This window comes from Rhizobium sp. PDO1-076, from assembly GCF_000247475.1.
Lineage (GTDB): Bacteria > Pseudomonadota > Alphaproteobacteria > Rhizobiales > Rhizobiaceae > Allorhizobium.
In genome coordinates this window covers 1-51,226 of sequence record NZ_AHZC01000122.1, presented here as the reverse complement: position 1 = coordinate 51,226, position 51,226 = coordinate 1, and the positions used below count along the sequence as shown (strand labels likewise).

43 protein-coding genes are annotated in these 51,226 nt (G+C 60.2%); 18 read left to right on the top strand and 25 right to left on the bottom strand.

Annotation, left to right across the window (positions count from 1 at the left end; translation table 11 throughout):
- The 3 genes from PDO_RS09340 to PDO_RS09330 form a co-directional block, all read right to left on the bottom strand.
- Positions 1-720: carbohydrate ABC transporter permease (locus tag PDO_RS09340; RefSeq protein WP_007600791.1), on the bottom strand; the 720-nt coding region annotated here is incomplete at its 3' end.
- A complete protein-coding gene (locus tag PDO_RS09335; protein WP_007600790.1) occupies positions 713-1,648 on the bottom strand; it encodes a carbohydrate ABC transporter permease in 936 nt (311 codons plus the stop codon). The genes PDO_RS09340 and PDO_RS09335, both read right to left, overlap by 8 nt.
- 72 nt (positions 1,649-1,720) lie before the next feature.
- On the bottom strand, positions 1,721-3,025 hold the full coding sequence (locus tag PDO_RS09330) for an ABC transporter substrate-binding protein (RefSeq protein WP_007600788.1): 1,305 nt from the start codon (positions 3,023-3,025) through the stop codon (positions 1,721-1,723).
- Positions 3,026-3,207: 182 nt separating this feature from the next.
- On the opposite strand from PDO_RS09330, the gene PDO_RS09320 reads away from it, so the two are divergent.
- Genes PDO_RS09320 through PDO_RS09310 form a run of 3 tightly spaced genes read left to right on the top strand, consistent with a single transcriptional unit; the run spans position 3,208 to position 6,217 of the window.
- The gene (locus tag PDO_RS09320; RefSeq protein WP_007600786.1) at positions 3,208-4,428 is read left to right on the top strand and encodes an ROK family transcriptional regulator; all 1,221 of its coding nucleotides are present in this window, start codon (positions 3,208-3,210) and stop codon (positions 4,426-4,428) included.
- A gap of 29 nt (positions 4,429-4,457) precedes the next feature.
- Positions 4,458-5,558, top strand: coding sequence for a Gfo/Idh/MocA family protein (locus PDO_RS09315; RefSeq protein ID WP_007600784.1), 1,101 nt, complete (start codon positions 4,458-4,460; stop codon positions 5,556-5,558).
- Positions 5,559-5,575: 17 nt separating this feature from the next.
- Positions 5,576-6,217, top strand: coding sequence for a ThuA domain-containing protein (locus PDO_RS09310; protein ID WP_007600782.1), 642 nt, complete (start codon positions 5,576-5,578; stop codon positions 6,215-6,217).
- 223 nt (positions 6,218-6,440) lie between these two features.
- On the opposite strand, the gene PDO_RS09305 is transcribed toward PDO_RS09310, so the two are convergent.
- The 8 genes from PDO_RS09305 to PDO_RS09270 all read right to left on the bottom strand — a co-directional run bounded on the left by PDO_RS09305 (position 6,441) and on the right by PDO_RS09270 (position 15,295).
- Entirely contained in the window at positions 6,441-7,316 is an 876-nt protein-coding gene (locus PDO_RS09305; RefSeq protein WP_007600775.1) for a DMT family transporter, read from the bottom strand.
- Between the two features lie 79 nt (positions 7,317-7,395).
- On the bottom strand, positions 7,396-8,598 hold the full coding sequence (locus PDO_RS09300) for a mandelate racemase/muconate lactonizing enzyme family protein (protein WP_007600774.1): 1,203 nt from the start codon (positions 8,596-8,598) through the stop codon (positions 7,396-7,398).
- A 249-nt stretch (positions 8,599-8,847) separates the two neighbouring features.
- The gene (locus PDO_RS09295) at positions 8,848-9,852 is read right to left on the bottom strand and encodes a TRAP transporter substrate-binding protein (RefSeq protein WP_007600773.1); all 1,005 of its coding nucleotides are present in this window, start codon (positions 9,850-9,852) and stop codon (positions 8,848-8,850) included.
- Between the two features lie 47 nt (positions 9,853-9,899).
- On the bottom strand, positions 9,900-11,177 hold the full coding sequence (locus PDO_RS09290; protein WP_007600771.1) for a TRAP transporter large permease: 1,278 nt from the start codon (positions 11,175-11,177) through the stop codon (positions 9,900-9,902).
- Positions 11,177-11,710: a TRAP transporter small permease gene (locus PDO_RS09285; protein ID WP_007600769.1), complete on the bottom strand. Its 534-nt coding sequence runs from the start codon at positions 11,708-11,710 to the stop codon at positions 11,177-11,179. The genes PDO_RS09290 and PDO_RS09285 overlap by 1 nt, the downstream gene beginning before the upstream one ends.
- Before the next feature lie 8 nt (positions 11,711-11,718).
- The gene (locus PDO_RS09280) at positions 11,719-12,897 is read right to left on the bottom strand and encodes a fumarylacetoacetate hydrolase family protein (RefSeq protein WP_007600767.1); all 1,179 of its coding nucleotides are present in this window, start codon (positions 12,895-12,897) and stop codon (positions 11,719-11,721) included.
- A gap of 187 nt (positions 12,898-13,084) precedes the next feature.
- A complete protein-coding gene (locus PDO_RS09275; protein WP_007600765.1) occupies positions 13,085-13,801 on the bottom strand; it encodes a FadR/GntR family transcriptional regulator in 717 nt (238 codons plus the stop codon).
- Between the two features lie 33 nt (positions 13,802-13,834).
- Positions 13,835-15,295, bottom strand: coding sequence for an FAD-binding oxidoreductase (locus PDO_RS09270; RefSeq protein WP_458574645.1), 1,461 nt, complete (start codon positions 15,293-15,295; stop codon positions 13,835-13,837).
- A gap of 191 nt (positions 15,296-15,486) precedes the next feature.
- Here PDO_RS09270 and denD point away from each other — a divergent pair, with 191 nt between their 5' ends.
- The 3 genes from denD to PDO_RS09255 are packed head-to-tail and all read left to right on the top strand — an operon-like array spanning position 15,487 to position 19,167.
- Positions 15,487-16,470: a D-erythronate dehydrogenase gene (denD, locus tag PDO_RS09265; protein ID WP_007600760.1), complete on the top strand. Its 984-nt coding sequence runs from the start codon at positions 15,487-15,489 to the stop codon at positions 16,468-16,470.
- Complete coding sequence (locus PDO_RS09260; RefSeq protein ID WP_007600758.1) at positions 16,467-17,390, top strand: NAD(P)-dependent oxidoreductase; 924 nt, start codon at positions 16,467-16,469, stop codon at positions 17,388-17,390. Before denD ends, PDO_RS09260 begins: the two co-directional genes overlap by 4 nt.
- Entirely contained in the window at positions 17,383-19,167 is a 1,785-nt protein-coding gene (locus tag PDO_RS09255; protein WP_007600756.1) for an IlvD/Edd family dehydratase, read from the top strand. Before PDO_RS09260 ends, PDO_RS09255 begins: the two co-directional genes overlap by 8 nt.
- A gap of 96 nt (positions 19,168-19,263) precedes the next feature.
- Here the strand turns inward: PDO_RS09255 and PDO_RS09250 are convergent, their stop codons facing one another.
- The gene (locus PDO_RS09250; protein WP_007600755.1) at positions 19,264-20,781 is read right to left on the bottom strand and encodes an FAD-dependent oxidoreductase; all 1,518 of its coding nucleotides are present in this window, start codon (positions 20,779-20,781) and stop codon (positions 19,264-19,266) included.
- 286 nt (positions 20,782-21,067) lie between these two features.
- Here PDO_RS09250 and PDO_RS29000 point away from each other — a divergent pair, with 286 nt between their 5' ends.
- Positions 21,068-21,373 carry a hypothetical protein gene (locus PDO_RS29000; RefSeq protein WP_007600754.1) on the top strand — a complete coding sequence of 102 codons (306 nt, stop codon included), beginning with the start codon at positions 21,068-21,070 and terminating at the stop codon, positions 21,371-21,373.
- A 23-nt stretch (positions 21,374-21,396) separates the two neighbouring features.
- On the opposite strand, the gene PDO_RS09240 is transcribed toward PDO_RS29000, so the two are convergent.
- Positions 21,397-24,888, bottom strand: a complete 3,492-nt coding sequence (locus PDO_RS09240) for an AAA family ATPase (protein ID WP_007600753.1) — start codon at positions 24,886-24,888, stop codon at positions 21,397-21,399.
- Positions 24,888-26,153: a metallophosphoesterase family protein gene (locus tag PDO_RS09235; protein ID WP_007600752.1), complete on the bottom strand. Its 1,266-nt coding sequence runs from the start codon at positions 26,151-26,153 to the stop codon at positions 24,888-24,890. The genes PDO_RS09240 and PDO_RS09235 overlap by 1 nt, the downstream gene beginning before the upstream one ends.
- A gap of 260 nt (positions 26,154-26,413) precedes the next feature.
- Here PDO_RS09235 and PDO_RS09230 point away from each other — a divergent pair, with 260 nt between their 5' ends.
- Positions 26,414-27,166 (top strand): sulfite exporter TauE/SafE family protein, encoded by a 753-nt coding sequence (locus PDO_RS09230; protein WP_007600751.1) that lies wholly within the window; start codon positions 26,414-26,416, stop codon positions 27,164-27,166.
- Between the two features lie 33 nt (positions 27,167-27,199).
- Here PDO_RS09230 and PDO_RS09225 read toward each other — a convergent pair whose 3' ends face one another.
- From PDO_RS09225 to PDO_RS09210, 4 genes are all read right to left on the bottom strand, one after another.
- Positions 27,200-27,418, bottom strand: a complete 219-nt coding sequence (locus PDO_RS09225) for a hypothetical protein (protein ID WP_007600750.1) — start codon at positions 27,416-27,418, stop codon at positions 27,200-27,202.
- A 434-nt stretch (positions 27,419-27,852) separates the two neighbouring features.
- Entirely contained in the window at positions 27,853-28,173 is a 321-nt protein-coding gene (locus PDO_RS09220; protein WP_007600749.1) for a hypothetical protein, read from the bottom strand.
- A 322-nt stretch (positions 28,174-28,495) separates the two neighbouring features.
- Positions 28,496-29,218 carry a response regulator transcription factor gene (locus PDO_RS09215; RefSeq protein WP_007600748.1) on the bottom strand — a complete coding sequence of 241 codons (723 nt, stop codon included), beginning with the start codon at positions 29,216-29,218 and terminating at the stop codon, positions 28,496-28,498.
- The gene (locus tag PDO_RS09210; RefSeq protein ID WP_007600746.1) at positions 29,215-30,459 is read right to left on the bottom strand and encodes a sensor histidine kinase; all 1,245 of its coding nucleotides are present in this window, start codon (positions 30,457-30,459) and stop codon (positions 29,215-29,217) included. The genes PDO_RS09215 and PDO_RS09210 overlap by 4 nt, the downstream gene beginning before the upstream one ends.
- A 284-nt stretch (positions 30,460-30,743) precedes the next feature.
- On the opposite strand from PDO_RS09210, the gene PDO_RS09205 reads away from it, so the two are divergent.
- The 5 genes from PDO_RS09205 to PDO_RS09185 all read left to right on the top strand — a co-directional run bounded on the left by PDO_RS09205 (position 30,744) and on the right by PDO_RS09185 (position 36,151).
- Positions 30,744-31,760, top strand: coding sequence for an ABC transporter substrate-binding protein (locus tag PDO_RS09205; RefSeq protein WP_007600745.1), 1,017 nt, complete (start codon positions 30,744-30,746; stop codon positions 31,758-31,760).
- A 120-nt stretch (positions 31,761-31,880) separates the two neighbouring features.
- Positions 31,881-33,341 (top strand): sugar ABC transporter ATP-binding protein, encoded by a 1,461-nt coding sequence (locus PDO_RS09200; RefSeq protein ID WP_007600743.1) that lies wholly within the window; start codon positions 31,881-31,883, stop codon positions 33,339-33,341.
- Entirely contained in the window at positions 33,338-34,285 is a 948-nt protein-coding gene (locus tag PDO_RS09195) for an ABC transporter permease (protein ID WP_007600741.1), read from the top strand. Before PDO_RS09200 ends, PDO_RS09195 begins: the two co-directional genes overlap by 4 nt.
- A complete protein-coding gene (locus tag PDO_RS09190) occupies positions 34,282-35,223 on the top strand; it encodes an ABC transporter permease (RefSeq protein WP_007600738.1) in 942 nt (313 codons plus the stop codon). Before PDO_RS09195 ends, PDO_RS09190 begins: the two co-directional genes overlap by 4 nt.
- A 13-nt stretch (positions 35,224-35,236) precedes the next feature.
- Positions 35,237-36,151: an SMP-30/gluconolactonase/LRE family protein gene (locus PDO_RS09185; RefSeq protein WP_007600736.1), complete on the top strand. Its 915-nt coding sequence runs from the start codon at positions 35,237-35,239 to the stop codon at positions 36,149-36,151.
- 53 nt (positions 36,152-36,204) lie between these two features.
- Here PDO_RS09185 and PDO_RS09180 read toward each other — a convergent pair whose 3' ends face one another.
- The 7 genes from PDO_RS09180 to PDO_RS09150 form a co-directional block, all read right to left on the bottom strand.
- Positions 36,205-36,495, bottom strand: a complete 291-nt coding sequence (locus tag PDO_RS09180) for a hypothetical protein (RefSeq protein WP_007600734.1) — start codon at positions 36,493-36,495, stop codon at positions 36,205-36,207.
- Between the two features lie 534 nt (positions 36,496-37,029).
- Positions 37,030-38,922 carry a bifunctional sugar phosphate isomerase/epimerase/4-hydroxyphenylpyruvate dioxygenase family protein gene (locus PDO_RS09175; RefSeq protein WP_007600729.1) on the bottom strand — a complete coding sequence of 631 codons (1,893 nt, stop codon included), beginning with the start codon at positions 38,920-38,922 and terminating at the stop codon, positions 37,030-37,032.
- A 52-nt stretch (positions 38,923-38,974) separates the two neighbouring features.
- Complete coding sequence (locus tag PDO_RS09170; protein ID WP_085995774.1) at positions 38,975-39,415, bottom strand: type II 3-dehydroquinate dehydratase; 441 nt, start codon at positions 39,413-39,415, stop codon at positions 38,975-38,977.
- A gap of 14 nt (positions 39,416-39,429) precedes the next feature.
- Entirely contained in the window at positions 39,430-40,731 is a 1,302-nt protein-coding gene (locus PDO_RS09165) for a TRAP transporter large permease (RefSeq protein WP_007600724.1), read from the bottom strand.
- Positions 40,728-41,246 (bottom strand): TRAP transporter small permease, encoded by a 519-nt coding sequence (locus PDO_RS09160; RefSeq protein WP_007600721.1) that lies wholly within the window; start codon positions 41,244-41,246, stop codon positions 40,728-40,730. The genes PDO_RS09165 and PDO_RS09160 overlap by 4 nt, the downstream gene beginning before the upstream one ends.
- 67 nt (positions 41,247-41,313) lie before the next feature.
- A complete protein-coding gene (gene dctP / locus PDO_RS09155) occupies positions 41,314-42,309 on the bottom strand; it encodes a TRAP transporter substrate-binding protein DctP (RefSeq protein ID WP_007600719.1) in 996 nt (331 codons plus the stop codon).
- Between the two features lie 120 nt (positions 42,310-42,429).
- A complete protein-coding gene (locus tag PDO_RS09150) occupies positions 42,430-43,332 on the bottom strand; it encodes a shikimate dehydrogenase (RefSeq protein ID WP_007600716.1) in 903 nt (300 codons plus the stop codon).
- A 232-nt stretch (positions 43,333-43,564) separates the two neighbouring features.
- Between PDO_RS09150 and PDO_RS09145 the strand changes: the two genes are divergently transcribed.
- The 5 genes from PDO_RS09145 to PDO_RS09120 form a co-directional block, all read left to right on the top strand.
- Entirely contained in the window at positions 43,565-44,206 is a 642-nt protein-coding gene (locus PDO_RS09145; RefSeq protein WP_007600712.1) for a TetR family transcriptional regulator, read from the top strand.
- A gap of 254 nt (positions 44,207-44,460) precedes the next feature.
- Entirely contained in the window at positions 44,461-45,069 is a 609-nt protein-coding gene (locus tag PDO_RS09140; protein ID WP_007600711.1) for a J domain-containing protein, read from the top strand.
- 1,382 nt (positions 45,070-46,451) lie between these two features.
- The gene (locus tag PDO_RS09130) at positions 46,452-47,060 is read left to right on the top strand and encodes a TetR family transcriptional regulator (RefSeq protein ID WP_007600710.1); all 609 of its coding nucleotides are present in this window, start codon (positions 46,452-46,454) and stop codon (positions 47,058-47,060) included.
- Between the two features lie 139 nt (positions 47,061-47,199).
- Positions 47,200-48,309 carry an efflux RND transporter periplasmic adaptor subunit gene (locus tag PDO_RS09125; RefSeq protein ID WP_052023421.1) on the top strand — a complete coding sequence of 370 codons (1,110 nt, stop codon included), beginning with the start codon at positions 47,200-47,202 and terminating at the stop codon, positions 48,307-48,309.
- A 39-nt stretch (positions 48,310-48,348) separates the two neighbouring features.
- Positions 48,349-51,226, top strand: a 2,878-nt coding sequence (locus PDO_RS09120; RefSeq protein WP_007600708.1) for an efflux RND transporter permease subunit, incomplete at its 3' end; no start/stop codon positions are given.

The window sequence follows — 51,226 nt, the reverse complement described above, 5'->3', positions numbered from 1 at the left end:
GCCGCGATAGACCATGATGCCGAGAGGCCACGGATATTTGCTTTCGGTGTTCAGCATGATCAGCGGCAGGATGTAGCTGTTCCAGCTGTTCACGAAGGTGACGATGCTCACCGTCGCAATGATGGGCCGCGACAAAGGCAGAGACACATACCAGAAGAAGCGGATGTAACCGCAGCCATCGACAAATGCGGCCTGAAACAACTCATCCGGCAGGTTGCGAAAGTAGTTGCGGAACAGAAGGATGCTCATGCCCAGCCCGAAGGCGACCTGGGGCAGGATGACCCCCCAATAGGAGTCCAGCAGGCCAAGGTCTCGGATCCGGATGAACAGCGGCAGGATGGCGGTTGCCACCGGGAACATAAGGCCGATCAGGAAATAGTTCATCAAGTGGCCGGCTCCGAAGAACCTCACATGGGCGAAGGTGAAGGCGGCCATGGCAGAAATGACCACGGTCAGGAATACGGTCATGGTGGCGATGAACAACGAATTCATCATCTGGCGCCAATAGCGCTCACCGAACAGGATGTCGGTGTAGTTGGACCATATCCAGTCGGTCGGCAGTCCGAAGGGACTGGTGCGCAGGTCGCCAAGCGATTTGAATCCCCCGAGCGCCGTCGTCACCAGCGGGATAAGGACAAGGGCCGCGACAATCGAGAGCGAAACATAGAGATAGAGCCTGGTCGCGGCCGTTACTCTGACATCGGATTTCATATCAGTCATGGCGCATAAATATCCGTTTATAGCCGAACGCCAGGGTGACGCAGATGACAAACAGCACCACGCCGACGGCGCTGCCGAGACCCACCTGCATTCGGGTGACACCATAGGTGAAAAGGAATGTGACCATGGTCTGCGTCGCATTGGACGGGCCACCGCCGGTTAGCGGCATGATCAGATCGAAAAGCTGCAGAGATCCGATGATGGCGAAGAAGACAGACAGCCTGACTGTCGACGATAGAAGCGGCAGGGTCACATAGCGGAACTTCTGCCAGCCGGTAGCACCGTCGATTTCCGCGGCTTCCAGGACGCTTTTATCGATGGCCTGCAGGCCGGCGATGTAGAGCATCATGTGAAACCCGAAATATTTCCAGATGATCATGACAAGCACCGCGTAGATCGCCAGGTCGCGATCCGCCAGCACATAGGGCGTCTCGACGCCGAGGAATCCGGCAATCGCCGCAAGCAGGCCATAGTCGCCGTCATAGACAAAGCGCCAGATCAGGCCAGCCGCGACATCGGCCAGGACATAAGGCAGGAAAAACACCAGCCGAAAAGCGACCACGCCCGGCAGCTTGTGCGCGAGCATCATTGCAAGCCAGATGGCGAGTGGAATCTGGGCCAGCAGCGACACCACGATGATCAGCCCGTTGTTGATCAGGGCCTGCGAGAAAGCGGCATTGTTGAACAGGACGGTGAAGTTGCGCAGGCCGACAAATTCGGTCGGGGTGCCATAGCCGTTCCAGCGATATAGGCTGTACCAGGCCGCCTCGCCCATCGGCAAAATGACGAAAAGCGTGAACAGAAGCAGCGCCGGCGGCAGGAAAAGCACCAGGACGGGCAACCGCCCACGGGCTGTGGGGCTTTTGTATTTGGCCTTGCTGACCGGGGCGACCGGTGAAGCGCCTGCCAAGGCGGTGGTTGTTGTCATGCTGATTCCTCCCTGCACGTCGGCCGCTTGAATGTCGCCGGCCAATCTGGTCGGCGACATCGCGTCAAAGCTTTAGTCCAGCTCGCGTGCGTCCTGGATCATCTGCGCACCCTCCTCGGGCGACATCTGTCCAGCCAGGATTTCCACCGAGACGTCATTCACGACGCGTCCCACCGAGGGTCCCAGATCCTGGTCAAAGAAGTTCTGGTGCCATGTCGAGGCGGCCAATTGGTCCGCCGCTTCACGCATCAGCGGGTTCTTCAAAGCGTCCTCGGCACCCAATGCAGCCGGGATGATCATGCCGGCTGCAGCCATCTTGCGCTCCTGTTCCGGGCTGGTCAGGAAGCGGAGGAAGTCGACAGCCTCAGGCGAGGCATTCTTGGTCACGGCCCAACCGTTCAGCCCGCCCAGCGTATCGGTTACCTTGCCGGCCCCACCCTCGACGAGCGGGAATGGAAAACGTCCGATGTTTTCGATCGCGAGACCCTTGCCATCGCCCGCATTGTTGCGCTGGTTTGGTTCCGTGTGCTCGAAGCCCAGCAGCATGGCCGCCTTGCCATCGCCAAACACGCCAAGTGTCTGTGGCCAGGTCGATCCGAGATAACCACCCTGGAAGGGCTCCAGCTTGCCGAGTTCGGCCAGCTGTTCTCCGGCCTTGATGATCGTCGGATCGAGGAAGCCGTCGCCCTCGTTGTTCTTTGCCCTGTCGAAGACCTCCTGGCCGCCATTGCGCATGACCAGATAGCTCCAGTAGAAATGCAGTGGCCACTTGTCGCCACCGCCACCGGCGATCGGGGTAATGCCGGCGTCCTTCAGCGTCTTTACGGCCTGCAGGAAATCGTCCCAGGTCTTGATGTCTTCAGCCTTGACGCCGGCTTTCTCGAACAGTTCTTTGTTGTAGAAAAAGCTGATCGTGCCCATGCGATACGGAACCGCATGGATCTTGTCGTTGAATGTCAGGCCGTTCAAAGCCGCCGGCTTGTAGTCCTTCGCCCAGGCCCCGCCGTCGGCATTCATCGCTTCCGTCAGATCCTTGAGTGCGCCGGTTTCAGACTGCTGGCGCAAGACGCCGCCGCCCCAGCTGTAGAAGAAGTCCGGCGCCGCATCGGATTGCAGAAGCGTCGGCAGCTTCGCCTTGAACGCTTCATTTTCAAGGAACTGCAGCTGGACGTCTACGTCCGGATGCTCGCCTTCATAGGCCGCGGCAATCTCCTCCCAGACCTGGATATAGGCCGGGACTGTCTCGACATGCATCCACTTCACGACCGTCTGAGCCGATGCAAATCCTACTCCGCCCAGAAGGGCGACAGCTGTTGCAGCTGCCAGACCAACGAGACGTTTGGCGCCAACGGGCGCCTCACTAAAAAGATGCGTCATCCGGTTCTCCTCCCAAGGTGCGCATTTATTCCTCAACGCGTACAAAATCAGGCCAAGGACATCGCAATGTCAACTGACAAACTGCAAATTTTTACGAAATCTATTGACAAGGGGCGCCACCTAGCGGCTATTTTTGTCCCGATACCGAATATAATCATCAAGATGCGAGCGCTCACCCAGCAATGAAAACAGCCGATCCGGAATTGATGCGCGCCATCAATCGCTTTACCGTGCTGGATACGATCCGGCGCTTTGGCCCGATATCACGGGTGGAGATCAGCGAACGCTCACAGCTGTCGACCACCACGGTCTCGGCCATCACCGGCTCGCTTCTCGACGACGGACTGATTCTCACACGGCACGAAGGCGATATCCGCAATGTCGCTTCGAGAGGCAGGCCCCGGGTGATGCTGGAGCTGAACCCGGATGCCGCCCGCGTGGTCGGCGCCAAGATTGCCGCCAACCAGATGATTTTTGCTGTGACCAATTTCTGCGGCGAGGTGATTTCCCATCTGTCGCTGCCCGTCAGGATCACCCGGCAGCCGATCAGCGTGATCGCGGATCTGATCGAGGACGGTATCCGCCGGTGTGTCGTCGATGCCGGACTAGCACTGGAGGATGTCGACACCGTTTGCGTCGGCTTCCCGGGGGTCGTCGAACACCGCACGGGGCTGGTGCGCTCGAGCCCGATCCTGAGCGAAGCCGATGTCGATTTCTCCACCGAGATGACCAAGCGGCTGAACGTGACAACGATCGTCGAGAGCGATTCCCACGCCATCACGCTTGCCCATCACTGGTTCGGCAAGGGACGCGATCTCGACGATCTGGTGCTGGTGTCTCTTGAGCAGACACTTGGCCTTGGCGTTCTGCATGGCGGACAACTTTTTCGCGGCGCGGGCGGTCTCAGCCACAATCTCGGCGACCTGGTCATGGGCAGCGGGCTGGCTGAAAGCGTTCGTCTAGCATCGGTTGCCGGCGAGGCAGCGATCCTTGGAGAGCAGGCGCCTTACGGAAGGTTCGCCGATGCCGTGCGGCTTGGACGCGGCATGACGCTTGCCCAGACGCTGATCGCGGCGGAGGACAATACGCTGATCCTCGCCGCCACACGCGCCGGCGAAGCGATCGGCATTGCCGTTGCCAACATCGTCACGCTGTTTGGTCCGCCACGCGTCATCATCGTCGGCTCAAGCCTGTCGCTCGGCCCTTTGTTTATCAAGGCCTTGTCTGATTCCTACAGGGCCGCCATTCCCTCCTCCATCAAGGAAATCGCCGAACTGGTCTTCGACGGATCGGAGGAACAGATGTGGGCCCAAGGTGCAGCCGTCGTGGCGCTTTGCGAACTTTACGAATCCCCTTGGGGGACCACGGGCCCGGCGCCAGCGCCGCAATCGGCAAAAGCCTGATTTTATAAGAAACAACCTTGGGAGGTATTATGGAAAAGGTGGGTATTGGTGTCATTGGCTGCGGAAACATTTCCTCTGCCTATCTGAAGGCGATGACCTCCTTCCCGATCCTGGATGTGAGGGGCATTGCCGATCTCAATCGTGATCTTGCCAACCAGCGCGCGGCAGAATTCAACCTGACGGCGCGATCGGTCGACGAACTGCTTTCAGACCCGGCGATCGAGATCATCGTCAACCTCACCATTCCGAAGGCGCATGTCGCGGTTGCGATGCAGGTCCTGGATGCCGGCAAGCATACCTATTCGGAAAAGCCGCTGGGCATCAATTTCACCGAGGGCCAAGCGCTGGCTGCCGCGGCCAAGGCAAAAGGGCTGCGCATCGGCGCGGCACCGGACACATTCCTCGGCGGCTCGCACCAGACGGCACGCGCGCTGGTTGATTCTGGCGCACTCGGCATTCCTGTCGGGGGAACCGCGACGTTCATGTGTCCCGGCCATGAACGCTGGCACCCGAACCCGGACTTCTACTATGAGACTGGTGGCGGCCCAATGCTCGACATGGGTCCGTATTACATCACCGACCTCGTCAATCTGCTCGGGCCGGTTTCGCAGGTTGCCGGCTTTGCCATCGCACCGCGCAAGGAGCGCCTGATCACCAGCGAACCACGCAAGGGCGAACATATTCCGGTTCATGTTGCGACCCATGTGGCCGGCGTGATGGCGTTTGAATCCGGTGCGATCATCCAGATCGGCATGAGCTTCGATGTGGCCGGTCACAAGCATGTTCCGCTGGAGCTTTACGGCACGGAAGGTACGCTAATCGTGCCGGATCCGAACCACTTCGGTGGTCAGGTCGAACTCTTGAAGAAGGGCGGTACGTTCGAGCCGCAGGAAACCACGCAACCCTATGCCGATGGCAACTACCGCTCCATCGGCGTGGCAGACATGGCCCATGCCATTCGCTCGAACCGGCCGCACCGCGCCAATGGTGACCTCGCCCTGCATGTGCTGGAAGTGATGGAAGCATTTCAGCGGGCGGCTGATAGCGGCACGACGATCAAGATCAACACCAAGACCGAGCGTCCGGCCCCCCTGTCGGATTCGCTGAACGACGGCCAATTGGCCCGCTGATACTGGAGGAGTGAAACATGCGTGAAGCCCTGATCGTCTGGGGTGGCTGGAGCGGCCACGAACCGGAACAATGCGCCGAAATCATCCGCGACATGCTGCAGGAGGATGGTTTCAAGGTCTATGTCGAGCGCAGCACGGAAGCGTTCGCCGACCCTTCGATCCACGATCTGTCACTGATCGTGCCGATCATGACGATGTCGAAGATCGAGAAGGAGGAGGCGAAAAACCTGGCCACTGCTATTGAAAATGGCGTGGGTTTCGCCGGCTATCATGGAGGTGCCGGTGATGCGTTCCGGGAATGCGTCGAATACCAGTTCATCGTCGGGGGACAATGGGTCGCCCATCCGGGTAACATCATCGACTACACGGTCAACATAACGCGACCGGACGACCCCCTGATGCAAGGCATGACGGATTTTCCCTACCGGTCAGAGCAATATTACATGCATGTCGACCCATCTAACGAGGTTCTCGCGACAACCACCTTCACCGGCGATCACGCCTGGTGGATCGACGGTGTCGTCATGCCGGTGGTCTGGAAACGCAACTACGGCAAAGGCCGGGTATTTTATTCGGCGCTCGGGCATGTGGCTGCGGAATTCCAGGTTCCGCAGATGCGCGAGATCTTTCGCCGTGGGGCCGATTGGGCAGCACGTTGATGATGCTGGCCTGAGGCCAGCACCGGCATATCAATGACGGCCTCCCCAACGTTCTAAACCGATCGAAATACGATCGCCGAAGCTTGGGGAGAACGTTGATCGCTCGGCGCGTCGGATGCGAACGACGGCGGAACGGGCACCTTGCTACCCTCTCGTTCTCTTTTAAAGCCGCGTTCGCCTGCCGCTGGCTCCCGGTGCTTTAACCGCACACGAGAGGCAGGGATCACTCCGCAACAACTGGCGAAACTGCATTGCGCGCCTTCAGCTGTCGTTCGCGAAAGAAGATGAAGAGGCCAGACGCCACGATCAGCCCAGCGCCGACAAGCATGCCCAGACGGGGCACGTCGCCGAAGAACATCCAGCCAAACACCACAGCCCACAGAAGCAGCGTGTACTGCAGAGGTGCCACCGTTGCCGCGTCCGAAATCTTCAGGGCGCGATTGACCAGCATATGGGCGGCCATCGCGACGATGCCCAGTAAGCCCAGCAAGGTCAGGTCGACACCCGACGAGATTGGTGCCCAGTCGAAAGGCGCAAAAGCGAGCCCGGCAAGTCCTGCACCTGCGACCTGGAAGAAGACCAGGCTCTTGTCCGGCGTATTGCGCAGGCTACGGCCCGACAGGAGCATGAAGGCGAAGGCGCCGCTGCCGACAATCGATATCAGGGCCGGCAGCGTGAACATTGCCGACGACGGTTCCAGCGTGATGATGACGCCGATGAAGCCGGCGGCGATCGCGCACCAACGTCGCCATCCGACGTTTTCGCCAAGCAACAAGGGTGATGCCGCCGCCACATAGATCGGTGCCGCAAGCCAGTAGGTCATCACGTCCGCCAACGGCAGATACATCACCGCGTAGTAGAAGCAGAACACTTCCAACGTCGATAATACGACACGGGTAAACTGCATCCACGGCTTCTCAACCGAAAGCACGGACCGCAAGCCCGCCTTCCACAGGAAGGGCGCCAGAATGACGAGTGCCGCCAGGCTGCGGACCAGGATGACCTGTCCAAGCCCATAATTTGCCACCAGCCATTTGCCCATCGCGTCATTGAGCGCAAACATCAGCATGCCGAGCAGCATGATCAGCGGCCCAGTCATCGCTGAAACTCCAGCTCCGGCCGCACGGGTTTCTATTGTTGTCACGCAAATCCTCCCAAATTCTCTTTTTATTCACGCACTACAGGCTGGTCACATCCGACATGCGGCGGCTGACAGTAAAGGCCCGATCCAGTTCAGGGTTCAGTTCCATGCCAAGACCCGGGCCTGGCGGCACGGTGATCATGCCGTTTTTCACTTCCGGCAACGCCGTGACCAGATCGCGATACCATGTGCGGTAGAACGCCCGGACACTTTCCTGGACCAACGCGTTGGGTGCATTGAGCGACAGGTGGGTCGAGGCACAAAGCACCACCGGACCAGTGCAGTCATGTGGCGCGACCGGCAGATGCCAGGCCTCCGCCATCGAAGCAATCTTTCGCGCCTCCGACAGGCCGCCGCACCAGGAAATGTCGAGCATCATCACGCCGGCAGCCCCGGTTTCCAGAAGATCGCGGAACGCCCAGCGCGAACCGAGGGTTTCGGACGCCGAAATCGGCGCCGGCGAAACGGCTGCGTAGCGTGCAAGACTGGCCAAGCTGTCCATCTTGATCGGGTCTTCATGCCAGAACGTGTTATAGGGCGTCAGTGCCTTGGCGATCTGCATGGCCGGCAACAGCTGCCACATCGAGTGAAACTCGACCATGATATCCATCTTGTCGCCGACAGCCGCGCGGATCTTTTCAAATGGCTGAAGCGCCTGTTTCAGATCCGGCATCGAGATATACTGGCCGCGGGTCTTTTCAGCGGCCGCATCAAACGGCCAGATCTTCATCGCGGTGATGCCCTCCTCAAGCAACGAATGGGCCAACTCATCGGCATTGTGCAGGAAGCCGTTCAGATCGTCATAGTCGCGACCTTCCGATAGTCCGTAATTGGCAGTTGTCTGCCCTGTCGCCTTTTTGATGTATTCGGTGCCGGCGCATGTATTGTAGGTGCGGATCTCGCGACGGGTGAAGCCGCCCAGCAGTTGGGCAATCGGCATACCCGTCGCCTTGCCGAAAATGTCCCAGAGCGCGATGTCGAAGGCAGAATTGCCGCGTACCTCGGCACCGGACGAGCGAAAACCGAGATAACCAACCAGGTCGGCTGCGAGCAGATCGATCTGCAACGGATCACGACCGATGACCCGTGGTGCGATATATTCATGCACATAGGCTTCGACCGTTTCGGCACCGAAAAAGGTTTCGCCGAGACCGGTAATGCCCTCATCGGTATGCACAAGCAGCCATAGGAGATTGGCGCGTTCGGCAACGCGCACCGTTTCAAGGCTGGTTATCTTCATGGGATTCCTCCTCCGCGATCAAGAGGGCCTGCAGTCAGCACGGCCTTTGTGCCTTGATCAATATTCTTGTCATCGCGGCGCTCGCTGAGAAATTGCCGCCGCCATTTGCAGATACGGTGCATCGGTCGGTCACGCACCATTCATCGCCCGGCGATCACTGCGTGCCACCCGGAAATGAACTACTATAAAAAGGGGACCGAAGCTCATGGCTTCGGTCCCCGCTCTTCTCAGTCAAATGCGGTCAGACGATTACTTGCGGATCGCGGCAAGCTCGGCAATGATCGCATCGACCACGTCGGCGCCGATTTCAGCCTTGTGCTTTTCGTAGACAACCATCGACTTTTCGCGAATACGTGCCTGCTCTTCCGGCGACAGGACGTTCACTTCGAGACCGGCTGCCTTGATCTTTTCGAGCGAGGTCTTGTTCAGTTCCTGGATGACCTTGCGCTCTTCATCGCGACCCACAACGGCACATTCGCGAAGAGCAGCCTGCTCTTCAGGCGTGTAGGTGTCGAAGATTGCCTTGGAGAACAGAAGCAGGAACGGCGTATAGGCGTGGTTGGTCTCGGTGATGTACTTCTGGACTTCATAGAACTTCGACGTGTCGATCGTCACATAGGGATTTTCCTGTGCGTCGATCGCATTGGTTTCCAACGCCGAGAAGACCTCGCCGAATGCCATTGGCGTGGCGTTCGCACCAAGGTTCTGGAAGGTGTCGAGGAAGATGTTGTTCTGCATGACGCGAACCTTCATCCCCGAGAAGTCTTCCCACTTGGTGACCGGTCGAACGGAGTTCGACAGGTTGCGGAAACCGTTCTCCCAGTAGGCCAGATTGACCAGGCCGGCAGCTTCGAGCTTCTCGTTCATCATGTCGCCGAACTTGCCGTCAAGCACGGTATAGGCTTCCTGCGGCGTGCCGAAGAGGAACGGCAGGTCGAAGACGCCAAGTGCCGGGATGATGCCGACGAGCGGCGAAGACGAGGTGACAACGCCTTCCTGAACGCCCGAACGCAGCGCCTGGGTTGCCTGAAGGTCGCCGCCGAGTGCGCCGCCCCAGAATGCAGTGATCTTCAGCTTGCCGCCTGACTTTTCGTCCAGGCAAGCCTGCATCGCCTTGATGCCGTTGCCGACCGGATGGTCGGCATTGATGCCGTTCGAAATGCGGATGTTGCGGTCGTTGAACTCGGCAAATGCCGGAGCAGCAGCGGACAGGCCGAATGCGATCGCGGTGGTGGCTAGAAGCAGTTTTCTCATAATATCCTCCCAGGATGGTTGAGTGAGATTGGTGTTGCCGAAGGCTGCTAATGCAGCCAGCGGGCAGGCACGAGGACAAGGTCCGGGAATAGGACCAAGAGGAACAGCACGATTGTCTGCGCCAGAAGGAACGGCCAGACGCCTGCGGTGACCTTGCCGAGCGGGATGCGACCGACGCCGCTGACGACGTTGAGCACCACGCCAACGGGCGGCGTAATCAGGCCGATACAGTTGTTCATGATGAACATGACGCCGAAATAGACGGGGTCGATGCCCGCCTGCTTGATGATCGGCATCAGGACAGGCGTCAGGATCAGGATGGTCGGTGTCAAGTCGAGTGCTGTGCCGACAACCAGCACGAGGATCATGATGACAAACATCAAAAGCATCGGGCGGTCGATCAACGGCTCAATATAGCCAGCGATTTCAGCCGGGATGTTTGCGGCGGTGATCAGCCATGCAGAAACCAGCGCGGCGCAGACCAGAAACATGATCACCGAGGTCGTCTTGGCGGCCTGCAGGATGACTCGTGGCAGGTCTCTCGGCTTCAGTTCCCGGTAGATGACCATGCCGACAAACATCGCATAGGCGGCCGCGATCACGGCGGCTTCGGTCGGAGTCATGATACCCGCCTTGATGCCGCCGAGGATGATCACCGGCATGCCGAGTGCCCAAAGCGCACGGCCGGTCGCGGTCATGCGTTCCGACATCGGAGCCTTTGGCAGCGGTTGGACATTGTCCTTGCGCACGACGATCAGCCAGGCGACGACAAGCGAAAGGCCCATCATGATGCCAGGCACGATGCCGGCCATGAACAACTGGGTGATGGAGACGTTCGCGGCTACACCGAAGACGATGAAGGCCATCGACGGCGGAATAACCGGAGCAATGATACCGCCGGCTGCAATCAGGCCCCCGGCGCGCGGAACATTATAGCCGGCCTTTGCCATCATCGGCAGCAGAATGGCGGCAAGCGCTGCGGTATCAGCCGCAGCCGAGCCGGAAATGCTGGCCATGATGATGGCTGCCATGATTGCGACGATGCCGAGACCGCCACGGATATGGCCGACACAGGCGATCGCGAAGTCGATGATACGGCGCGACAATCCGCCGGAGTTCATCAGTTCGCCGGCGAGAATGAAGAAGGGGATCGCCAGTAGCGTGAAGGTGTCGGCGCCAGCGATCATGTTCTGCGCGATGATCTGCGTGTTGAACATGCCCATGAACCACATGAGAATGACGCCGCAGAACATGAGAGCGAAGGCGACCGGCACGCCGATCGCCATGGCGCCAAGCAGCGACCCGATAAAAACCAGAAGTGTCATCAGGTACGCTCCGCCAGCTGTTCGATTGTCAGGTTTTCGCCGGCAAAGGCGGAGATTTCCTCATCCGTGACACGCCCAGTCAACAGGCGGATCAGGCGTTCCAGCGCAATGATCGTCATGCCAGCGCCCGTGAAGAGGCCGACGCCATAGACCCAGATCATCGACATGCCGGTGACCGGCGCCGACATGCTGGCATTGATTGGAAACTGCTTCCATGTTCCCCAGAAGAAGATACCCGAACAGACGATGACCACCAGGTTTGAAAGGCCCATGCAGATGATGCGGCCGCGGCGCGACAGGAACATCACCAACGTCTCGATGCCAAGGTGACCATGCTCACGGAATGCCACCACGGCACCGATGAAGGTCAGCCAGACGAAGAAGTAGCGGGACAGTTCCTCGGAGACGTTGATGCCGGAATTGAAGCCGTAACGCATGATCACGTTGACGAAGACCATGATCGCCATGCCCGACAGCAAGAGGATCAGCAGAAGCTCAAGGAAGCGGTAGAAGAGGTCAATTGCCTTTTGCATGGTGTTCCTCACGCCTTTTCCAGAAGACCACGACCGGCCAGATTGCGAATGAGTGCGCTGACGCCAAATGTCCATTCCGGGCAGACATCGCTGCGCTCTACCCAGTTGACCAGACGCCCGAGCTTGCCTGTCGAAATTTCGACCTTGTCGCCAACCTCATGGGTGAAGCCGAGGCCCACGCCACGCCGGTCCTTGACTGGAGCAAACATCGTACCGAGAAAAAGCACCGCGCCATCCGGATACTGATGATTGCGGTTCATCAATTGCGATGCAAGGTTTTCCGGCGAACGGCTGATGGCTTCCATCGGGCTCTCGCCGGTCATTTCAAAGCCGTCGTCACCGGACACCCGCAACGCAACCCGGACACGGCGCAGATCGTCCATCGTGAAGGCGTCATCAAAGAGCCGGATGAACGGGCCGATCGAACAGGATGCATTGTTGTCCTTGGCCTTGCCGAGCAGCAGGGCTGAACGCCCCTCCACATCACGTAGGTTCACGTCATTGCCGAGCGTGGCGCCGACGATCGTTCCGTCGGAACGTAAGGCCAGAACAACTTCAGGCTCGGGGTTGTTCCATTGCGAAATCGGATGAATGCCGACAAGCGCGCCGCAGCCCACGGACGACATCGGCTGGGACTTGGTAAAGATCTCGGCGTCCGGGCCAATACCGACTTCCAGATATTGCGACCACAGGCCCATGTCCTGCAGCAGAGCCTTGACCTTGGCCGCCTGTTCGGAGCCGGCGACAAGTCCGCGCAGACTGTCACCGAGAACGGGGGCAAGCTTGCCACGGATCGCCTGGGCCCTGAGCGGATCGCCCTTGGCCTGCTCTTCGATGACGCGCTCCAGCATGCTGTCGGCAAAGGTCACGCCGGCAGCTTTCACCGCCTGCAGGTCGATCGGCGCCAGGACCATGCCTTTTTCGCCGGACAGGAAGTCATCGAGGCTGCCAAGGTCAGCCAGGCCGGACGCCCGGGAAGCATTGCGCAGGAGATCAGCGAGGTCGTCTTTTTCCAGGAGCGCCGACATGGTTGCGGCAATCGTCGTCAGATCCAGAAGGCGACCGCCGGAGACCATGACCGGGCACGGACCAGCGCTGGCCTTCGACCAGACGCGACCGACCAGAAGCGCATCGGCGGCATCATCGGGCAAGATGGTCTCTGCACGCAGTACACGTTCGGAATTCAAATGCAGTCCTCCACACTATCCAGCACAAGCGCGCCCTCCAGCGCCACTTGCCCTATTGTCAGGATGTCTGACAACGCTCCTCATGCGTTTTTAAAGCGACTTGCCCGGCCTGTCCAGACCCTAAGGCGCAAAGCCCGCCAAAAACCTGTATGCTGCACATATCGACCGGTCGGCCCGTCCGTAGGGCTCAGAAAATTTCCAGCGTCAGGTCGAGTCGGCCGGCGGCCCCCATCAGGTGATCGTGCATTGCTGCGCGCGCTTTCGCGGGATCGCGCGTGACCACGGCATCGCGGATGGCCACATGCTCGGCGATCGTGGTCTCGACGATTTCTTCGAGAACGGCGGCAGCGCGAGCTGCATTGATCGCAAGACTAATGCGCTCGGCGATGAAACCGATGAACAACGGAAAATACTCGTTGTGGGTAGCAGCGGCCAGCGTCCGGTGAAAAATCAGGTCGGCAACGATGCCTTGGTCCGTCCATTTGTCGGCACCGGTCATCTGCGCCAGCGAGTCGTCCAATTTCTTCAGATCGGCGTCATCGTGATGGACGGCAGCAAGACCCGCCGCCTCGATTTCCAACGGGATGCGCAGTTGGAACAGGCTGCGAAAGCTGTCGCGATGATGCAGATCGGTTTGCTCGATACGGATGGAACCACGCCCCATGCCTTCGGTGACGAATGCACCTACACCCTGACGCGTATCGACAAGGCCCTCGTTGCGCAACTGGGCGATTGCCTCGCGAACAACGGAGCGGCTGACGCCGAATGTCTTGGCCAGGATATGCTCGGTCGGCAGCTTTTCTCCGGGCTTGATCCGCCCTTCGGCAATCTCCTTGCCGATATGGCCGGCGATGCGCGCCGGAAGATGTTCGATCCGTCTGATCTGGCTGAAATCCGCCGTCATGTTGGTGTCCGTCCCTGATGATGCCAGACTATTCTACGATATGCCGGGGAAATTCAATTGGCAGCCCGGGTTCATCACCATCGACGGATCGATGGCTTGCTTCAGGGCGGACAGCAATGCGCGGCGCGAGGGATCCAGGCGCGCTTCGAAATCGTCACGCTTCAGGCGACCGATACCGTGCTCGGCGCTGATGCTGCCATGGTATTCGTCAAGAACCCGGTTCACCACCGTCTTCGCCTCGTAGATCCTGGCGGCGATCTCATCCGGCGAACTGCCGGAGGGTGGCAGGACATTCAGGTGCACATTGCCATCGCCGACATGGCCATAGGACACGCTGATGCAATCGGGAAGCGCTTCTGAGACCGCCTGCTCCGCATCGCGAACGAAATCGGCAAGACGCGAAAGCGGCACGGAGATATCGGTGCGCATATGCGGCCCGCGCTTGGCCTGCCCCTCGTTCATGCCCTCGCGAAACAGCCAAAGATTGCGCGCCTGCGCCTGCGATGCGGCAATCACCCCATCGACCACGAGGCCGTCTTCCATGACGCCACCGAGGAAGCGCTCCATCAGGTCGGCGATATCGACGAGGCCAGAGCCCGAAATCTCCATCAGCACGTAGGCCGGATAGTCACCGGCAATCGGCATGGCCAGATCCGGGATCGCTTCCCGCGCCAGAACAAAGGCAAGCGGCGGCATGAACTCGAAGGCCGACATCAGGTCGCAGCAATCGCGGCGGGCGCGTCGGTAAAGCGTGATGGCGTCGTCGAGCGAATTCAGCCCGAGCAGGGCCGTTGCCACCTGGTCGGGGAAAGGCATCAACTTGATCGAAACGGCGGTGATGATGCCAAGCGTGCCTTCGGCGCCGATGAAGATCTGCTTCAGGTCGACGCCACGATTGTCCTTGCGCAGGGTCGACAAGCCGTTGAAGATACTGCCGTCCGGCAGGACGACCTCCAGACCAAGCACCAGTTCGCGGGTCATGCCATAGCGCAGCACATTGATGCCGCCGGCATTGGTCGAGACATTTCCGCCGATCCGGCAAGACCCCTGTGCGCCGAGCGCCAGCGGGAAATACATGTCCTTTTCGGCGACTGCGTCCTTGACCTCCGACAATATGCAGCCCGCCTCGACAACTGCCGAAAAATCATCCGCATCGATGTTGCGGATCGCGTTCATGCGCTCGAGGCTGAGAACCACCTGGCTTGCTGGCTGATCGGGCACGCCACCCAGCACCAGACCGGTATTTCCACCCTGAGGGACAATCGACAGCTTGAGCTCCCGGCAGATCAGAACGGCAGCAGCAACCTCTGCGGTCGAGCGCGGGCGCAACACGGCGATCGCGCCGCTGGCGACATCGCCGTGCCAGTCCCGGCAAAAACGCACCATCTCGTCCGGCTGCGTCAGCACCACGTCGCTGGTGAGTGCTGCACTGAGGGATGCCTGCAATTGCGCGGATGAGCTCATGGCCTCGGCCTTCATTGTCTTGCCTTCCATCGGACTGCCCCATGGAAACCTTCGCTCCGCAGCACTTCCGGGCCGGGCGTGTATTTCGCAGGCAATCAAACTATTCTGTTTTCAAGCGAAGCATATAAGGTTATCAGACAACCTTACAATCAAAATTTTATCTGTCTTTCGTCGAGTCGTCTCGACGAGATCTCAGAATTGAAACAGGGAGGAGAGACCTGATGCATATCCTGATCATCGGTGCCGCCGGCATGGTCGGCCGCAAACTTGCCGCCAGACTGACTGCGGATGGACAACTCGGCGGCAAGCCGATCACCGAAATGACATTGGTCGATGTCGTGACCCCTCAGGGGCCTGAAGGCTTTGCTGGAAAGGTCAATGCCAAAGAGGCTGACCTTTCCTCGCCTGGCGAAGCCGAAGCACTCGTGGCTACCCGGCCCGATGCAATTTTCCACTTGGCCGCGATTGTATCCGGCGAGGCCGAACTCGATTTCGAGAAGGGTTACCGGATCAATCTCGACGGCACGCGCTATCTGTTCGACGCCATCCGCCTGGCCAATGGCGCAGACGGCTACAAGCCGCGCGTCGTCTTCACCTCGTCAATCGCGGTCGTCGGCGCACCCCTGCCCTATCCGATCCCTGACGACTACCACACCACCCCGCTGACCAGCTACGGCACCCAGAAGGCGATCTGTGAACTGCTGCTGTCCGACTACAGCCGCCGCGGCCTCTTCGACGGCATCGCCATCCGCCTGCCGACGATCTGCATTCGACCCGGCACGCCGAACAAGGCAGCCTCTGGCTTCTTCTCCAATATTCTCCGCGAGCCGCTGGTCGGCAAGCAAGCAATTCTGCCGGTGTCCGACGACGTTCGCCATTGGCACACGTCTCCACGTTCCGCCGTTGGCTTCCTCATCCATGGGGCGACCATCGATCTGGAAAAGGTCGGCCCGCGTCGGGCTCTTTCCATGCCGGGGCTTAGCGCGACGGTTGGCGAACAGATCGAAGCGCTGCGCCGCGTCGCGGGTGACAAGGCAGTTGCACTGATCCGCCGCGAGCCGGATGAGATGATCATCAAGATGGTCGCCGGCTGGGCTCCGGGCTTTGAGGCGACGCGCGCAAAAGCACTTGGCTTTACTGCCGAAACCTCCTTTGATGAGATCATCCGCGTGCATATCGAGGATGAACTGGGAGGAAAGCTGTGAGCGAAACTGATCGGGGCGAAGACCATCCGCGCCGGATTGCCTTTCTCGGAACCGGGCTGATGGGCGCACCGATGGCGCGACGGCTGCTGGCCGCCGGCCATCAGGTCACGGTCTGGAATCGTGATCACTCCAAGGCGGATGCCCTCGTCTCCGACGGCGCTATCGTCGCTGCGACGGCTGCTGACGCGGTCAAAGGTTGCGACATCGTTTTCACCATGCTGAGCGACGGCAAAGCCGTCGATCAGGTCTTGTTTGATGGCGGCGTCGCCGGTGCCCTTGCTGAAGGCGCCGTTGTCGTCGACAGCAGTTCCATCTCGCCGCCGATTGCCAAGGATCACGCAGCGCGCCTGAAGGCGCTCGGCATCGCGCATGTCGATGCGCCCGTCTCGGGCGGCGTAGTCGGCGCAGAGGCGGGAACGCTCGCCATCATGGCCGGCGGTGACGCCGATGTGATCGAGGGGCTTGCGGACGTGTTTGCCGCGCTCGGCCGGGTAACCCATGTCGGACCCTCCGGCGCGGGCCAGATCTGCAAGCTCGCCAACCAGCAGATCGTCGCCATTACCATTGGCGCTGTTGCCGAAGCGATGATCCTTGTCGAAGCCGGCGGGGCAAGCCGCGAAAAATTCCGCGATGCCATTCGCGGAGGATTTGCCGAAAGCCGGATCCTGGAACTGCATGGATCGCGCATGGTCAAACGTAATTTCACCCCCGGTGGACCGTCGAAGCTGCAGTTGAAGGACCTGGACGCGGTCAAGGCCATGGCCGATCGGTTTTCACTGGAACTTCCACTAACCGAACAGGTGCGCCGCGAATTCGCCGATTTCGTCACGGGTGGCGGCGGCGACACGGACCACAGCGGCTTGTTGCTGCATCTGGAAGCGATGAATGCCGCCAAAGGCGGGGAGGAAAACAATGGCTGAGGACAACAAGACGTCACGCCGCCTGCGCTCGCAGGACTGGTTCGACAACCCCGATCATCTCGACATGACCGCGCTCTATCTCGAGCGCTTCATGAACTACGGCACAACCCCGGAAGAACTGCGCTCCGGCAAGCCGATCATCGGCATCGCCCAGTCGGGCAGCGACATCAATCCGTGCAATCGTCACCATATCGAGCTTGCCAAGCGCATCCGCGACGGCATTCGTGACGCCGGCGGCATTCCGATCGAGTTTCCGACCCATCCGCTGTTTGAAAACTGCAAGCGACCGACAGCCGCGCTCGACCGCAACCTTGCCTATCTCGGTCTGGTCGAGATCCTCTACGGTTATCCGCTCGATGGTGTCGTTCTGACCACCGGCTGCGACAAGACTACGCCCTCGGCTCTGATGGCTGCCTCGACCGTCGATATTCCGGCGATCGTCTTTTCCGGCGGCCCGATGCTCGACGGCTGGCATGACGGAGACCTGGTCGGATCCGGCACCGTCATCTGGCGGTCGCGGCGCAAATATGCGGCCGGCGAGATCACCCGCGAGGAATTCCTCCAGTCGGCGCTCGATTCGGCACCTTCGATCGGCCATTGCAACACGATGGGTACGGCTTCGACGATGAATGCCATGGCCGAAGCGCTTGGCATGTCGCTGACCGGCTGCGCAGCCATTCCGGCTGCCTATCGCGAACGCGGCCAGATGGCCTATCGCACCGGACGTCGTGCGGTCGAACTGGTGCAGCAGGACATCAAGCCGTCGGATATTCTGACGCGCGAGGCGTTCCTCAATGCAATCCGGGTCAATTCTGCGATCGGCGGCTCAACCAATGCGCAGCCGCATCTGGCCGCCATGGCCAAGCATGCCGGCGTCGATCTGTATCCGGACGACTGGCAGACCCACGGCTTCGATATTCCGCTGCTCGCCAATGTGCAGCCGGCGGGTGCCTATCTCGGCGAGCGTTTCCACCGGGCTGGCGGTGTTCCGGCGATCATGTGGGAGCTCCTGCAGGTCGGTAAACTTGAAGGCAACTGTCCGACGGTGACCGGCAAGACCATGGCGGAAAACCTGGAGGAGCGGCAATCCACCGATCGCGAGGTCATCCTGCCTTTCGATGCGCCGCTGAAAGAGCGCGCCGGGTTCCTGGTGCTAAAGGGCAATTTGTTCGATTTCGCCATCATGAAGATGAGCGTCATCTCGGCCGGCTTCCGCGAAAGGTACCTCAGTGAACCGGGCAAGGAAGGCGTTTTCGACGGCAAGGCCGTGGTCTTCGATGGCTCCGAAGATTATCACAAGCGCATCAACGATCCGGACCTGAACATCGACGAGCGCACGATCCTGGTCATCCGTGGTGCCGGACCGCTCGGCTGGCCGGGCTCTGCCGAGGTGGTCAACATGCAGCCGCCGGATCACCTGATCAAGAAGGGTATCCTCAGCCTGCCGACGATCGGCGACGGTCGCCAGTCCGGCACGGCCGATAGCCCGTCGATCCTCAACGCCTCGCCCGAAAGTGCCGCCGGCGGTGGTCTTGCCTATATCCGCAGCGGCGACATCATCCGCATCGATTTCAACCAGGGGCGCTGCGATATGCTCGTCGAACAGGATGAGATCGATCGCCGCAAGGCAGATGGCCTTCCTGCCGTTCCAGCCGACGCCACGCCCTGGCAGATGCTCTACCGGCGCACCGTTACACAGCTCTCAGATGGTGCCGTCATCGAAGGCGCCCCTGCGTTCCGCAAGCTTGCTGAAAAGCTGCCGCGCCACAACCACTAAACTTCGAAACATCCTGTACAGCAAGGGCAATGACCGCATTGCCCTTGCTGTACCGCTTTGCCGGATTCGGGCAGTTCCATTTTGGTTGCGCGGCAGTCACGGATTCTCCGTCAGGACGATGCCTCGTGAGGCGAAGTATCCCTCCAATGCCTCTATCGACTGGCTACTGTCAGCAAGAGCGACCCAGGTGTCCGGCCGGAGCAGATAAAGCGCATCGCGCGCCAGACCAAGCTTTTCGTGCGCGTCCGTCCATGCAAAGGCATGCAGCGAAAGGCCATGGTCGGTGGCCCATTTCCGCAGCGCGACCGATGGCTCTCCGTAGACATGAACCTGAAATCCGATTTCGGCCAGCGGAGCATAGTTATCCGCTTCACGCACCCACGGTAGACGGTCCCCGCCTTCGATACTCCCGGCCTTCCCCTGGCTCAGTGGGCTCTGGTCGTAACTCAGCGTGGTCTGGGAGATCATCCGGAAGATCATCTCGCGGATACTACCAATCCTGTAGGCGGCGCTCGCCAGCGTCGGTGCGATACGAGTTCTGACAAAGTCTGCAAAACCGCCTTGCGCGGTGACGAAGGTAAAGATCCGGTCCGTCGTATCGACCAGTTTGAGCGCAAAGCTGCGTCGCTCGGCGTCATAGCTGTCGAGCAGACTGTCTGGCGCCCTGCCATTCAGGACCGCAGCCAGCTTCCAGGCAAGGTTGATCGCGTCCAGTACGCCGGTGTTCATGCCCTGCCCACCTGCGGGGCTGTGGACATGCGCAGCGTCGCCAAGCAGAAAAATGCGGCCGTGCCGGAACCGGTCGGTGACGCGGTGGTGAACGCGATAGGTTGAAAACCAGTCGACCTGTCTGATGGTAAGACACATGCTCTCGATCGCCCGATGGCCGACATCTTCGAAGGTGAGAGATTCCGGATGTTCGGTCCGCTCGTCGCGCACGGTGCCAATTAACCGGTATCGGCCACCGCCGTAAGGAAGCACCACGACGAAGTCGTCCGTGTCCAGCGAAATGTGAGCCTGATTTTCTCCGTCCACGGCACCGAGCGCGACGTCGGCGACATAGAAGACCTGTTTGTAGGTGCCGCCCTCGAACTGGTTGCCGACGGCATGACGGACGGGAGACCGCGCGCCGTCGCACCCGGCGACATAGCGGGCTCCATAGATACGTTCCATGCCGTCCTTCGTTCTGACGCGGACCTCGACCTGCTCCACCTTGTCTTCGAGCCCGAGCATCTCGGTTTGGCGCTCGACCTCGACGCCGAGGGACCGGAGATGGTCGACGAGCAGCCGTTCGTGGTGATCCTGCGGATACATCAGGATGTACGGAAAGGGCGTCACGTCTGCCCCGGCGTCGCCGATGACGATTTGCGCCTTTTTCTCGCCCCGCGCCCACAGGTTCATGCTCAGCGTTTTCAGTCCGGCGTCAGAAACCTTGTCGGCAATGCCCAGCTGTCGGTAGAGTTCCAGTGTGCGGGCCTGCACGGCAATGGCGCGTGAGGTCTCGCCAGGACCTGTGCTCTTGTCGATGATGCGGACTCGGATGCCTTGCTTCGTCAGCCAGAGCGCCAAAACCAAGCCGGTCGGCCCCGCCCCCACGATGAGTACGTCATCCATGACTATGATCCCTTCTTCACAATCGCATCGGAGCAGCACTTCAGGAAATGACCCTTGTGTCATTGATGTCAAGGTCGCCTCGATCTCGCCCCTCAGGCGGTAAAACCGCGCGTGAGACTGTGGCGGCGAGCAGCCCCCTCACAGTCGGCGGATGGTTCCGTGCTGAAGTTAAGTTGCCGAAGATCGACCAACCAATCGAAAGAAGACGGTTCGCGCAAAAGTTTGAGTTGACCGCTTTCTACAGCAAGGCGACACTTCAATCTGCAGCAAGGCGGGAGGCAATACGATGGACAAGCCAGACCGGTGGCGCCCTATGGCAAGCGCCCCGAGAGACGGTAGCCGGATCCTCGTCACAATCCGTTCATCCGAACAGGGTCCGGCGGAAGTTGACGTCGCATACTGGTCACATGACGACCGGTTCGGCACCGAAGGCTGGCGTGCCTCCGATTCCTCTCCCGGCCGGATCATTGAATATGCTGAACCGGAATTGAAATGCTGGATGCCGATGCCCTCGGCCGATTTCAGCCGCGCCTCCGCGCCCCTACCCTGGCAGGGTGACGATGCCCAGCAGCTTGACGGGTCGGGAATTTAGCCAATCGCTCCGCAACCCTCTCATCAGGGTAAGCGATGGATCTGCACCTCCGGGACGGCAGCCTTGGCCAACTCGCAGAGATGCCAGTGGTGGGTGAGATAGATCACCTGGCCAATATTCGACATCTCGCCCAGAAGTCGGAAGACCTCGGTCGAGCGGGGATCGTCGAAGCTCTCCATGATGTCGTCGGCAACGAATGGTACGGCGGGACGAACGGCGGCAAACTCCTCGTAGCCTGCCAGGCGCAGCGCCAGATAGAGCTGGAACTGCGTGCCTGTCGACATGGTCTCTGCCAGTTTCGATCCGCCGTCATGTGCAACGCCGATCAGGATCTCCCTGTCCTTGTCGAACTGTGTGGCGAGGCCCGAATAGTTTCCACCTGTAATCAGGCGGAAGGCTTCGGACGCCCGGTTCATCATCGCGCTGCGATGTTTTTCGCGGTAGCTATGCAGGGCCCGTTCGGCCGCAAAAACCCCTGCCTTCAATGTCAGATAACGTCCGGCAAGCTCCTCGATTTCGAGGAAGATTGTCCGCCGTTTGGCCTCGATACGCGCCACGGTGTCGTCACCGCCGACCGCGTCGAGCTTATCCGTGGCGCGGGTCATCTCGGCATAGAGGTCTCGCGCCCGGTCTGTAAGATCCTCGATGCGAGCTGCAAGCTCGGCGGCTTCATGCTCCACGCCGTGGATGTCGGTGTCCGACAGGCGCATTTCAGCCTCCGCAAAGCTGGATGCTCTGAGGCTCTGGGCTATCTGCTCCCTTAGCCCGCTGATACGGGCTTCCATCCTTTCGCGTTCCTTGGCTTGGTCCAGAAAACCAGCAACGGCGGTCAGTGAATCGGTGCCGAAATAGGCTGTCAGTTCGGTTTTGCGCGCAGTGTGCACGGCAAGGTCCGTAACAAGACCAGCCCGCTGCGCCCTCAAGTTTGAAAGCTCGACTTGCTTGTCGTGCACGATCTGCTGATTCCGCAGTGCGGTTTTGTGGCGTTCGAGCAATCGAGCGGCCGCCGACAATGGATCATCCGCTGAACCACCATCATCGAATTGGCTCAGCAAGGCGGCGACTTCGGTTCGAAACTGCGCCTGGTCTCGCTCCATGGCGCTGACACGCTGCGCCATATCCAGGCGTTCCCTCAATATACCGGGGAGTTTCGCCAGAACCTGCAGCATGTCCCGGATCACGGCGACGGAACCGGCCTTGTCGGAGAGCCAGGTGTGGCCAAGCGCCTCGCGCCAGCCGGCCTGCCAGGCCTCAGCCTTTGCCTGCGCTTGGCGCCAGTCACGCTCGCGTTCCGTCAATTCGCGCGAAAGGTCCGTGACCGACGTCTCGTGGCGCGCCCTCGCATCCGAATCCGCCCTGTGTCGGGCCAGTAGCTCGTTTGTTGCCGCAACCAGCACATCAAGAGGTGCGTCACGCAATTTCTTTTCGTCGATCGCTGTCGGCGAGGCTTGGCTCAATCCGGCCAGAAGCTCGGACTGATATCGATCGAGCTCCGCACGGATGTCCGCAATTGCCGCGTCGGCCTGGTGCAGATCGTCTTGTGCAGACAACGCGTCGAGGCGCCGGCCCATCCAGCTCTCCAGCGTCGCCAGCCGCTCCAGCGCATCATCTTGGGTGATCAGCATATCTGGCAGGAAGGCTGCAACCGTCTGTGCCAGTGCCGCATATTCGGACTGCGCCTCATCGAGCAACTGCGCCTGTCTTTCGATGGCGGCCGTGTTTTCAGCCGACCTTTGTTGCAACTGGCGAAGACCGGCCAGGTCGTGGGCATGCGCCAGGCGGCTGGCAGACACCATGTCGTCCCGGCGCATCAGCGCCTCAAATGACGTTGCCGTCTCTCTGTCGAGCGTGCCGACATGCACCTGCCAGGCATTGTCACGCTCCCTGCGCAGAGCGTTCGCCTCGCTGTCGTCGATCGTGCCGCTGGCCATCAAAGACGCAAGGCCAGCCTCTATCGCGACCCGGTCGGTGACAAGGTCGCGGTGACGATTGCGGTGATCCGCCATGCGGCGGTCGATCGCGGTCGCCTGGGACCGCCAGATCTCGATCTGCCGAATGTCCACCGACCGTGTCGCGGCCAAGGCGTCCAGGTCGCCAGACCAAGGCGCCAGCAGCGCCAGCCGACCATCAAGGTTGCGCTGCTGCTGTCGTCGCGCGCGCTCCTCGACAGAAAGCCTAGAGACAAGGTTCGAGCCAGTCAGCCGGGCCAGCGCCGTATCAAGCCGCGCCAGTGCTTCTGCGTCTATGACCCCAGTTTTATCGCCTGCATCGGCTGCTTCCCTACGCAGGCTGTCGAGTGTATTGCGGGTCCGTTCAAACTCACGTTCCGCCGCCGCCAGTTCCGCATCGACGCCAGAGCGCCTTTCGATGAGATCGCCAATGATTGCCGTGCTGGTGGCAGGCAGCACCAGGGCCTGCGGATTGTCGTCACCCGGCCGCTCGAGATCGGTGAGCAACCGTGCCAGCATGGTTTCCTGCTCGGCCAAGACCAGCCGGCGCTTGGGCAGATCCCCTTGGGCCGCGCGAAACCGCGCACTGCCGTCGGCAAGCAATTCCATGTGGCTTGCGATCGACAGGCTCTTCTCATCGACCACGATGCTGTCGATCTCGGCCGCGACCTGATCGATGTTGCGGTCCTTCTCCTGCAACAAAGCCTGCAGGCGTGTTTCGTCGCGCGAAAGCTGCGGCAGCAATGCAAACCATTCGGCGGGCGGGCGCGGCAGATCCGCCTGCATGGCCGGGTCGTCGAGAAGCCGCGCCAGCTCTGAGGCAAGCGGCAGCGCGGTAAGGATGCGCGTCAGCTCCGTGTGCCTGGTCCTTGCTTCGGCAAGTTCGCCCGCCGCACCATCGTAGGCCGCCTTTGCCTGCAGGTAGCTCGCCGTCAGCGCAGCATGGGCTGCGGCAAAGGTATCGGTCGCGTTGCGCTCGGCCTTCAACGTCTCCAGCGAGCGTTTCAGCTCGGCAAGCTTGGTGCTGGACGATCGCTTTTTATAGAACGAAGTGGCTTCTTCCGCAGCAGAAGACAGGACCTTGCTCAGGCCTGCCAGACCGGAGCTGGCAGAAAACAACAGCTCGCCCAGTTCGCCCTTGCTCTGCATGATGGCATTTCCGCCGTCCTTCAGCGACTGGTCGTCGAGCGAAAACATCGTGCGATAGGCCTCACGACTGATGCCGCCCAGCGCGCCGGATACAAGTGCGTCGTTGACCGGCGCGCCGCGGGCATCGATGAGGCTGCCGCTGCGCTGCTTGAGCCGGACCAGTTCATGGGTGGCCCCATCGATCTCCAGCTCGGCACCGATGCGCATCGCGCCGTAGGGGTGCAGGAAGTTATAGGGCGTTTGCGGATGCATCCCGAACAAAAGATCGAGGAACGCGGTGAACGTCGTCGACTTGCCGGCTTCGTTGAGGCCGTAGACAATGTGAAAATCCGGCCGTCCGGCGACAGCCTTGCCGAAGTCGATGACGCAGTCGGTGAATTTTCCGTAGCGCGTGAGATCAAGGCGATTGAGGCGCATCAGCTGTCGTCCCGCTCGGCAGCGCTCATGCGCGCAGAAATGTCTTCGGTTCCCCTGGCAAGCAGTCCGTCGATGAAACGGTCAAAGCCGGCTTGATCGTCACCCGCAAAATTCCGGCTCTCCGGCGGCAGGTCGGCCAGAAGATCGCGGACCATGTCGCTGATCTCGTCGCGAAAATCGGAGCGACCGAGGATATCGTCGCGCATCAACTGCCTGAGTTCGCTGACCGGGTCGGCGGTTGTGCCGCGTGTTGCGGCCGGCGGCTGCACCTCCACTTCCAACTTTTCGATCCAGGTATTGCCGATCCGCTCGCTGCGCTGTTCGGCTTCCGCCTGCATCAGGTCGATATCGCGGCGGATCTTCCAGGCGAGCGCCGTCTCCCCCGTCAGCCGCAATCGCGCAACCAGGTGCGGTGAAGCGGTGCGCTCGCGCTGTGCAAGCAGCGCCGCTTCGATTGCCGCCGCCGCGTCGCGCCATTCGACGACACCGCCGAGGTGAACACTGACCCGCTCGAACTGCGCAACGCTGGTCAGGCGCTCCTCGACGGCAATCGAACGATCGTCGGCGATGGTGACAAGCGATACGGTTTTCGCGCCCGCTTCATTGATATCGCGGCCCTGCGGCATGCCCGGCATGATGACCGTGCGCGCACCCTGATGATGGGTGCGTTGATGGATATGGCCAAGCGCCCAGTAGTCGAAGCCGGCGGCATGCAGATCGGCGACGTTGCAGGGTGCATAGACATCGTGTCCCGGTGCACCGGCAAGACTGGTATGCATGATACCGATATTCACCGCGTCCGGCACGGGCGACTTATAGCGGGGCAAAAGCCCGTCCGGCGCCTGGGGCTTTGAAAAACTCATCCCGTGCATTGCAACCGAAAGGCCCTTGCCGGCGGACTCGACCACCTCGGCGCGCGCGCCAAAGATCTTGACGCTCGGCGGCAGCACCAGTTCCTGCGTAATTCTGGACAAGGCGTCGTGGTTGCCGCGGATGACATAGACGGCGATGCCTGCCTCGTGCAGGCGCTGCAACTGGCTGGCTAGAAACCGCGCGGTCTTCATCGAGGTCTGATCGCCATCGTAGAGATCACCGGCAATCACCAGGGCATCGACCTGTTCTTCAAGGCAGAGATCGACAATGGCAACCAGTGCCTGGCGTGTCGAACCCCCGATGAGTTCCGCCAACTCGCTGTTGCGCAGCGCCAACGAGCGCAGCGGTGAGTCAAGATGGATGTCTGCTGTATGAACGAAGCGAAATGGCATGAAGCAACCCGGAACAGAATCTGTTCACTATAGGGTAAAGCCTCAGCCTTCTGCTAGCGCCGTGCGGGCATGAAAAGGACCGGGAAGCACCGCGTTGGATGTCAGCGGCGATTTACTTCGCGTGCAATTTCGACGAGAACCGCACTGTCGGAATGCTTAGACCTGCATTTGTGCCGCCGAGCCTAGGCATGCAATGTGCCGGTGGCTGCAGGCACACCGACAATATCGTTAATTGACGCGCATTGACCTGGGCAGGCTGCATGATCGAACATACCTCGCTGATCCTCGCAATTGCTCTCGTATGCGCATTTTTTGTCGGTCTTTCCAAGGGTGGCCTGCCTTCTGTCGGGACCCTCGCCGTTCCGCTGCTTGCGCTTGTCATATCGCCGGTAACGGCGGCTGCACTGCTGCTGCCGATCTATATCGCGAGCGACATGGTCGGGCTCTATCTCTACCGCCGCAGCTATTCCGGGAGAAACCTTGCCATACTGGTGCCGGCATCCCTGCTGGGCGTGGTGATCGGCTGGACGTTCAGCGCCTATCTGTCGAGCATGTTCATCGGCATGATCGTCGGACTTGTCGGCGTCATGTTCTGCCTCAATGCCTGGTTCGGCGCGCGCTACAGGACGGTGGCGAAAGAGGCGAATGTTCCAGCGGGCATTTTCTGGGGCACACTGACCGGGCTGACCAGTTTCGTTTCCCATTCGGGCGGCCCGCCCTATCAGATGTATGTCCTGCCGCAGCGTCTCGAAAAGATGAAATTCGCCGGCACCTCGACGATTCTGTTTGCCATCATCAACGCCGCCAAAGTCATCCCCTATTGGGAACTGCAGCAGTTTTCCAATTTTGACAGCACTCTGGTTCTTTGGTTGTTGCCCGCAGCGATCATCGGCACAGTTGTCGGAAAGAGACTGACACAGATCCTCCCCGAAAAGCTGTTTTTCCGAATTGTCGAGATAACCCTGCTTCTGCTGTCGTTGAAGCTCATTGCCGATTACATCTTCAGCATCTGATCGCTTGTCAGCGACACTGACAGCCGGTTGCACTCACGCCGATGGCAGCACGCGTATGGCCGCTTCGGTCATTCCTTCGAACATGGCCGAGAGATCAAGCCAACCATGTGGCCTGCGGCCACTGACATTGGCCGGCCATCCGCACAGGCCGTCACGCTCGACATAGCCGACGCAGCGAGGCGCTGCCTCGTCGAGAAAGAACAAAACCGCCAATCGCCCGGGCTCAAGCGCTTCAATCGGATGCCAATTCACTTATATTTCCTCAATTATGAGGGGTTATTTATAAGTGATCTCCTTGCCTCAACCTTACGGCCGTCGGTGCCGTGCCGTTGCAATGCCCGTGAAGCGCTGATCTTCCCCCTCGAAAGACAGCCGCGTCTGCGCGCAACAAACCGTCTGTTGCGACGCAGAGGGCTTGGGCTCGGGGCTTCGCAAAGGCGCGCGCTGACAAAATGGTATGTTGAGACAGGATACTGCAAAGGCCTGGAGCCTGCCCCTCATTGCACATTCCGGAGGGATGACGTTGCAATATGAAAAAAGCGCGGATGCAGTCGGCTCATGCAGCAACCCTTCCGTTTCCGTTTCAAGCCGTTGAGCAAGCCACGCCTTTGAAACAGAAGGGGTCGAATTTCGGCGCAGTTGCACAGGCTGCTGTGTCAAGCAGCCCATGTTTGGGCAAAGTCAGGTCATTTGTTCTTCAGCAGCCAGATCTTGCCGGCCATGGTAATTTCCTGCCTCAACTGGCCTTCACCTTCATCCGCACCGACCTCACTCAGGAGACCGAAATCCCGCAACTGAACCACAGTTGTCGTGGTGGCAAACCGGATCTTGCGGGCTCGCTCCTTGAAACGATCTGTTTTGGCATAGGTGATCGTGGCATTCAAATGCGTCCACTTGTTGCCTTCCTGAGGATAGAGATCGCCTTCGAGGGCGAGCTTCAGGCCGCGTATCTGCACGGGGGTCATCGTGATCGGCATCGTATCAATCTTGTCGGTTGCGGTGGTCAAAATCAGGTCCTAGCATGCTGGGAATGGGGAGAATTTAAAGGCGGCCCTTGGCCATCTGTGTTTTTGATTAGCACGATGTAGACCTTGGCCACAACGAGCGGGGGCAACTTGGGCTTCCGGGATGGTAAATGCGTTGATTTAAGACGAAGAAATCGCATTAATTCACAATGCGCCTGAACGCGCTACTGCGCCAAAATCCAGATTCCGCGTCAATTTGACAAGCTTCATGCGCCAAAGGGCAAAATTTTCTTGATTGCGGCACGACATCGGTCCGCGTTCGGGTCGCTTTTCCCTTGCGAGGAAGGCTCGCCAGCCCCTGCCCTCAGTCCGCCTTCAACCAGTCTGCGAGCTCCGCTTCCGCCCGCTCCAGCGACGAATAGTTCAAAAGTTTGCGCAAAAGAGCAACGGTCACGGCGCGGGCGCGCAGATTGAACCGGCTGTCGTCATGGTCGTCGGCCGCCATCTGGTAGACATCCAGCTTCTCGTACAGATGCTGCAGCCGGTTCTGCACGCTACGCAGGGACAGGCTGCGCCGCCTTGCAATCGCCCGGTCGGTCAGCCCCAGCGCGATATCGACCAGGATCTCGTATTCCGTGTCGCTGAAACCGTTCACCTGGCCAAGGCTCTTCTGCTGCATGCCCCGCACCTCGCGGTCGATAACACATTGCGCTTCGACGAAAATGCTCCGCAGCGCCAGCCTCAACCGTTCGTCGGATGCCGATTTCAGCACATAGCCATAGGCCGCTCCATCCGGCACGATACGCGAGACCCCCCGCACATAGGCCTCGTCCGAATAGTTGGACCAGAACAGGATCCGGGTATCGGGCCGCTCTTTCCAGATGGTGCGCGCCGCTTCGATCCCGTTGCGGGCCTGCATCTGCAGATCCATCACCACATGGGCGGACTTGTTGTCGCGGGCGAGCTTCTCGCCGGCAGTACCGTTGTCAGCCTCGATCACAGTGTCGCATTCCGGCAGGGCGGCGCAGACCGCCTCATGCAGGTAGGACCGGTGCAGCGGATCATCCTCGACGATCAGCACTTTCATTGGACATCTCCAGCGATTTTCGGTTTTGCCGGGCCGACCGGCAATTGCACGCGCACGACCGTGCCCTTGCCTTCCCGGCAGGGACCCAAGGTGAATTTGGCGGATATCAGCCGGGCCCGCGTCATCATGTTGTCGATGCCGCCGCCGCTGCGGCGCTGCGGCCGGGTCATGCCGCGGCCATCGTCAGAGACTTCGATCACGACACCCAGGGCCTGGCTGCGCAACCGCACCAAAATATGGCCCGCCTGCGCGTGACGCGCGGCATTGTTGATCGCCTCCTGGGTGATCCGAAAGAGGGCGATGCGAAGTGTCTTGTCGAGCGTGTCGATCAGCCCGTCGGTCTCGTCCACCAGTTCCCAGCGCGTCTCGCCGCCGGTATCGCGCAGCGACCGGTCGAGATGGTTTTCCACCGCCTGGGCAAAACCAAAGAGCTGCAGCACGGATGGCTTCGCTTCCTCGATGATCTCGCGCAGATCCTGCATGCAGTGCTGCAGGCTGCGGGCGAGCGGCTCCAGCGCGTCGCCCGGGATCTCCTCTTCGTTGATCAACCGGTCGAGGCGGCGCGAAAGTCGCGTCAGATCAGCGAGCGTCTGGTCGTGCAGGTCCATGCCGATACGCTGGCGCTCCCTTTCAAGGGCCTCGGTCAGGTTCAGCGCACCCAGCCGCAAGCCTTCTTCCCGGGCGCGGGCTTCCGCCTCGACGATGGCCGACTGCTTGGCCTGATCGGCCGCGCGAAGGGCGAAGAAATAGGGCGACAGCAGGTCGGCGACGGAGCATGCATTGGCCACGTCCTCGGCGGAATAGAACGCAACCTGGTGGGACGAACAGGACAGGGCGCCAATGACCTCGCCCTCGACCTTCAACGGCACGTGGATGCGGCTTCTGAGATTGTGCTCGAAAATCGGCCGGGTGAAGGCATCTTCGAAATGAAACCGGTGGTCCACCCGGGCATCCGGCGTGATCATCTGGTCGACCTCGCCCCACAGCAGCGACCGGATCGGACTGTTGCAGATCGGCGCTGGCGCATGCTCGCCCCAGGCGGTGTCGAGGCCCGTTTCATAGGCGGTGTGATACTTGCCGTTGACCATAGTGATGCAGACATCGAGATGGTCGTGGGGAATGATATGTGATACCTCCGCGCCGACAGCCTTGATGGCCGAGCGGAAATCCAGCTGCCCGGCCAACAGGCGCGAGATGCCCAGGTAATGATCGAGCAGCGCCGAGGGCGCTATCTTCAACATGCCGTTCCTCTCCTCCACGACAGCCTGCTCCCGACAGGCGCCGTCCTCACATTCCATAAGATAGAAGCCGTGCTGGCCGCGTCTTGCAGGATCCCGCATCTTCTTGCGTATTTCCCGCAATCACACTGCAGCGGCAAACCTATACAAGCTCTGCATTCTATACCATCCTCACTGGCGTCGAGAGGAGGTGCTCGGCGAGGGAGTTCAGTTTCGTCCGCCAGACTGCGGGCGGCTTGAAATGAGGAAACCGGCCGCCTGAAGGTCGGACAAGAGGGAGAGAGACCATGAAGAAATCCAGAATACTTCTGGCAACGGCTGCACTTTGCCTTGCCATGATGCCCATGGCCGCGCAGGCGGATACCTCGGGCAAGAAGATCGCGCTGTCCAACAACTATGCCGGCAACTCCTGGCGACAGGCCATGCTGACGAGCTGGGAAAAAGTGACGGGCGCTGCCGTCAAGGACGGTAAGGTGGCCGCCGCCGATGCCTTCACCACGGCAGAAAACCAGGCGACCGAGCAGGCCGCGCAGATCCAGAACATGATCCTGCAGGGCTATGACGCCATCGTCGTCAACGCGGCTTCGCCGACAGCGCTGAACGGCGCCATCAAGGAAGCCTGCGATGCGGGCATCACCGTCGTCTCTTTCGACGGCATCGTCACGGAGCCTTGCGCCTGGCGCATCGCCGTCGACTTCAAGGAAATGGGTCGCAGCCAGGTTGAATATCTGTCTGGCAAGCTGCCGGACGGCGGCAACCTGCTCGAGATCCGCGGCCTCGCCGGTGTCTTTGTCGACGACGAGATTTCGGCCGGCATCCACGAAGGCGTGAAGCAGTTCCCGCAGTTCAAGATCGCCGGTTCGGTTCACGGCGACTGGGCGCAGGACGTGGCGCAGAAGGCCGTCGCCGGCATCCTGCCAAGCCTGCCGGACATCGTCGGCGTGGTCACCCAGGGCGGGGACGGCTACGGTGCGGCCCAGGCCATCGCCGCTGCCAATCGCAAGATGCCGATCATCGTCATGGGCAATCGCGAAGACGAATTGAAGTGGTGGAAGGAACAGAAGGACGCCAATGGCTACGAGACCATGTCGGTCTCCATCGCACCGGGCGTCTCGACGCTCGCCTTCTGGGTCGCCCAGCAGATCCTGGATGGCAAGGAGGTCAAGAAAGACCTCGTCGTGCCGTTCCTGCGCATCGACCAGGACAATCTCGAAGCCAATCTGGCCAATACCCAGGCCGGCGGCGTCGCCAATGTCGAATACGCATTGGAAGATGCCCAGAAGGTGATCGAGGGCGCGAAGTAAGCCCCCTGAAGAACCCCTCCCTGTTCCGTCCGGCGATGCGCCGGGCGGGGCAGGCGGTCATATCGACCTGCATTTTGGCCAGGCAAGCCTGCAGCGTCATTTTCAATGGGATCAAGATACATGACACAGGCCGGTTCGACGCAAACGGTCGTCAGCGTCTCCGACGCCAAGGTGGTTTTCGGCGCGGTCAAGGCGCTGGACGGCGTCACGCTTGCCATTCGCTCCGGTGAATGTGTGGGACTTGTCGGCCACAATGGCGCGGGCAAATCGACGATCGTCAATGTCATCAATGGCGGGCTTACGCCGCATCAGGGCAGCGTCGTCTATGGTGACGATCCGACGCTTGGCATCGGCGCAGCGCGGCACAGCGGCATACGGTGCGTGTTCCAGGAGCTTTCGCTCTGCCCCAACCTCACCGTGGTGGAAAATACCCGGGTCATGCACAAGCCGCTTTCCGGCTGGGGCTGGCGCCGGCGTGGCGCCGATATCATTGGCCGCAAGCTGGACGAGATCTTCCCCGGCCACGGCATCGACAGCGGCGAGAATGTCGGCAATCTGTCGATCGCCGAACGCCAGATGGTGGAAATCGCTATCACTTTTTGCGAGATCGGTCATCCGGTGCGGCTGGTCATTCTCGACGAGCCAACGTCATCGCTGGACTCGCGACTGGCTGGTCAACTGCTTGCCTATGTCCACCGCTTCGTCGCGGCCGGCGGCTCCGTCATCTTCATTTCCCATATCCTTTCCGAAATCCTCGGCATCGCCGACCGCATCATCGTGATGAAGGACGGCCGGGTCGTGACCGAGCGCGCCGCATCCGGCTTTTCCGAACACAGCCTGATCGAGGCGATGGGCAGTGTGGTCAAGGAACACCGCGCGGCGCGGGTCGTTGCGGACAAGAGAACTGGCCCGCCTGCCCTAGCCGCAGCACCCGTGCGCGGACGCGGGCTGGCCTTTGAGGCCTTTCCGGGCGAGATCGTCGGTTTCGCCGGCCTCAGCGGCCACGGCCAAACCGACATGCTGGTCAAGCTCTACCTGTCCTTAAGCGGTGACTGGTTCGGCAGGCGTGATCCGGCCGCAATGTTTGTTGCCGGCGACCGCGCGGTCAACGGCACCTTTCCGCTGTGGAGTATCCTGAAGAACATGAGCGTCGCGTTGCTGCCCGACCTTTCGCACCGTGGCCTGCTCGATGAGGCCCGCGAACAGGCGCTCGGCCGGTCATGGCGGGAGAAGATAGAGATCCGCACACCAGACATGGACAATAACATCCTGTCGCTTTCCGGCGGCAACCAGCAGAAGGTGCTGTTTGCCCGTGCCCTGGCAAGCCGTGCGCCGGTTGTCCTGATGGACGATCCCATGCGCGGCGTCGACATCGGCACCAAGCAGGAGGTCTACGGCATTCTCAGGACCGAAGCCGATCAGGGGCGTACCTTCATCTGGTACTCGACCGAAATGGACGAGGTCTGCCTTTGCGACCGGGTCTATGTGTTCAACAATGGCGCGATTGTCGCCGAGCTCAAGGGCAAGGCGGTGACGGAGGAAAATATCCTGGCCGCCTCCTTCACCGAGGTCGCAGCGTGAAAAAATTCTTCTCCCCCGATACGATCCGGCTCATCGTTCCGGCGCTGTCGCTGACGGTGCTGCTGATCGCAGTGTTCTATCTTCAGCCGCGCGCCATGAGCTATACGGGCCTTAACCTGCTCTTCAATCTCGCGGTGCCGATTGCGCTGGCCACCATCGCCCAGATGCTGATCATGACGGTCAACGATCTCGATCTCTCCATGGGCACCTTTGTCAGCTTCGTCGCCTGTGTCACCGCCACCTTCCTGCAGGCCTCTCCGCTTCTCGGCATCGTCATCCTGCTCGCGGCCATCGCCACCTACGCCGTCATCGGCGTGCTGATCCATCTGCGCGACCTGCCCTCGATCGTCGTCACGCTCGGCATGAGCTTTGTCTGGGGTGGGCTTGCGGTGCTGATCCTGCCGGCACCGGGCGGTCAGGCGCCCGAATGGATACGCGCCATCATGACGTCCAAGCCTCCGATCATGCCGATGGCGATCGTTGCCAGCATCCTGATCGCGGTGTTTTCGCATCTGCTGATCATGCGCTCGTCATTCGGCGTGGTGCTGCGCGGTGTCGGCGGCAATGCCCGCTCCGTCGAGCGCGCCGGCTGGTCGATCATCCGGGCGCGGGCTGCTGTCTATGCGCTGGCCGCCTTTTTCGCGATCCTGGCCGGCATTGCGCTGGTCGGACTGACCACCGCGGCCGATGCCAATATCGCCCTGCGCTACACGTTGCTGTCGATCGCCGGCGTCATCCTTGGCGGCGGCGAATTCGTCGGCGGCCGGGTGTCGCCGATCGGCGCGGTTATCGGCGCGCTGACGCTGACGCTGGCCGGCTCGTTCCTCTCCTTTCTCCGGATTTCGCCGGACTGGCAGATTGGCGCACAAGGCGCGATCCTGATCATCGTGCTGGCGCTGAGGCTGCTGCTCAATCGCTTTGAAGCAAGGAGGACGCGCCGATGACCGCCCTGATGCGCAAGCCCTGGATCTGGTCCTTCATTGCCACGGCCCTGGTGTTCCTGACGACCATCCTCGTCACCGGCGGAGCAAGCATGGCGGGCCTTGCCCAGGCGACGCTGACATTTGCCGCCTTCTCGGTCATCGTCGGCATCGGCCAGATGCTGGTGATCACGCTTGGCCCGGGCAATATCGATCTTTCAGTGCCTGCCACCATGACGCTGGCCGGCACGGTGGCGCTCAAGCTGATGGGTGTCGAAGACGGCATGGTCGTGCCGGGCCTGCTTGTCGCCATCGGCATCGGTGTCTTGATTGGAACAGGCAATTACGCCCTGATCAAGCTGCTGCGCATTCCGCCGATCATCGCGACCTTGTCGATGAGCTTCGTGGTGCAGTCTACCGCCATCTGGACCAATCGCGGCCTGCGCATCAAGCCGCCGCCGGTGCTGGCGGATTTCACCACTTCGACCACGGCCGGCATCCCCAATGTCGCGATCATCGCGCTCATCCTCTCGGCCATTGTCTGGGTGCTCCTGCAAAAGACCGTCTATGGACGCTGGATCGCCGCCATCGGCCAGAGCATTCGCGCTGCCCGCATGGCCGGCATCCCCATCGACGGCATCCGCTTCATCACCTATGTGCTTTGCGCGGTGCTTGCCTCCATCTGCGGCTATCTGCTGGCGAGCTTCTCAGGCGGCGCGGCACTCAACATGGGATCGGAATATCTGCTGATGTCGATCGCTGTCGTGGTTATCGGCGGCACGGCGGTTGCCGGCGGCGATTCCAACGTACCAGGCATCTGGGGCGCCTCGCTCTTCATGTTCCTGGTGGTCTCCATGCTCAATACCTATGGGTTTGGCGCCGGTGTCCGCCTCATTCTCACAGGTCTCATCATCATCGCCGTCATCATGCTCGCCGGCGGGCGAACGGTCGGAAAACGCTAGGCAGGACAGTATCATGTCGCAGAACCCCAACTATGAGATTTTCGACCCGCGCTTCCGCTCGCTGGTCATCAGCAGCGCCGATCTGGAGGAACTCCATTCCGACTGCCGTTGGGCCGAAGGTCCTGTCTGGTTTGACGATGGCGGATATCTGCTGTTCAGCGATATCCCAAACCAGCGGATGCTGCGTTATGTCGAGGGTGGCGGGATCTCGGTGTTTCGCACACCGTCAAATTTCACCAACGGCAATACCCGCGACCGGCAGGGCCGGCTTGTCTCCTGCGAACATGGCCTTCGCCGGGTCACCCGCACTGAGGTCGACGGCACGATCACGGTGCTGGCAGACAGCTTTAATGGCCGGCGTTTGAACTCGCCGAACGATGTGGTGGTGCACTCTGACGGTTCAGTCTGGTTCACCGATCCGACTTACGGCATCCTGTCCGACTACGAGGGATACAAGGCAGACCCCGAACAGAAGACACGCAATGTCTACCGGCTGGAGCCGGATACCGGCGTGATCGAAGTCATGGTGGACGATTTCCTACAGCCGAACGGGCTCGCCTTTTCACCCGATGAAAGCCTGCTCTATGTCGCCGATTCCGGCGCGAGCCATGTAGAGGGCGCGCCACGCCATATCCGCGTCTTCGATGTTGTCGATGGTCGCAAGCTCGCCAATGGCCGCGTCTTCGCCGAGATCGACAATGGCATACCCGATGGCATCCGCCTCGATATGTCCGGCAATCTCTGGTCCAGCGCCGCAGACGGAGTCCACTGCTTTGCGCCCGATGGCACCCTGCTTGGCAAAATACTGGTGCCGCAGACCGTTGCCAATCTCACCTTCGGTGGCCCACGTCGCAACCGGCTGTTCATCACCGCGACGAAATCACTGTATTCGATCTATGTCACGGCGACGGGTGCGCAAAGGCCGTAAATCCAGCCACGGGTTTGGTGGAGAGGCCCGAGATTGCCGCAGCGTGGCGATAGTCAGTCGATGGTCTCGTCGTCTGGTCCTGAAGCCCGAACCTCGGCATCCCCGATTTCGGCATCTTGCATCTCGGCATCCCGGCTCTTGCCATCGTCGAGCTGGGCCGCTCGCCGCTCTGCCGTATCCCGACGCAGGAGATCGAGAAGTCTCCAGCGCATCTCGGGCATCGTGATCGAACCGGCAATCCACAGTTCGAGCAGATCGCGAAACTGCGGATGCGTGTCGATCGGCCTGCCACGATCCCTGCATCGGGCGATGATGCGTTCCGCTATTTCCCGGCGCGAGTCCATGAGCGACAGTCGTCCTTGTATCAAAATGGAGGCGGTTGATATCAATGGCGAACAGCCAGCGCCACCGACAATCCTAATATTTGAGCAATTGCCACAGCTTGTTTCGCCCGACTGACCCATGGTCGGTCTGCAGTCGCGGTGAGCGTTCGTTCCGGCCGCCAACAGCGATGCCCGTGTGTCCGAACATCGCAAGGGCGCCGGCATCTGACGGCACACGGGCTGTCATTGTTGCCATCTCGGGGTCCAGCATTCAATTCCTCCAAAAGGACGAAACTCCGTTCTTCAACGCATGCCTGCGGGCAGACCAAAGGAACCAGCGCGCGTCCCTTGCGAGGGTCGACAACGCATTCCCGTCCGTCTTTGTTTCCTCATGAATTGACAATGGGTTCGAAATGCGACCCGCCGATCCTTGGGTCCGGCCCAAAGCCTGCGTCACCACGACAGGACGGTCGAGTCTACGCGACCGCGCCCAGCCGGATGTGACGCCACAGCCAGAAGATAACAGGACTTTATCGGCAGGCTGCCGCGCGTCGTTTACGTCGACGGCATTCCATCCGGCCGAAGATACCGTCTGAGTGCCGCGATGCGGAAGATGGCATTGGCTGCACCATAACCCTGGTAACCGCGGCGCTCGACGATCTCGAAGAAGAAGCCTTCGCCATAGGTGGGTGAATAGAGCTGGAAATATTCGCCATGCTCGTCGCGGTCATAGAGGATATTGCTGCGTTTCAGGTCGTCGACCAGCGCCGGGTCCAGTCCGAAGCGCACTTCGACATCGTCATAATAGTTCGGCGAGATGGTCAGCGGGACAAATCCGTTTCGCCTGAGGGCCTCTGCCGTGGCGAAGATGTCGTCGGTCCGGAAGGCAAGGTGCTGGATGCCCGATCCAAATGTTTCCGCGATGAAATGTCCAGCCAGCGTATTGCGGTTTTCCGCACCGTTCAGCGTGATCCGCAGGCTTCCGGACGCGTTCTCCACGACCTGGCTGCGGACCACGCCGGCCGGATCGATGATATCGACCATCGGTGTCTTTCGGGTTTTCAGTTGCGATGTGTAGAACAGCAGCCAGGTTAGCATCTCGTCATACTTGACCGTCTGCGCGACGTGATCGAAACCCGTCAGCCCGACATTCTTCGGGTTTTCATCGATCCCTGGCAGAGGCTCAAAATCCACATCCCATAGGCGGCCGAGATCGCTCTTGCGATCGAGGAAGTATAGCAGGCCACCGCCGACACCGCGGATCGCAGGCACAGCCAGTTCTCCTGGCACCACCGGTTGCTGGAACGCCTCCGCGCCGAGTGCGATGGCGCGTTCCATCGCGGCATTGGCATCGTCGACCATCAATGCAATCGCATAGGCATTTGCCCCATGCACCAGATAGGAAGCGCTGGCAAAGCCGGTTTCATCCCGATTGAGGATCAGGTTGACGCCGCCTTGGCTAAACCGGGTCACGGCCTTGGACTTGTGCCTGGCGACCGCCTGGAAACCCAGGACTTCCAGAAGCGCCTCCAACTGGCGTGCATCGTCGTCACTCACGGCGAATTCGACAAAAGCGATCTCTTCGACCTCTGCACGATCCGGCATGACCGGCACATTGATCGCAACGGCCGGCTCTGCCCGCTTCACCTGGTCCATCAGATAGACCAGCGAACGATGACCGTCGGCCGAAATCGCCGTGGGAGAGCCGCCACGGAACTGGTCGTTGAAGATTTCGAGCGACAGATAGCCACGATAGCCGGTCGCGGCCACTGCGCGCATGAAGTCGGTCACCGGCAGGTCGCCCTCACCCGGCATGTTGCGGAAGTGGCGCGACCAGTAGAGCAGGTCCATATCGATCTGCGGCGCATCGGCCAGCTGCACGATGAAAATACGGTCGCCGGGGATGGAACGAATGGAATTGACGTCAATCTTGCGCGCCAACGTGTGGAAGCTGTCGAGGATCAGACCGATGCTCGGGTGATCGGCCCGGCGGACGATTTCCCAGGCGTCCCGGTGATCATGAATGTGCCGCCCCCAGGCCAGCGCCTCGTAACCGACGCGCAAACCGCGTCGGGCCGCCCTTTCACCCAATTCCCGGAAATCGTCGGCGGCTCTGTCAATCCCCCCCAGCGAGACCGCCGAAGTATTCGAGCAGATCAGCATGAGGTCCGTGCCGAGTTCGGTCATCAGGTCGAACTTTCGCTCGGCCCGGTCGAAATTGCGGCTTCTGAATGGTTCGGGCATGCCTTCGAAATCACGGAAGGGCTGGAACAAGGTGACCTCGAGACCGTGATCGCGAACCATGCGCCCGACATCTGCGGGAGACCGGTCATAGGCGAGGAAATCGTTCTCGAAAATTTCGATGCCATCAAAGCCCGCGCGCGCAATGGCCGCCAGCTTTTCTTCAAAATTCCCGCTGATCGATACGGTTGCGATCGATGTTTTCATCTGCAGCTCCTGGCGTATCGAGACATCCTGACGTCATGCCTGGGGACGGCGGCTAGCGCTTGCCTTCGGAAATCAATAATTCGAGCGCTTTCACGGCGATCGGATAACCTTTGGCGCCAAGCCCTGCCATGACGGTGGTTGCCGTCATGGAAACGTAAGAGCGATGATAGATCGCCTCGCGTCTATGCACATTGCTGATGTGGAACTCGATGATCGGCCCCTTGAACATCTTCAGCGCATCAAGCAGTGCCAGCGAGGTGAAGGTGAATGCGGCCGGATTGATGATGATGCCGACACCTTCATCGATTGCCTCATGCACAAGGTCGATCAGCTTTTCCTCGCTGTTCGTCTGCATGAACACCACCGGCCTCAGGCCTGCCGCCTCCCGGCACCAGGCCTCGACGTCCGCAAGCGTGTCGTGCCCGTAAATCTCCGGCTCGCGTTTTCCGAGCCGGTTCAGATTGGGTCCATTGAGGACGTAGATCGGCTTCATCTCGCTCATCGACGTCATCCCTGATACCCCATCAGCCGCGGCAGCCACAGAACCAGATCCGGAATGAAGGTGATCAGGATCAGGCACAAAAACATGCCGCCGATAAAGGGCAGAGCATCCCGGATGATGTGGCGCACCGGAACGCCGGAGATGTTCGTCATGATGAACAGCAGCAGGCCGTAGGGTGGGGTGACCAGTCCGAGCATGATGTTGATGACGACCACGACACCGAAATGCACCATGTCGATGCCCAGAGCCTGGGCCGTCGGAATGAAGACCGGCACGATGATCAACAGGATCGCCGTCCCTTCCAGCACACATCCGAGCAGAAGCAGCACGATGTTGACGAGGATGAGGAAGGTCGTCGGCGTGAGCTCCCAGCCCGTCAACAGCACGCGCAGGCCATCGGGAATGTTTTCGATCGTGACGACGTAGTTGAACACGAGCGCACCCGCGATCAGCATGCCGATCGACGTGGACGACTTGGCGCTGAGCAAGAGCGAATCGTAAAATGCGCCCCAGCTAATGCTGCGATAGATCACCACGGACACGAGCAGCGCATAGGCGGCAGCAAGTGCTGCGGCTTCGGTCGGTGTCGTCACACCGGAATAGATGCAGCCGAGCAACAGGACCGGCATCATCAATGCCGGAAAGGCGCGCCAGGTAATGCGCGGAATTTCCTTGAGCGGAACCGGCGCCTCGACCGGAAAATTGCGTCGGCGGGCGTCATAGGCGACCTGTACCATCTGCAGTCCGGCCATCAGCAGGCCCGGCACCATGCCGGCGAGAAACAGATAGCCGATCGACGCATCCGACACCAAGGCGTAGACGATCATTGGAATTGACGGCGGAATGATCGGGCCGATCACCGAGGTAACGGCGGTAAGAGCCGCCGCATAGCTCGCCGGATAGCGGTCGTCGCGCGTCATCATGTTCTGCATCATGCGACCGCTGCCTGCCGCATCGGCAACGGCCGAACCCGACATGCCGGCAAAGATGATGCTCTGGACGACATTGACCTGTGCCAGGCCGCCACGAAAACGGCCGACCAGCACATTGCAGAATGCCAGCAGCCGCTCCGTCATCGAGCCGATATTCATGAATTCGGCCGCGAGGATGAACAATGGCACCGAGAGGATGACATAGTTGGAATACATGCCGTTCAGGAACTGCTCGGCGACGGTGCCCATGTCAGCGCCGACAAGAAAGAGATAGAGAACCGATCCCGTCATCATGGACAGACCAATCGGCAGGCCGAGAAAGGCCAGGCCGGTGATGACGAAGATGGATATCGAAAAAGGACTGGTAAGGTTCATACGCCGGAGCCCGCTTTGGTGGGATCGAAGGCTTCAGGTGCCTTGCCGCGGATGGCGGCGACACCGAGCCAGATGTAGCGGACGATCATGGCGACCGCGAAGACGATGTAGATCGAATAGAGATAGTCGAAGCGGATCTTGAGATAAGCCGTGCTTTCGACCTTCATGAAGGCGATGTAGTCGATCACCGCCGGCAGAGAGATGCCGAAAGCTGCGACCAGTGCGACCGCGCAGATGATCTGCATGACGCGGCGCGCACCAGCGCTTGCACTGGCCCAGAAGAAATCGAAGCGGATTTCCTCAACTTCGCGGATGACGAGAGCGGAACCGAAAAGCACGATCCAGATCCACAGGGCCACGCTCGCCTCATGGGTCCAGCCAATGGACAGGTTCAGCAGGTAGCGGAAGGCAATCTGCAGCAGAAAGATCACGAACATGCTGAGCAGCATGTAGGCAAGCACGTCTTCGGCCCGACGTCTCAACCATTCGGCAATCAGGGGGATTTTGTGGGTCATCCAGCGTCACTTTCCTGTTGGTTGATGCGAGCCGGAAAACCGGCCCGCATCAATGGGTGACGAACGATCAGAGAGCCGCGACCTTTTCCAGAATACCGGCCGGCCAGCTCTTGGCGAGATCAGAAGCAAGATACTTTTCCTGCGCGAACTTGCGGAAGGCATCGAGATCCGGCTCATAGACCTGAAGGCCGGCGGCCTTGAACTCCTCGACCAGGGTCGCTTCCTGGGCAAGGTGCTGCTCTTCGCTCCACATCATCGCCTTGTCGGCAGCGGCCTGGATCTTTGCCTGCTGGTCGGGCGTGAGGCCCTTCCAGACGTCGGCGGACACCGTCAAAAGATCATAGCCGATCAGATGCGAGGTCATGACGATCTGCGACATGACTTCATAGAACTTCATGTTCTTGACGTTGGGCAGCGGATTGTCCTGACCGTCGATCGCGCCGGTCTGAAGACCGGTATAGACCTCGGCATAGGCCATCGGGATCGGGTTTGCGCCGAGCGATTCACCGAGGAACTGCCAGGCATCGCCGCCCGGCATGCGCAGCTTGACGCCTGCGAGATCGGCGGGACCGGTGATCTTCTTTTCAGGCTTGAGGCCAACCTGGCGCGCGCCGAAATAGGTCGGTCCGAGAATATGAACGCCGGCCTTATCCTCTGCCATCTGCTTGAATTCCGCGCCGACATCGCTGGCGAAGAAGGCCCGGACATGGGCTGCATCGCGAAACAGATAGGCCGACGTCAGCACGGACCATTCCGGCACCTGCTTGGAAATATCCTGCGGCGCGATATTACCCATCTGCAGGTTGCCGCGCTGGAGTGCTACCAGTTCCGTGCCCTGCTTGAACAGCGTGCCACCATAGAAGGGCTCGACCTTGAAGCTGTCCTTCAGCTCCTCGGCAAACATCTTCACCATGCCTGCTCGAATATCCTGCTCGGAGAATACCGCCGAGAATTTCAGCGTGACCGCATCCTGAGCGAAGACGGCTGTAGAACCTGCCATGACCGTGGCCGTGGCAGCTAGGGACGCGCCAAGGAAATGGCGCCGCGAAAGTTCGAGTGTCATGTCTTTCCTCCTCAATGTCCCATCCGCCTCCACGGTCGCGGGACTTCTCCTCATCAGAGCGGCCGCCTGGCCGCCCTTTCAATTCAGCTTGCGAGATCGACTTTCCCGCAGGATCGAACATCAGCCATGACGCTCGCCCCGCATCGGATCCGGATTGGTCAGCGCCAGAAAATGCGCGAGCATGCGATCAACATCCGGCTCGCGTCCGGTAAAAAGCCGGAATGCGCCGACCGCTTGAAACACAGCCATATCGCCGCCATGCGCCACATGGCAACCGCGCGTGCGGGCTTCGGCCAGCAAGGCGGTTTCCAGCGGAAAATAGACGACCTCCGATACCCAGACTTCGCGCCGCAAGTAGCGTGCGGGCAGCGGCAGACCGGGACGTTTGTCCATGCCGGTGGGCGTCGCATGCACAAGACCGGTCGCCGTGCGCATCGCCTGCTCAAGATCACTGCCGGCTCTAACGCTTGCCTGTGGGAAATGGCCTGCCATCGTGTCTGCCAATTGGCTGGCACGATCACTGTCGACATCGAAGATGGTCAGCAGTTCCGCACCCATCTTCAAGATCGCAAAGGCGGTTGCGGCACCGGCACCGCCGGCACCCAACTGTACGACGCTTGCCAGATCGGCGTGTGGCAACTGGCGACGGAAGCCCTCGGCAAAACCCCACCAGTCGGTATTGTGGCCGAAGCGTTTGCCGTCGCGCAACACCACGGTGTTGACCGCACCTAGCCTTGCGGCATCGTCGGACAATTCGTCCAGCAACGGCATGACCGTCTGCTTGCAGGGATAGGTGATGTTCAGACCACAGAAACCTTTGTTCTCCGCATCGCGGATCAGGTCATTCAACATGTCTGGTGTGTGGCCCAGTGTATCCAGGTCGATGAGCACATAGTCATAGTCGAGCCCCTGTGCTGCCCCCTCCGCCATATGCATGGCAGGCGTGAGCGAGCGCTGGATTCCCGAACCGATAAGGCCCGCAAACTTTGTCTCGACGATGATGGCCCTGCCCTCCCTGCTCACATGCGTGATCCCTGTGACGGCCTGAGCCGCCAGTGCGATCTGCTGCCCGATCCTCCATCAGTCAGCACGCATCCTCAGATCAACGAATAATGTACGAACTAGTTCGTGTCAATTCTCCAGCTGTTGAATCAAAGCGTCAAGATGACTAAGAAATGCGGAGAGGCAGCAGCCAAACGGCGCGCTTGGCAGCGCGCGCTTGAGCCCGCACCGAATACAGGGAGTAGGGACGACCATGGCCAGAACAGCCAGCGATGCACGCAAGAACGATCCGGAAAAGACCAAGGAGAATATCCTGGACATCGCGACTGCGGAATTTGCCGAGTTTGGCCTGTCGGGAGGCCGCGTCGATGCGATCGCCGAGAAGACCCGCACCTCCAAGCGCATGATTTATTACTACTACGGCAGCAAGGAGGGCCTGTATCTGGCCGTGCTGGAGAAGGCCTATCGAAAAATCCGTTCGCTGGAGGCAGATCTGGAATTAGCCGACATGCCCGCGGAGCAGGCCCTGCGGCAGTTGATCTCAACGACCTTTGACCACGACGAACGCAATCCCGATTTCGTTCGCCTGGTCAGCATCGAGAACATTCATCATGCCATGCATATGAAACGTTCAACCGAGATCGGTGACCTCAACATCTCCGTCATCCGCACCATCCAGACAATACTGGATCGCGGCCTGCGCGAAGCCACCTTCACACGCAAGGCCGACGCAATCGACCTGCATATGCTGATCAGCGCCTTCTGTTTCTTCCGCGTGTCCAACCGCTACACATTCGGCACGATCTTTCATCGGGATCTCTCCGAACCGGGCCTCTACGCGCGTCACAAGCAGATGATCTCCGATGCGGTGATCGCCTACCTGCAAAACCCGTAGCACCGCATCGTGCAATCTGATCATCGGACATTCCCGGAAGAAGCGGGCAGACCACCCGGCAATATTGCCTATGTGCAACACCTGCCCGACTATATGCGCCAGGCACAGAATACGCGTTGCGCATATTCCACCGGCTAACCAATTGGCTGGCCAACCGGAATGGGGATCGAGGCCATAGCAACAGCAAACGTGATGCCGCTCGTGGCTGCATCGTCGGTCTTGCCGTTTGGAGCAGGTCCGCCCTATAAGGCCCGATGACGTCTGATTCAAAGATCTTCGTGGGCCTGAAGCCTACTCGTAAAAAGCCGACACCGCATCGCAAACCAAGTGGTCCAGCATGCCAATGGGACGGTTGCGAAGCCGTTGGTACGCATCGCGCTCCTGTCGGGAGGGATGCGGAAGGGCTCTATCTGCGGTTCTGTCCTGATCATGTCAGGGAATACAACAAGGGTTACAACTTCGCGACGAACCTGTCGGATCCAGTGACTGCGCGCTACCAGAAGGAAGCGGCAAACGGCACCCGCGCGACCGAAGGGACCAGCATCAAACCGCCGTCCGAAACCCCGCTCCCGTCCACGGAGCGCTCGGGTTCGGCGAAAGCGACCAATGCCCGCAAGACTGCGCAACAGCGCCAGGCTGCGGTAGCTGAACTCCAGCGGCGCCGGCTCAAGGTGCTTGAAGCCAAGGCATTCGATACCCTCGGCCTGTCGCCGGATGCAACGCCGGAAGAAATCAGAAGCCGCTACAAGCAGATGCTCAAGATGCATCATCCGGACGCGAACCACGGCGATCGCAATTCGGAAGACAAGCTTCGCGCTTCGATCGACGCACACAAGATCCTGAAGCTGAACGGCTTCTGCTGAACGCTCAATCTTGTGCTGTTCCTTGGCATGCCGGGACCACAATCCGCACTACGGATCGAAGCTTGACGGGGGCGGCTCTCTTGGAGGCGCCCGACGCGCCGTCACACGTCGCAATCGTGCTTGCCACTGGTGATTTTCGCAGGTTTCAACGCATTGATTTTGCTTGGCGCAATTTCCCATACGAAATTGAAGTGGGGCTTTGGTTTCGCCACTGCGTATGCGGTTATGGTTAACCGAATTTGACCGGATTGCTGGAAATTGATGGGCTACGCGCCCATGAAGCGATTCCGTTTCCTTAGTTCAGTTAGATTGCCACAGATGACTGGAATTTCCAAGGGCCCAACGCACACTGACGAAAAAAATACGTAAATGCGCTCGAAGACGTAGCTTTCCATGATTGAAGAAAGCGGCCGGCGCTACGTTACCGTTTGGCCTTCTTGTCGTGCGACGTTACCAAACGACAAGTGTCCTTACCGCAGCACCATCGCAAGGGCGTCCGGGTAGACGTCCAATGCGGCACGACAGCCCCATCCAGCGCGAACGGCCTCAACCGCACTTCTGATGCAGCAGTAAAATGCTGCATTCGAAAACCGCATACGAGTTCATAACGACCATCACCTGAAACGCGCGAACCTTCCCCCCCTCTCCCCTTCCCCGCAGAGACCGGGCACCAATCATCCCGACCGGGAGAGTGTGCATCGCCGACCGCCTAGCCCAGGCTTTGTGAATAAGCCTATTTATAAGATGGCGAACTATACCGCGCTTCCGCCGCTTTCCGTGCGGCTTGCCGCCAAGCCAACTGGGCGTCGACAACAACAAGCGGTTCTTGCGATCGCAGAATTATAGTTCGGCTGCTCGATCGATGATCGTTTGCCGCATCCCGTGAACTACAGTTGGCCTCTTAGATCTCCAATGGGGCAGCACCAACAGCGCGACTCATAAACCGCGACCCACTTATGTTGACAGCTGTCAACAGTCGTTCTTGCCAACCCACTTGATAGAGCTTGCCGCTCTCAATCGCCATGCCCGGCAGCTTGGAGGCAGTGCCTGCAGGGCCGCAGCTGGAACTCACATCATCGACCTACAGCAAGCCCACACCCTCCCAATCGATCAGCCATCCCCGCAAGACACGAGCAATGAAGGAGCCGTCAAGAACGACGGCTTGGCCAGCACACCCACCCGCTGGACCAACTCTATACGTCATCTTTGCCGTGCGCCGAAAGCGCGCCCCGCGAATGGTTTGTTAACGGTCGTATATCACAATAGGCCACAACTCTGGCGCGCCTTGTTTCAGGGTTTTCTTTCATGAGATATATTGACAACCAACTTCTGACATTTTATTGCTGACGAAATTCAATATTCGTCATCATTCAGGAATGCAGATGCCTCACGTCATTGAAGCTGATCAGGAGCAGACGCGTCACGACAATGTCGTGCGTATTCTCGCAGCGGCTGAGCGCCTGTTCAGACACTACGGATATGCCAAGACGACGGTCGCCGACATTGCCAAGGATCTCGGCATGTCGCCGGCCAATATCTACCGTTTCTTCGCGTCAAAAGTGGAAATCCATCAGGCGCTGTGCGCCCGGATGCTGAACGAGAGCCTTGAGCTGGCGCGCGCATGCGCTGCCCTGCCACTCAGCGCCGAAGAACGGCTGCGGCGCTATTCCATGGGCCACTATCAGTATACAGTCGAAACCATGCTCGATGCCGAAAAGGTGCATGAGATGGTCATCGTCGCCATCGAGCGAGACTGGCAGGTGGTGGACCAGCATATCGACCAACTTCAGGCTATCGTGCGCGACATAATCGCTGACGGCATGGCAAACGGTGAATTTACGAAGGGTGACCCGGAACTGGCATCTCGCTGTTTTGGCGCTGCCACATCCGCGCTGCATCACCCGCAACTCGTGGCCCAGTGCATTGGCAAGGGCAATCGCGCCAATGCCGAACAATTGACTGAATTTTCGATCCGGGCCCTCAAGGCCTGACCCGAGAGCGAGCCTCGGAGGCTCGACCCGGCATCCAGTGTTTCAGGAGAGTATGTTTATGACACCGCGTCCAATCGAACTATCGACCCCCGGCCGCAACAAGCGTGGGCGAATTGTGCGCCTGCTTGCGCCGTTGGTGATGACAATCGCGCTGGCTGCCTGCTCCGACGACAAGGCCGAAGTTTCCGAGGCACCGGCAATGCGCCCGGTCAAGGTCGTCGAGGTTGACGCCGCCTCACCGGCCCGCGAAATGCGCTATTCCGGCGCGGTAAAAGCCCGCAGCGAGGCCGCGACCGGCTTTCGTGTTGCCGGAAAGATCATCGAGCGAAATGTCGATATCGGCGACAGGGTCAATCCCGGCGACGTTCTCGCCCGCATCGACGCGACAGATTATGAACTGCAGGTGCGCAGCGCAGAAGCCAGCCTTGCATCGGCCCAGCGTCAGGTCGAGACCACCGAATTTGCCCTGAGGCGCGCTGAAGCGCTCTACAAGCAGCAGGTTACCACCAAGGCCCAGCTTGAGCAGGCGCAGCTTTCCTACAACCAGGCGACATCGACGCGTGACAGTGCCCGCTCGAGCCTCGAGCAGGCACGGAACCAGGTTGGCTACAGTGAACTCAAGGCAGACAAGCCCGGCATCGTGACCGCGATCAACGCGGATGCCGGTCAGGTAGTCTCGGCCGGCAGCCCCGTCGTGACGGTTGCCGCTGACGGCGAAAAGGAAGTCCTGATCGCCGTTCCGGAGAACGAGATTTTCGCCTTCACCACCGGCAAGGTCGTCGACGTGACGTTTTGGTCGAATGCCGGCGTCACGCTCAAGGGTACCGTTCGCGAAGTCGCCGGCTCCGCCGATGCCAGCTCTAGGACATTCGCCGTTCGCATTTCGCTTCCCGAAGATGCCCGCGTACTGCTCGGCATGACCGCCGGCGTGATAGCGACAACCCCGACCGCCGACAATCACTACAGCCTGCCATTGTCTGCTTTGGCACGCGACCCGGGCCAGCAGACGATTGTCTGGACGGTCGAACGGCTCGACGGCACGGTCCATGCCCGGCCAGTCAAGGTTGCCGAATTCACCGACGTCGGGATCAAGGTCTCGGAAGGCATCCGCCCCGGCGATCTGGTGGTTGCAGCAGGCACGCAATTCATGGCGGAAGACATGAAGGTCAAGCTTCCCGAGGGCGTATTGTCCCATTCGGCAGAAGCCGCGGAGCCTGCCGTCACCGGCAGCACCAGCGAAACGCCCTGATCCCGATCCCTTCCCGTTCCTCCCGCGCGGACCATTGCCATGAACACCCCACCCGTCGACCACGGCTCCTTCAATTTGTCGCGTTGGGCGATCGGCCATCCCAGCATGGCACGCTTTCTGTTCGGCCTCATCCTGATCGCAGGTCTTTTCGGCCTGATGCGCATGGGCCAGAAGGAAGATCCTGATTTCACCTTCCGCGTCATGGTCGTGCAGGCCTTCTGGCCCGGCGCGTCGTTGACCGATATGCAGGATCAGGTGGTCAACAAGATCGAGCGCAAGCTGCAGGAGACGCCCTATCTCGACTGGGTCAAATCCTACACTCGCGCCGGCTCGGCCATCATCACGCTTCAGGTCAAGGGCAATACGGACGCAAACGACGTGGCCGATGCCTTCTACCAGGTGCGCAAGAAGATCAGCGACATCGAGAACGAACTGCCCGAGGGCTTGCTCGGCCCCTATTTCAATGACGAATTCGGCGACACCTATATCACACTCTATTCACTGACCGGGAACGGCTACAGCTATCCGGAACTGAAGAACTACGCGATCCAGGCCCGCGACGTACTGCTCTCGACGGCGGGCGTGGAAAAGGCGGTGATCCTCGGCGATCAGCCGCAGAAGATCTTCATTGAAGTGTCTTCCAAGGCACTTGCGGAGCGCGGTCTCACCTTCACCGATCTGCAGAATGCGCTGGCTGGCCAGAATGCGATTGACGCCACTGGCACGATCGATACCGGCGAACGCTCGGTGCGCATCGCCGTCGACGGCGGTTTCAGCGCCGCCGAAGACATTCGCGAACTCCGCCTTAAGGCAGGCGACCAGATCACACGCCTCGGCGACATTGCCACAGTCACCGAAGGCCTCGAGGATCCCTATCAGCGCAAGTTCCGCTTCAACGGCCAGGATTCCGTCCAGGTCGGCGTGGTGATGACCAAGGGCTTCAAGGTCACGGATGTCGGCAAATCCGTCGAAGAGACACTGTCCCGTTTCGAGGCAAGCCTGCCGCTTGGCGTCGAGGTATCACAGATCTCCAACCAGCCGGAAGTCGTGGAAGAGGCCGTCGGCGAATTCATGAAGGCTCTAGGCGAGGCCCTGCTGATCGTGCTGGTCGTGTCGTTCATCTCGATCGGCTGGCGCTCGGGCCTGGTTATCGCCATTGCGATCCCGCTGGTGCTGGCGGCCACTTTTGCCGTCATGTACCAGTTCGGGCTCGACCTTCAGCGCATTTCGCTTGGCGCCCTGATCATCGCGCTCGGGCTTCTTGTCGATGACGCGATGATTGTCGTGGAACTGATGGAACGAAAACTGGAGGAGGGGCTGCACAAGATCGACGCGGCGAGTTTCGCCTATTCGTCGACCGCCTTCCCGATGTTGACCGGGACACTGATCACCATCGCCGGCTTCATTCCCGTCGGCTTTGCGGAATCGACCGCAGGCGAATATGTCCGGTCGCTCTTCTATGTCGTCGGCATCTCGCTGGTCATATCCTGGTTCGTGGCCGTCTATTTCACGCCTTGGCTCGGCTACATGATCCTCAAGCAGAGACACCATGCCGGCAACCATCACGATGCTTTCGATACGCCGTTTTATCATCGGCTGCGCTCCACCGTTGTCTGGGCGGTCAAGCATCGGCTCATCGTGATCCTGCTGACGCTCACGGCGTTCGTCACCAGTCTTTGGGCCTTCCAGTTCATTCCGCAGAATTTCTTCCCGCAATCCTCGCGACCGGAAATCCTCGTCGATCTTTGGCTCCCGGAAGGCACGTCGATTTCTGAAGTCGAACGCCAGGCGACCATTCTCGAAGACAGGATCCTCAAGGAAGACGATCAACGTTTCGTTGCGACCTATATCGGAGAGGGGGCACCGCGCTTCTTCCTGCCGCTCGACCAGCAACTGCGCAATCCGAACTACGCCCAGCTTCTGGTCATGGCCAAGGACGAAGAGGGACGCGAGCGTTTGATCACCAAGATCCGCGACATGCTCGCAGCCGACTTCCCGGACATCCGCGGCAAGGTCGACCGTCTGTTCCTCGGCCCGCCGACGGGTTGGCCGGTGCAATTGCGCGTCTCGGGACCGGACCGCGCCGAGGTTCGCCGAATTGCCGACGAGGTGAAGAAGGCCTTCAACGCCAACCCCGTCCTGCAGGCCGTTCACGACGATTGGCTGGAGCCGGTTGCAGCCATGAAGCTGGTGGTTGACCAGGATCGCGCCCGCGCGCTTGGCGTCACTTCGCAGCGGCTTCGTCAGATGCTGCAGGCGACAATGAGTGGAGCGCCGCTGGCGGATGTGCGGGCAGGGGAGGAGACAATCTCGATTGTCGCTCGCGAACCGGAGGAAAGTCGCAAGCTGTTGACAGCTGTCAACTCGATCTACATCCCGACCGACAACGGAACTTTCGTGCCCCTGTCGCAGGTCGCCAAAGTTGTTCCGACCCTGGAGCAGGGCGTCGAATGGCGGCGCAATCGCCTGCCGACGATCACGGTCCGCGCCACCCTTCCGGATGACGTACAGTCGAACGACGTGACGATGAAGATGTATGCCGAACTCCAGCCTCTGCGTGATCGGCTACCCGCCGGATACCTCGTCGAGATCCAGGGCGGGGCAGAAGACAGCGCCGAGAGCCAGAACTCCATTGCCGCCAAAGCTCCGGTCATGCTGCTGGTCATCGTCGTACTCCTGATGATCCAGCTCCAGCATTTCGGCAAGTCAATGCTTGTCCTGGCCACCGGCCCGCTCGGCATCATTGGAGCGTCGGCGGCCCTGCTGATCTCCGGCGCACCCTTCGGCTTCGTCGCGATCCTCGGGGTCATCGCGCTTCTCGGCATCATCATCCGCAATTCGATCATCCTCATCGACCAGATTGATCAGGACATTGCCGCCGGCATGGAGCGTTCGGAAGCCATTGTCGGCTCAGCCG

Coding starts and splice junctions, on each gene's coding strand:
- PDO_RS09190 (WP_007600738.1), top strand. CDS start 34,282: ATGACCGCCCTGATGCGCAAGCCCTGGATCTGGTCCTTCATTGCCACG.
- PDO_RS09315 (WP_007600784.1), top strand. CDS start 4,458: ATGGAAAAGGTGGGTATTGGTGTCATTGGCTGCGGAAACATTTCCTCT.
- PDO_RS09160 (WP_007600721.1), bottom strand. CDS start 41,246: ATGACCCACAAAATCCCCCTGATTGCCGAATGGTTGAGACGTCGGGCC.
- PDO_RS09180 (WP_007600734.1), bottom strand. CDS start 36,495: ATGGACTCGCGCCGGGAAATAGCGGAACGCATCATCGCCCGATGCAGG.
- PDO_RS09300 (WP_007600774.1), bottom strand. CDS start 8,598: ATGAAGATAACCAGCCTTGAAACGGTGCGCGTTGCCGAACGCGCCAAT.
- PDO_RS09255 (WP_007600756.1), top strand. CDS start 17,383: ATGGCTGAGGACAACAAGACGTCACGCCGCCTGCGCTCGCAGGACTGG.
- PDO_RS09140 (WP_007600711.1), top strand. CDS start 44,461: ATGACGTCTGATTCAAAGATCTTCGTGGGCCTGAAGCCTACTCGTAAA.
- PDO_RS09320 (WP_007600786.1), top strand. CDS start 3,208: ATGAAAACAGCCGATCCGGAATTGATGCGCGCCATCAATCGCTTTACC.
- PDO_RS09330 (WP_007600788.1), bottom strand. CDS start 3,025: ATGACGCATCTTTTTAGTGAGGCGCCCGTTGGCGCCAAACGTCTCGTT.
- PDO_RS09165 (WP_007600724.1), bottom strand. CDS start 40,731: ATGAACCTTACCAGTCCTTTTTCGATATCCATCTTCGTCATCACCGGC.
- PDO_RS09275 (WP_007600765.1), bottom strand. CDS start 13,801: ATGACGGCGGATTTCAGCCAGATCAGACGGATCGAACATCTTCCGGCG.
- PDO_RS09230 (WP_007600751.1), top strand. CDS start 26,414: ATGATCGAACATACCTCGCTGATCCTCGCAATTGCTCTCGTATGCGCA.
- PDO_RS09210 (WP_007600746.1), bottom strand. CDS start 30,459: ATGTTGAAGATAGCGCCCTCGGCGCTGCTCGATCATTACCTGGGCATC.
- denD (WP_007600760.1), top strand. CDS start 15,487: ATGCATATCCTGATCATCGGTGCCGCCGGCATGGTCGGCCGCAAACTT.
- PDO_RS09170 (WP_085995774.1), bottom strand. CDS start 39,415: ATGAAGCCGATCTACGTCCTCAATGGACCCAATCTGAACCGGCTCGGA.
- PDO_RS09130 (WP_007600710.1), top strand. CDS start 46,452: ATGCCTCACGTCATTGAAGCTGATCAGGAGCAGACGCGTCACGACAAT.
- PDO_RS09235 (WP_007600752.1), bottom strand. CDS start 26,153: ATGCCATTTCGCTTCGTTCATACAGCAGACATCCATCTTGACTCACCG.
- PDO_RS09295 (WP_007600773.1), bottom strand. CDS start 9,852: ATGAGAAAACTGCTTCTAGCCACCACCGCGATCGCATTCGGCCTGTCC.
- PDO_RS09285 (WP_007600769.1), bottom strand. CDS start 11,710: ATGCAAAAGGCAATTGACCTCTTCTACCGCTTCCTTGAGCTTCTGCTG.
- PDO_RS09125 (WP_052023421.1), top strand. CDS start 47,200: ATGACAATCGCGCTGGCTGCCTGCTCCGACGACAAGGCCGAAGTTTCC.
- PDO_RS09215 (WP_007600748.1), bottom strand. CDS start 29,218: ATGAAAGTGCTGATCGTCGAGGATGATCCGCTGCACCGGTCCTACCTG.
- PDO_RS09205 (WP_007600745.1), top strand. CDS start 30,744: ATGAAGAAATCCAGAATACTTCTGGCAACGGCTGCACTTTGCCTTGCC.
- PDO_RS09290 (WP_007600771.1), bottom strand. CDS start 11,177: ATGACACTTCTGGTTTTTATCGGGTCGCTGCTTGGCGCCATGGCGATC.
- PDO_RS09145 (WP_007600712.1), top strand. CDS start 43,565: ATGGCCAGAACAGCCAGCGATGCACGCAAGAACGATCCGGAAAAGACC.
- PDO_RS09185 (WP_007600736.1), top strand. CDS start 35,237: ATGTCGCAGAACCCCAACTATGAGATTTTCGACCCGCGCTTCCGCTCG.
- PDO_RS09335 (WP_007600790.1), bottom strand. CDS start 1,648: ATGACAACAACCACCGCCTTGGCAGGCGCTTCACCGGTCGCCCCGGTC.
- PDO_RS09240 (WP_007600753.1), bottom strand. CDS start 24,888: ATGCGCCTCAATCGCCTTGATCTCACGCGCTACGGAAAATTCACCGAC.
- PDO_RS09200 (WP_007600743.1), top strand. CDS start 31,881: ATGACACAGGCCGGTTCGACGCAAACGGTCGTCAGCGTCTCCGACGCC.
- dctP (WP_007600719.1), bottom strand. CDS start 42,309: ATGACACTCGAACTTTCGCGGCGCCATTTCCTTGGCGCGTCCCTAGCT.
- PDO_RS09250 (WP_007600755.1), bottom strand. CDS start 20,781: ATGGATGACGTACTCATCGTGGGGGCGGGGCCGACCGGCTTGGTTTTG.
- PDO_RS29000 (WP_007600754.1), top strand. CDS start 21,068: ATGGACAAGCCAGACCGGTGGCGCCCTATGGCAAGCGCCCCGAGAGAC.
- PDO_RS09175 (WP_007600729.1), bottom strand. CDS start 38,922: ATGAAAACATCGATCGCAACCGTATCGATCAGCGGGAATTTTGAAGAA.
- PDO_RS09270 (WP_458574645.1), bottom strand. CDS start 15,295: ATGGAAGGCAAGACAATGAAGGCCGAGGCCATGAGCTCATCCGCGCAA.
- PDO_RS09310 (WP_007600782.1), top strand. CDS start 5,576: ATGCGTGAAGCCCTGATCGTCTGGGGTGGCTGGAGCGGCCACGAACCG.
- PDO_RS09305 (WP_007600775.1), bottom strand. CDS start 7,316: ATGACTGGGCCGCTGATCATGCTGCTCGGCATGCTGATGTTTGCGCTC.